Below are 54,975 nucleotides of genomic sequence, written 5' to 3' on the forward strand. Positions count from 1 at the left end.
CATCGACACCGCGGAGACGGGCAGCACCGCGTACGACAAGCTGACCGTGTCGGTCAACGGCACCACGCTGAAGACCTACTCCAACGTGGACGCCGCGGCCGGCTACCAGCAGCGCACCTTCGACCTGTCGGCCTACGCGGGCCAGGCGGTCACCGTGAAGTTCAACGGCACCGAGGACTCCTCGCTGCAGACGAGCTTCCTGATCGACGACACCTCCGTCCAGACCGGCTGACCCCCGCAGCCCCGCACGGGCAGCCCGCCCCCGGAAACCTCCGGGGGCGGGCTGCCCGGCCGCCGTATGCTGGCCCGATGATCAAGCCGATTGAGCTGGTGATATTCGACTGCGACGGCGTCCTGGTGGACAGCGAGGTGATCGCCGTGCGGGTGCTGGTGCGGCTGGGGGAGGAGTTGGGCTGGCCGCTGACCGAGGCGGAGGCCGTCGAGCGGTTCGTCGGGCGGTCGGAGGCGGCCAACCACGCGATGCTGGCCGAGCGGCTGGGGGAGGAGACGGCGACGGTCTGGGACAAGCGCTTCCGCGAACTGCACGCCGAGGCCGTGGACGCCGGGCTGACCCCGGTGGACGGACTGCCGGAGGCCCTGGCCGCGATCGACCTGCCGACCTGCGTGGCCTCCAGCGGCACGCACGAGAAGATGCGGCACACCCTCGGCCGGACCGGGCTCCACGACCGCTTCGCCGGGCGGATCTTCAGCGCCACCGAGGTCGGCCGGGGCAAGCCCGCCCCCGACCTGTTCCTGTACGCCGCCCGCTCGATGGGCGTCGACCCGGCCGCCTGCGTCGTGGTCGAGGACAGCCGGCCCGGCGTCCAGGCCGCCCGCGCCGCCGGGATGCGCGCCCTCGGCTACGCGGGCGGCATCACCCCGGCGCAGTGGCTGTCCGGGCCGGGCACCGTGGTCTTCGCGGACATGCGCGAGTTGCCCGGACTCATCGCCGCGGGGGCCGTCCAGGACACGCCCTAGCTTCGCGGGCCGTCCAGGACACGCCTCAGCTTCGGGGCCGGCTACCAGGGGTAGGTGCCGCCCTCCGGGTGGAAGAACCGGCCGGTCGGCCCGGCCGCGGCCTCGCCGAGCTGCCGGGCGATCCGGCGGCCGCCCTCCTCGGCGCTGGAGTGGCCGCTGTGCCCGTTGAGGTCGGTCGCGCAGTAGCCCGGCTCCAGCGCGCTGACCTTGATGCCGCTGTCGCGCAGCGCCCGGGCGTAGACCAGGGTGACGGCGTTGAGCGCGGCCTTGGACGAGTTGTAGGCGAGCAGGGTCGCGTGCTCCCAGACCGGGGAGTCCGGGTCGGCCAGGAAGGAGAAGCTGCCGAGGCCGCTGGAGACGTTGCCGATCAGCCCGGCCGGGGACCGGCGCAGCAGCGGCAGCACGGCGTTGGTGACGGCGACGACGCCGAACACGTTGGTCTCGTACGTCTCGCGCACCGCCTCGACGGGCAGCTCCTCCGGCGTGCGCCGCCAGTCCCGGGCCACGCCCGCGTTGTTGACCAGGGTGTCCAGCCGGCCGTACTCGGCGGCGATCAGCTCGGCCGCGGCGGTGGCGGTCGCGGGGTCGGTCACGTCCAGGTGGACGGCTCGGGCGTCGAGGCCCTGCGCGGTGAGCCCGGCGGCGGCCGCGGCCCCGCGCTCGGGGTCGCGGGCGCCGATGAGCAAGGTGTGCCCGGCACGGGCGAGTTCACCGGCGGTGGCGAGGCCGATGCCCCTGGTCGCGCCGGTGATCAGGACGATGCGGTGCTGCGTTGCGGTGGTCATGCCCCCGACCTTGGCCGAGCGGCGGCGCGCTCGGGAGGGCACTGCCGAGGGTGGTACCGGCGGTCCCATGGTGTCCGGGCCGCGGCCGGGCCAGACTCGGGGGTGTGGAACACATCGATCGGGCGGAGCTGGCCGCCTTCCTGCGGCGCTGGCGCGCCCGCGTCCAGCCGGCCGACGTCGGCCTGCCGGCCGGCGGTCGCCGCCGCACCCCGGGCCTGCGCCGCCAGGAGGTCGCGCAGCTCGCCGGGATGTCGGTGGAGTACTACATCCGCCTCGAACAGGGCCGGGGCCCGCGGCCGTCCCGCCAGATGATCGGGGCGATCAGCCGGGCGCTGCGGCTCTCCGACGACGAACGCGCCCATCTGCACCACCTGGTGGGTGAACCGCCGCTGCCGCCGCCCGGCCTGGCCCGCGATGTCCGCCCGGGCGTGCTGCACCTGCTCGACCGGCTGGACGACACCCCGGCCATGGTCTGCAGCGCCGCCCGCGACGTCCTCGCCTGGAACGCCATGGCGGCCGCACTGCTCGGCGACTTCTCCGTGCTGCCGCCGGGCGAGCGCAACCTCGTCTGGCGGTTCTTCACCGACCCGGCCGCCCGCGCCCTCCACGACCCCTCCGGCGGGGAGGGCTTCGCCTGCCGCGCCGTCGCCGACCTGCGTTCCGCGGCCGCCCGGTACCCCGTCGACAGCGCTCTGCGCGCCCTGGTGGAGCGGCTGCTCGCGCACAGCGCCGAGTTCCGGGAGCTGTGGGCGCGGCAGGACGTGGAGGTGCGCCGCTCGACCAGCAAGCGGATCCTCCACCCGGTGGTCGGCCCGCTCGACCTCGACTGCGAGGCCCTGCACGACCCGCACCGGGACCAGTGGACGATCTTCTACACCGCCGCGCCCGGCACCCCCTCGCACGCGGCGCTGCGGCTGCTGAAGGTGGTGGGCAGTCAGGACCTCGCGGTCGGCCGGTGAGCGGCGAGGTCCTGGCCGATCACACCTCCCCGGCCGGCAGCCGCCACTCGTAGGGCCACAGCTCGTCCTGCCAGCCGGGGGAGGCGGCGAGTGCTTCGGCGGCCTGCGGGGTGCGCAGGAGGCAGCGGTGGCGCAGGAGTTCGCGCCGTTCGGTGGGGGTGAGCAGGCGTTCCTCGGGGGCGAGGTCCTTGGCGCGGTCGTGGTCGCGGTCCGGGGGGCCGTCGACCGAGCCGTTCTCGGCGACGTTGAGGTGGTCGCCGTCGGGGGTGCGGTAGTCGAGGCGGAAGTCCGTGCTCCACTGCGAGTTGCTGCCCCAGCCGTGGGACAGGTCGTGGGTGGGCCGGTGGGCCCGGCGGAAGGTCCAGTATAGCGGGAAGCGGTCGGCCACTCCGCGTTCGGCGTGCGCGGCGCCGGCCCGGATCCGGACCCCGGCGCGGCCGAACAGCAGCTCGCCGAGCATCAGCCCGGGATGGCGGACCTCCAGGATCTCGATCGGGGCCTTCGGGTCCTCGGCCTGCTCGACCTCGACGATCTCGTGCAGGAAGGGGTCGAAGCGGGCGGCGTCCTCGAAGGGTGCCATCCCGAGAGCGGTGAACAGCGTGAGGTAGGGCGGTAGTTGAGGGTCGAGGAGGAGGAAGTCGGCGACGCGGCTGAGCGCGTAGAGCTCCTGGAGGAGTTCCCGGCCGTCTTCCTGGCCGGTCCACCAGTGGTTGCGGTGCGTGGCGGCGGTCCGGAGGCGTTCGGCGTAGCCGGTGGGTGCGGTCCGGTCGAGCCAGGGGCCGACGAGGTCCTGGTACGGGCCGTCGGTGTCGAGCAGGTCCTGGTACAGCGTGCGGGCGTTCACCCGGTCGATCCTGGCAGGTGCGGCCGGATTGCGCGGTCGGCGCCGGACGCCGGCGACCAGAGGACTCCGGGGACGTCGCCCAGGGTGAAGTCGCGCTCGACGATGCCGTTCGAGGACGACCGGGAGGTGAACCGGAACCGGGTCCTCGTTCAGGGCTGGTCGCGGGCCACCCGGTGCTGCCACTCCCGGGTGAACACCACCGACCCGGCCTCCAGCGCCCGCAGCTGCACGATGCTGAGGAAGTGCCCTGCGTCGCAGCGCAGTTGGGTGCGGGTCTGGACGGTGACGTCCCAGCCGATGTCGGGCCGCTCCAGCCGTACGGTGCGGTCGCTGCGGGCCTGGGCGCTGAGCGGGGCGTCGGTGAGGATGCGGTAGGCGGTGACGGTGTGCTCGTCGCGGACGAGGCCGTCGGGGTGGGTGCGGCTGCCGTCGGTGGCGGGGGAGAGCTCGGTGCGCCACTCGTGGCGGCCGATGTCGTGGACGGTGAGGTGTTCGGGCCGGGCGGTGAGCGGCTCGGTGAGGTGGATGTCGAGCGGCTCGGGCAGGGTGGGCGCTTCGAAGGTGACGGGGGCGGCGCCGACGTCGGCGGCCAGGTGGCGCACGGGCAGGCTCAGGGTGGAGCGGGACGGGTCGAGGGCGTACCCGGTGGTCTCGGCCGGGGGCCACACCCACGGCCAGTAGACGGAGGAGAAGGCGAGCCGCAGCCGGTGCCCGGCCGGGACGGTCCGGGCGCAGGCCGCGAGTTCGACCTCGGCGTCCGGCCCGTCGGGGACCAGGACGCCCCGGGTGACCAGCTCCGAGGTGCCGTCCGGCCCGACCGCGCAGAGCCGGACGGCCACCAGCGGGGCGGGCCCGCCCTCCCGCAGCCGCAGCCGGACGGTGGGGGCGCCGAGCAGTTCGACCGGCTCGGGCAGCGGCTGGGAGTCGAAGCAGACCGAGCGGCCGTCCTCCTCGCGCTGGTCGGGCGGCTGGTCGGCGGGGCGGCCGTCCGGGACGTAGGCGCCGGCGTTGAGGCCGGTGTGCTGGGGGGAGCGCACGTGGACGTACCGGTCGTCGGAGGCGGTGCCGGCGGTGCGCAGCGGCCCGTCCAGGCCGTAGTGGATCGGGCGGACGTCGGGGGAGGGCCAGTTGTCGTCGCCGGTCCAGCGGGTGCCGATCCAGCTGCGCAGGGCGGGCTCCTTGGCGGCGCCGGTGTCGACGCCGCGCAGCCAGTGGTCCCACCAGCGCAGGGTCTCGGGCAGGGCGTCCTCGGGCAGGCCGTGCGGCCAGGGGCCGATCAGGGCGCGCGCGGTGGGGGATTCGGCGAGCAGGCGCAGGACGAAGGAGCAGGACGGGTCGCCCCAGCCGGAGATCGCGAACACCGGCACGGACACCGGCACGGTGGTCTCGCCGGCGGCGAGCCAGGCGTCGACGGGCGGTTCCAGGGCCTCCATGCGGGCCAGCCAGCGGCCGCGCCAGGCGTCGCCGACGTGGCGCGGGTCCGGCGGCAGGGCGGCGTCGGCGACGAGGGCGGTGAGCCGGGTGTGCAGGCCGGCGGCGAGCAGGGCGCCGCCGAGCCGGTGACCGCCCTCGGGGCAGGCGGTGACCACGGCGCCGACGGCGCCCGGGGCCCGGGCGGCCAGCCGCAACGCGGTGGTGCCGGCGGTGCCGGTGCCGAGCAGGCCGACCCGGCCGGTGGACCAGGGGCGGCGGGCGAGCCAGTCGATGACGGCGGCGCCGTCGGCCAGCTCCTGTTCGCCGCCGGGCTCGCCGGGGGTGCCGTCGGAGTTGCCGTGTCCGCGGGTGTCGACCCGGAGGGCGGCGTAGCCGTGGCCCGCGTACCAGGGGTGGCGGCGGGCGTCCTCGGCGGCGGTCCGGTCGGTGAGGCGGCCGGCGGAGTACTCCAGCAGCGCGGGGACGGATTCGTCGCCGACCGGCCGCCACAGCCGGGCGGCCAGTTGGGTGCCGTCGGGCAGCGGGATGCGGACGTCCTCGCGGGTGGTGTGGAAGGGGTACGACGGCATGGCCGCTCCCATCGGGTCCCGGGCCGGGTGGGCGCCGACGGGCCCGCGGCGGGTACGGGGGGCACCCGTACCCGCCGCGGGCGTCGGCATTCCGACCCTAGGGGAGGACTCGGCCGTTTTCCTGGTGAAGGCCCCGCGAGGGGTTGGGCCCGGTCGGGCCCTACGCCCTGGCTGGCGGTTACGCCTTGCTCAGCCAGGCGGTGGCGTTGAGGGCGAGGGCGGCGTCGGTGCCGGCCGGGTCGTCCCAGCCGTTGAAGAGGGTGTTGCCGGACTGGCCGGTGCCGTCGTCGATCGGGGAGCTGTCGCCCCAGACGGCGACCCGGCCGGAGCCGAAGGTGCTGGTGACGAAGAAGGCGCCGGTGTTGCCGCTGTAGCCGGTCCGGTAGACCAGGCCCTTGACCGACGGGTTGTCGGCGGGCTTGAGGGTGAAGGTGGTGCCGTTGCGCAGGATCGAGCCGGTGACGGTGCCGAAGGAGCCGTTCAGGACGGGGTCGGTGGCGTCGTTGACCGCGCGCGGGTTGTCGGTGGTGATGTTGAGCAGGTCGACGGAGAAGCCGAAGGGGTCGTTGTTGTTCACCCCGTTGCTGGTCAGCAGGTCGTTGATGATCTTCGGCGAGTCCCAGCCGTCGTTGTTGCGGTCGCTGTTGATGTGGTCGGAGACCAGGAAGAGCCCGCCGCCGTTCTGGACGAACTTCATGACCGCGGTCTTCTCGCTCGCGCTCAGCCGGATGTTGGGCTCCGGGATCACGAAGGTGTCGAAGTTGGCGAGGTCGAGCGCGCCGCCGCTGCCGTAGGTGATGGTGGAGCCGGAGGGGAGGGTCTTGAGGCTGTACTGGCCGGTCTTCTGCAGGGCGACGCCCCAGGCGGAGAGCGCGCCGGTCCAGCTCTTCTCGGTGGTGGGGTTGGGGTTCTGGGCGAGCGGGTCGGGCTGGCTGGTGCTGATGATCCAGTCGGCGTTGCCGGCGGTCTCGGCCTTGCTGTTGTCGAACAGCACCCGGTGCGGCGTGGCGCTCACCGCGTGCACGGCGGTGGCCGACGCGGGGGCGGTGGGGGCCGCGGTGGCGGCCGGGGCGAGGGTGGTGAGGCCGGCGGCGAGCAGCGCCGCGCCGGAGAGGGCCGCGACGGTTCGAATGCGGATCGTCATGTGCCGTTCCTCCGTGGGGAGTTGAGGTTGTCGGCGCCCGAGTTTTCGCGCGTAGAACGGGAGTATCCGCGCGTAGAGCGACCGGAGATAGCCCCGGGAGGTGACGAAGCCCTGTACGGGTTGTGGTGATCTCGCGGCGAGCGGAAACCGAACCGTAATTGCGTATGACTTGCAACTGCTCGCGTCCAGGCGGAAAGATGGCCCGGCTCCGCCCGCCCCGCCGAAAGGACCCGAAGATGACCGCCCCCCGCTGGCGCGACCGGCTCACCCGTGAGGAGTGGATGCGCCTGGCCGGAATGGGCGGGTTCATCCTCGCGCTGCACGTCATCGGCTGGTTCACCCTGCTCGCGCTGGTCGCACCCGAGCGCTACGACGTCGGCGGCCAGGTGTTCGGCGCGGGCATGGGCCTGACCGCCTACACCCTCGGCATGCGGCACGCCTTCGACGCCGACCACATCGCCGCGATCGACAACACCACCCGCAAGCTGATGGGCCAGGGCAAGCGGCCGCTGTCGGTCGGCTTCTGGTTCTCGCTCGGGCACTCCTCGATCGTCTTCGGCCTCTGCGCGCTGCTGGCCTTCGGCATCCGCTCGCTGGCCGACCAGCTGGAGACCGACGACTCGACGCTGCACCGGATGACCGGCCTGATCGGCGTCACCGTCTCCGGCACCTTCCTGCTGCTCCTCGGCCTGATCAACCTGGGCGCCTTCAACGGCATCCTCAAGGTCTTCCGCAAGATGCGCGAGGGCGAGTACGACGAGGCCGAGCTGGAGCGCCAGCTGGAGCGGCGCGGGCTGATGAACCGCATCCTCGGCCGGGTCACCAGGGCCGTCACCAAGCCGTGGCACATGTACCCGGTGGGCCTGCTGTTCGGCCTGGGCTTCGACACCGCCACCGAGGTGTCCCTGCTGGTGCTGGCGGGCGGCGCGGCGGCGTTCTCGCTGCCCTGGTACGCGCTGCTCACGCTGCCGATCCTGTTCGCGGCCGGGATGAGCCTGCTGGACACCATCGACGGCTCGTTCATGAACTTCGCGTACGAGTGGGCCTTCTCCAAGCCGGTCCGCAAGATCTACTACAACCTGACCGTCACCGGGCTGTCGGTGCTGGTCGCGCTGGTCATCGGCTCGGTCGAGCTGATCGGCCTGCTCGGCGAGAAGCTGGACATCACCAGCGGGCCGGTCGCCTGGATCGGCGGACTGGACCTCAACTTCGTCGGCTACGCCATCGTCGGACTGTTCGTGCTCACCTGGGCCGCGGCGATCGCGTACTGGAAGTTCGGCAACGTCGAGGAGAAGTGGTCGGCCGGGCTGGAGGCCGGCGCCGCCGCCAAGGCCGAGTGACGACGCGGAGACCGACGAGACCGAGGGGCGGTGACCGGGGCCTGGTCACCGCCCCTCGGGGCTCTTCGGCTCGGGCTTCTTCGGCTCGGGGCTTCTCGGCCCGGGCCTTGTCGATCCGTTACCGCAGCGCGGCGAGCACCGCGTCCGCCATCACCTTCTCGCCGGTCGCGTTCGGGTGGAACGGCACGGCGGGGGAGCCGGGCAGCGCGCCCTCGATCCAGCGGTCGTCCGAGCAGACGTCGTGCCCGGCGGTCGGCGTCGCCGTGTCGACGTACGTCGCGCCGCCGGCCGCCGCGGTGGCCTTGAGCGCGGCGTTCAGCTTGTTGAGGACGCCGTGCATGTACTCGACGTCCCCCGGGGTGACCGGCTGGCGCAGGATGCAGGTCGAGCCGTCGGCGGGCAGCACGGACGGGTAGCCGACCAGCAGCACCCTGGCCTTGGGCGCCTTCGCGTGGATGCGCTGGAGGGTGTCGGCGAGCTGCGGCGTGATGGTGGTGGTGATCCGCTCGGCGAGGTCGTCGTTGCCGTACTGCCAGGACCACGTGCGCCAGTCCCAGTAGCCGTGGTGGTAGACGTCCTTGCAGGGCGTGCCGAGCGGGTTGACGGCCGCTCCGGCGATGCAGGTGGCGACCAGTTCGCCGAGGCCGAGGTCGCTGGCCGCGAGGTCGTTGCCGCCGATCCCGAGGCTGACCAGGTCGGTGTCGGGGGTCAGCGCATCCAGTTGGGGGTCGTTGACCCTGATGAAGGCGTCGTACTGGGGCTGCGTCATCGCCTTGACCTTGGCGGCGGCGCAGGTGACGTCGGTGTACGTGCCGGCGTCGAGGGCGGCGGCGACCAGGTGGCCGTAGTTGCGGTCGGAGCGCAGGCACAGGCCGGCCGACTGGCCGGGCACGCCGGCGCCGGCGGCGTAGGAGTCGCCGAGCGCCACGTAGTGCTTGGGGGCCGGGGTGGCGGCCTGGGCGCTGGTGGAGGTGAGCGCCAGTGCGGCGCCGAGGGCGGTCGCGGCGAGCACGGTGGAATTCCGGAGGTGCCGGGATTTCCGGGCAGGGCGGAGCACGGTTCCTCCTGGGGGGAGAGAAACGACGGGTGGGGGTCGTGCCGAGCCGGGCCACAGCTACTCGCAGGTAAGTTACTGCCAGGTTTCGCGCCCGTCCATGGTTTGCGCGGAAATTGCCGAAATTCCGTCAGATGACAGCCGGTCGCATTTCGTATTTCGCTCCACCGTGTATCGAAGGTATTTCCGAAACGCCGTGGAGCGGAATTCGTGCACTCGCTTGTCACCGGCCGGTTGGGCGGCTCCCGGCCGACGGGTACAGTGCGGGTGCAGAGCGCGCCGCCGACCACGAGGGGTACCAGAACCGATGAGCCGCCGAGACCGCGACCGCGACGGCGCCCGGGGCAGTGACCGGGGCAGCGACCGGAAGCGGGGCGCCGCCTCCCCGGTGACCGTCACCGTCTGCCGCGGCTGCTGCTGCGGCACCGAGGCGAAGCACCCCGGCGTGGACCACGCGGGGCAGTACGAGCGGCTGCAGTCGGCGGTGGGCTCGGCGGGCCGGGTCCGGGCCGTCAAGTGCCTGGACGTGTGCACCCAGTCCAACGTGGTGGTGGTCGGCCCCTCCGGCGAGGGCCGGGCGGCGGGCGGTCGGCCGGTCTGGCTCGGCTTCGTGCTGATGGACGAGATGATCGACGACATAGCCGCCTGGGTGCGCGCGGGCGGCCCGGGCCTGGCCGACCCGCCCGGTCTGCTCGACCTCCAGCTGATCTCGGTCTCCCGCCGGGTCCGCGAGGCGCTCCCCGACTGACGGCCTCCCGACTCCCGGCTCACCGTTTCCCGACTGACCGTTTCCCGACTGACCGTCTGATCGTCGGATCGTCATCCGAGGACCGCTCCGCCACCCGCACCACTACCATGACCGGTGGCGTCGAGCAGGTTCCGCGCGAGGGAGGAAGACGATGACGACGGTCTGCCGCATCTGCGCGGGCACCGGCCGGACCGCCGGCCTCAGCTGCCGCACCTGCCAGGGCACCGGCACCACCGAGGTGGGCGGCGGGGGCGGCAACTGCTTCCTGTGCGACGGCACCGGCGTGTACGTGCGCTACCGGGTGGACGCGACCGGCGCCAAGCACGCCTACCGGGACGAGATCTGCCGCACCTGCGACGGCACCGGGAACCGGACCGCCACGCAGTGGGACGAACCGTCCTGACCCCTCCGGAAGGCCGGCTCCGGACGGTGGTTCCGAAACCCCCTCAGATCGCCCGGCCGGCCGGGGCCATGATCCGGCGTCGGGCCGACGCGGACATGCCCTTTACCGAACCATGGTCGAACATTGGTGTTCGAATGGGGGGCGCGCTGCGGCCCGTTCACCCCGCGTCCGTGTTCGATCCACGCGCCGCTGACAGAGTCCCGCGCATGGATATCCCCAACATGGGCGTGCCGGCCAAGCTTGCCGACCGCATGAGCATGGCCGAGCAGCACGAGTACCTGCGGGCCCGCTTCTCCCGCCGCCGGATGCTGCGCGCCGGGGCCGTGACCGTCGGCGCCGTCGCCGTCGGCGGTGCCCTGGGCAGCGGTACCGCCTTCGCCGCTCCGGCCGGTCCGCAGCTGCTGACGGGCGGCACGACGGACGGCATCGACGGCTCGCTGGTCGCGCCGATCGGCCGTCACCTCCAGTTCGGCCCCGAGCCGGACACCCAGTTCCGCGTCTCCTGGCAGGTCCCGGCGCCGGTCAAGAAGCCGTTCCTGCGCTTCGGCAAGCACCCGTGGGAGCTGAGCCACAAGGTCCAGGCCGAGGTGCGCGCCCTGCACACCCCGGCGCTGACCCCGACCGGCCAGCCGGTGGACCAGTACTACCTGCACGTGGCGCTGGAGGACCTGCACCCCGACACCACCTACTACTACGGTGTCGGCCACGAGGGCTTCGACCCCGCCTCGCAGCAGCAGATCTCCACCCTGCACACCTTCCGCACCGCGCCCTCCCGCGACCACCGCTGGGGCAAGGTGTACGAGCCGTTCACCTTCACGGCCTTCGGCGACCAGGGCGTCAGCTCGCACGCTGCGGGCAACGACCACATCATCAAGGCCCAGAAGCCGGCCTTCCACCTGCACGCCGGCGACATCTGCTACGCCGACCCGGCCGGTTCCGGCACCGACCCGGACAAGTCCGTCTTCAACGCGAAGACCTGGGACGACTTCCTGGTCCAGGCCGAGACGGTCGCCGCCGAGATCCCGTGGATGGTCGCCTACGGCAACCACGACATCGAGGCCTGGTACTCGCCCAACGGCTACGGCGGCGAGAACGCCCGCTTCTTCCTGCCGAACAACGGGCCGGACCCGCGCGCCGTCCCCGGCGTCTACACCTTCCGCTACAAGAACGTCGGCGTCATCTCCCTGGACGCCAACGACGTCTCGTACGAGATCCCGGCCAACCTTGGCGTCTCGGCGAACAAGCAGACCAAGTGGCTGGAGCGCACCCTCAAGGACCTGCGCAGCGACGAGACGATCGACTTCGTCGTGGTCTTCTTCCACCACTGCGCCTTCTCCACCACCGTCGCGCACGCCTCCGAGGGCGGTGTCCGCGAGGCCTGGGTGCCGCTGTTCGAGAAGTACCGGGTGGACCTGGTCATCAACGGCCACAACCACATCTACGAGCGCACCGACGCCATCCTGGGCAACAAGGTCTCGAAGCAGGTGCCGAGCGGCGCCACCATCGAGCCCGAGAAGGACGGCGTGGTCTACGTGACCGCGGGCGCGGCCGGCCGCAGCCTGTACAAGTTCGACGTGCCGGACACCTACGAGGGGCACGAGAACCACCAGGACGAGGTCAAGACCTACTACTGGAGCAAGGGCCGGGTGAAGACCCCCGAGACCATCCAGTGGTCGCGGGTGCGCTACACCGGCTACTCGTTCATCAAGGTCGACGTCACCCCGGCGCACCTGGGCCAGAAGTCGGTCATGAAGGTCACCGCGCTGGCCGAGGACGGCACGCAGATCGACAACTACTCGATCCTGCGCAAGGTCGGCGAGGGCTGGGACTCGGGCCGCGACGACGACGGCGAGGGCGGCGGCTGGGGCTGGTAGCCCCGGAACGCCCGTACTCGGCCCCGGCGTTGAGGGAGGACCTCAGCGCCGGGGCCCGTACATGATCACGGCGACCCCGGCCAGGCAGACCAGCGCGCCCACCACGTCGTAGCGGGTCGGCCGGAAGCCGTCCACGACCACGCCCCACAGCAGCGAGCCGGCCACGAACACCCCGCCGTACGCGGCCAGCACCCGGCCGAAGTGGCTGTCCGGCTGCAGTGCCGCGACGAAGCCGTACGCCCCGAGCACCACCACCCCCACCCCGGCCAGCCACCACGGCCGTTGCTCGCGCACGCTCTGCCAGACCAGCCAGCAGCCGCCGATCTCGGCGAGCGCGGCGAGGAGGAACAGGGCGACGGAGCGCAGGACGGTCATGGTCCGAGCCTACGGATCAGCTCTGGCGGTACGTCGCCAGGAAGCGGCCGATCCGGTTGATGGCCGTCTCCAGGTCGTCGGCACGGGGCAGGGTGACGAAGCGGAAGTGGTCCGGGCGCGGCCAGTTGAATCCGGTGCCCTGGACGACGTGGATCTTCTCGCGCAGCAGCAGGTCCAGCACGAACCGCTCGTCGTCGACGATCCGGTGGACGGCCGGGTCGAGCTTGGCGAAGGCGTACAGCGCGCCCTTGGGCTTGACGCAGCTGACGCCGGGGATCTCGTTGAGCGCCTTGACCGCGATGTCGCGCTGCTCGGTGAGCCGGCCGCCGGGCAGCACCAGGTCGTTGATGGACTGGTGGCCGCCGAGCGCGGCCTGGACGGCGTACTGGGCGGGCACGTTGGGGCACAGCCGCATGCCGGAGAGCATGGTCAGGCCCTCCAGGTAGTCGGTGGCGTGCTGCGTGGGCCCGGAGACGACCAGCCAGCCGCTGCGGAAGCCGGCCACCCGGTAGGCCTTGGAGAGGCCGTTGAAGGTGAGGGTGAGCACGTCGTCGGCGAGGGCGGCCAGGCAGTGGTGCTCGGTGTCGTCGTAGAGGATCTTGTCGTAGATCTCGTCGGCCAGGACCATCAGCTGGTGGCGGCGGGCCAGGTCGAGGATGCCCTCCAGCAGCTCCTTCGGGTAGACGGCGCCGGTGGGGTTGTTGGGGTTGATGACGACGATCGCCTTGGTGCGGGCGGTGATCTTGGCGGCGATGTCGTCCAGGTCCGGGTACCACTCGGCCTCTTCGTCGCACAGGTAGTGCACGGCCTTGCCGCCGGCCAGCCGGACCACGGCCGTCCAGAGCGGGTAGTCGGGCATCGGGACGAGGACCTCGTCGCCGTCGTCCACCAGCGCGGTGACGGCCATCTGGATCAGCTCGGAGGCGCCGTTGCCGAGGTAGACGTCGTTGACGGTGACGCCCTGGACCCCGCGCTGCTGGTAGTACTGCACCACCGCGCGGCGGGCCGGCAGGATGCCGCGCGAGTCGCTGTAGCCGTGCGCCTTGGGCAGGTTGCGGATGATGTCCTGGAGGATCTCCTCGGGCGCCTCGAAGCCGAACGGGGCAGGGTTGCCGGTGTTCAGCCGCAGCACGCTGTGCCCGGCCTCCTCCAGGGCGTTGGCCTGGTCGACCACCGGGCCCCGGATCTCGTAGCACACGTCATTCAGCTTGCTGGACTGTCGAAACTCCATCTGCGGCCTCCCGACCGTCACCACCGCTCCGCTGCTTCTGCTTTGTTCTACCAAGTTGGCACTTGGAAAGTCCAACCTTTTGGCTATGCTGATCCACATGTCACGCCGAAGCTACGACCAGTACTGCGCCGTCGCCCGCGCCCTGGACGCGGTGGGGGAACGCTGGAGCCTCCTGATCGTCCGTGAACTCCTGGGCGGCCCGCGCCGCTACACCGACCTGCACGCCGACCTGCCCGGCGTCTCCACCGACATCCTGGCCGCCCGGCTCAAGCAGCTGGAGGGCGAGGGGCTGGTCGTGCGGCGCCGGCTGGAACGGCCCGCCAACGCGACGGTCTACGAGCTCACCGGGCGCGGCCGCGAACTGCGGCCGGTCATCGAGGCGCTGGGGGAGTGGGGCCTGCCCGCCCTCGGCGAGCAGCGGCCCACCGACGCCGTGCGCGAGCACTGGTTCACGCCCCGGAAGGCGGCGGACGAGGTGGGGGTCGTCGCGGGGGACGAGGCGGGGGACGAGGTGGCGGCCGTCGCGGGCTGACGGCTGACGGCTGACGGCCGGTGCGGGAGTGGGGGCGGCGGCAAGGCCCCCGTCGCCGGCCGCCGCCCCGTGACAGGAGGATGGCCCGGGCCGATAAACGAACGGTCGACGCGCAATGAGCGCCGTGGTCAGGGGCCCGGTGGGGGCCTGGTGGGGGCCTCGCGCGGGGCGCTGGAGGCGCGGTCGTACGATCGTCGGATCGCGGAGCCAACCCAGGAGAGCGGAGGCCAGCCCGTGCCCACCACCATCCGCAGCTACGCCAGTTACGTCGCCGTCGGTGACTCCTTCACCGAGGGCATGTGCGACGACCTGCTGCCCGACGGCCACTACCAGGGCTGGGCCGACCGCGTCGCCCGGGCGCTGGCGGCGGAGCACGCCGAGCGGGCGGAGCAGGCAGGGCAGGCGGACGGCGACTTCCGGTACGCCAACCTCGCCGTCCGCGGCAAGCTCATCGGCCAGATCCACGCCGAGCAGCTCGCCCCCGCCGCCGCGATGGGCGCCGAGCTCGTCACCCTGGCCGGCGGCTTCAACGACGTGCTGCGCCCCGGCTGCGACATCGAGCGGGTCGAGCGGCTGCTCGCCGACTGCGCCCGCGAACTGCGCGCCGCCGGCGCCACCGTCGTCCTGTTCACCAGCACCGACCCCACCCGGCGGATGGCCGGCAGCGCCCGGCTGCTGCCCACCATCCTGCGGATGAAGGCCTTCGTGCAGGAGCTCGGCCGGCAGGACGGCATCACCGTCGTCGACCTCTTCTCCGCGCCCTGCTTCGACGACCGGCGGCTCTGGGCCGAGGACCGCCTGCACCTGTCACCCGAGGGCCACCGGCGGGTCGCCGAAGGCGTGCTGGAGGCGCTCGGCCGCCCCGCCACCTTCGACTGGCGCGCCCCGCTGCCCGCCGCCGCCCCGCCCGGCCGCACCGAGCGGCTGCGCGCCGACGCCCGCTGGCTGCGCGCCCACCTCGGCCCGTGGATCGGCCGCCGGCTCACCGGCCGCTCCTCCGGCGACGGCCGCCCGCCGAAGCGCCCCGAGCTGCTTCCCTACAGCTAGGAATCCCGGCTCTCCGGCTCCAGGACCAGGCTCGCCATCGGGGAGTGGGTGGTCCAGCCGAGCGCGGTGTAGAGCGCCCGGCCGTCCGGGGTGCCGACCAGTACGCCGGTGCGGGCGCCCGCCTCGTACGCGGCGGACTGCAGCGTCCGCATCACCAGGGCGCCCAGGCCCCGGCGGCGGAACTCGGGCACGGTGGTGATCTGGTCCGGTACGGCCACCGGGCCGGCCAGGCCCGCCTGGCCGCGGGCGGCGAGGTGCCCGGCCTCGGTGCGCACCAGCACCCGCAGGACCCCGCCCCGCTCCCAGGTGGTCACGGTGTGGCCGGCCGGGACGGCGGGTCGTTCGGGGGCGAGCGGGACGCTCATCAGGAAGCCGGGCACGTCCAGTCGCCACCGCGGGCCGAGCCAGGGGCGGACGGTGGCGTCCTCGGCGAACAGCTTCAGCCAGGTGGTCGGCGCGGTGGTGGCCTCGGCGATCTTGCGGACCTCGGCCTCGGTCGGTTCGGGCAGCACGTGCCGGCCCACCTCGCCGGTGGGCGCGCCGACGTCGATGGTCCAGCCCCAGGGCTGGTCCACCGGCTCGGCGGAGCCGCGCGAGACGACCCAGCCCGAGATCCACATCCGGACCAGTTCCCTGATGTCCGGCTCCGTCATGGCTGCCCACCCCCGTGTGTCGCGGCCATGCCTCACGGCCGCATGTAATGGTCTCTGATGCTTTTCGTATCTTACGGGCGTCGGGGGCGGTCTGCCCAGCCCAGTAGGATTTCCGGGTCCAAGGCGTCGCACCGGCGCCCAGCTGGTGGAAGGACCCCGGAACGTGCGCGAGACCGAGTCGCCGCAGGGCCCGACGGCGGCCGCGCCGGCCCCGCTCCAGTCCGACTGCGGCAGCTGCTTCGGGCTCTGCTGCGTCGCCCTGCCGTTCGCCGCCGGCGCCGACTTCGCCGTGAACAAGGCGGCCGGCACCCCCTGCCGCAACCTGCAGACCGACTTCAGCTGCGGAATCCACGTGCGGCTGCGCGACAGCGGCTTCCAGGGCTGCACCGTCTACGACTGCTTCGGCGCCGGGCAGCGGGTCTCCCAGGTGACCTTCGGCGGCCGCAGCTGGCGCGAGGAGCCGGACAGCGCCGGGCAGATGTTCGAGGTCTTCCCGATCGTCCGGCAGCTGCACGAACTGCTCCGCTACCTCACCGAGGCGCTCGCCTTCGCGCCCGCCCGGCCCGCCCACACCGACCTGCGGCAGGCCCTGGAGGAGACCGACCGGCTCGCCGGCGGCACCCCCGAGGAGATCCTCGCCGTGGACGTCCCGGCCCACCGGCAGCGGGTCAGCGAGCTGCTGCTGCGGGCGAGCGAACTCGTCCGGTCGTCCGTCCCGCGCCGCCGCGAGCACCGCGGCGGCGACCTCTTCGGCGCCCGCCTGCGCGGCGCCGACCTGCGGGGCGCCAACCTGCGCGGCGCCCTGCTCGTCGCCGCCGACCTCTCCGGGGCGGACCTGCGGCTGGCCGACCTCATCGGCGCCGACCTGCGCGACACCAACCTGGCCGGCGCCGACCTCACCACCGCGCTCTTCCTCACCCAGGCCCAGCTCGACGCCGCCCGCGGCGACGCCGCCACCCGCCTCCCGGAGGGCCTCAAGCGGCCCGCCCACTGGCCCACCACGGCGGCCCCGGCGGCGAAGCCCCGGTCGGGCAAGGGCGGCGGCCGCCCGCCGCGGGGGCGCCGCCGCTAGGCCACTGCGGTCAGGGCGCTGTGGTCAGGCCGCCGGCACCGGGCCGTTACTGGCCCACCCGGCCGTCGACGCACTCGCGCAGCAGGTCGGCGTGCCCGCAGTGGCGGGCGTACTCGTCGATCCGGTGCACCAGCAGCTCCCGGATCGCGACCCCGCCCTGTCCGACCCGCTCGCCCAGGTCCGGGTACCCGGCCAGCGCGGCGTCGGTCGCGGCCTGTTCGCGCTCCAGGTCCCGGAACGCGGCCTCCACCACGGCCGGGTCGGCGACGGCCCCGTCGAAGTCCGCGTCCCGCGTGCCGTACAGCTTCGGCAGCCGCTCGTCCTCGGTGAGCCAGTTGCGCCAGTCCCGCTCCACCTCGGCCAGGTGCCGGACCAGCCCGAGCAGCGACATCGTCGACGGTGGCACCGAGCGCCGGGCCAGCTGCTCGGCGTCCAGGCCCTGGCACTTCAGCCGCAGGGTCAGCCGGTAGTTCGTCAGGCAGTCGTGGATCGCGCCGAGTTCGCCGTCCGGGCTGGGCCCGTCGCTGTTGCGGGGGTCGTCGTCCGGATCCGCCCACATGTCGGGGTGGACGGTCGCCTCGGTCCATCGCGCGGGTTGCTCAGTCATACCGCGCATGGTCGTTCGCAACCGCCCCTTTCCGCCATCGAGTTATCGCCCCGGGGGTGCGCGCGGGCGGGCCGTACGGGTCCACCGGCCGGGAGGGGCGGTCGGGCGGTCAGGCGGTCAGCACGCGGGTGCGGAGGGCGGCGATCCGGTCGCGGTCGATGCCGAGGGCGCCGGTGAGGTAGGCCTCGACGGAGCCGTGGCGGGCGGCGAGGTCGGCGAGGGTGAGGCGGATGACGGCCTCCGGGGCGCGGCCGAAGCCGGGCCAGCGCAGGGTGCGGCCGGGGTGCGCGGCGTGCCAGTCGGCGACGAAGTGCGCGGTGGCGAGCTCGGTGAGGGCGAAGTCGGCGGCGATGTCGTCCTCGGCGACGCCGAGCAGGGTGAGCAGCAGGGCGGCGATGAGGCCGGTGCGGTCCTTGCCGGAGGCGCAGTGGAAGACCACCGGGGCCTCGGCGGCGGCGATCACGTCCAGGGCCTGGCGGATCTCCTTCACCCCGTCCTCGGCGACCTCGGCGAAGCGGTCGGCGAGGTAGCGCCAGGGGTCGAGCTCCGGGTCGATCTCGGCCTGGTCGTACGGGCGGTGCTCGATCGAGAGGTTGTGGTACTCCAGCCCGTCGAGGTCGGGCACCCGGCCCTTGGCGGCGATCTCCCAGGGGTAGCGGAGGTCGATCACGGTGCGTATGCCGAGGGCCCGGAGCTTGTCGAGGTCAGCGTCCGAGGTGAGTTTGCCGAGCGAGTCGGAGCGGTAGAGCAGGCCCCACCGTACGGACCGTCCGTCGGCGGCCGGGTAGCCGCCCAGGTCGCGGAAGTTGTGCAGGGCCTCGAAGGTGTGGTGACGCGTCGTCATGCGCGTCACTCTAGCCAGCGGCAGTGGTGGCCCCGGGGGCGTCGCCGGCGCCGGTGGCGGGCGGGCCGTAGCCGTGGGCGAGGAGGCCGAAGGCGCGGGTGGCGTCGTCGGCGGCCTCGGCGTGCAGGTCGTCGGCGGTGCGGCCGTCGTCCTGGATGCGGCGCCAGTTGTGCAGGGCGAGGACGCGCTGGGTGGCGGTGACCTGGGCGGCGAGCAGCGACGCGGTGAGTTCGCGCGGCTGCGGGAGGTCGGGGGCCTCGCGCAGGGCGTCGGCCAGGGAGCGTTCGGCGCGGGCCACGTACTCGCCGACCCGGGCGGCCAGGCTGGGGGTGCCGTAGACGAGGGCGGTGAAGGCGAGCACCGCCGGGTGGTCGTTGAGGCCGGTGACCGGGTCGCGCCGGGTGAGGCCGGTCAGGAAGTCGCGGAGCAGCGCGTCGAGCACCGGCTCGCCGGGGTGCCGGTCGCGGACGACGTGCGCCGCCTGGTCCTGGTGGTCGGCGAAGCGGTGGACGACCAGGTCTTCCTTGGAGGGGAAGTAGGTGAACAGGGTGGGCTTGGAGACGTCGGCGGCGGCCGCGACGTCCGCCACCGACACCCTGTCGAAGCCGTGCTCCAGGAAGAGCGTGATGGCCGCCTCGGAGATGGCCTGTCGGGTCAGTTCCTTCTTGCGCTCGCGCAGTCCGCTCATGGGGTCAGGCTAGCAGCAGGCTTGACCGGGGAAGGTTTCTTACCCGGTCATCCCGGCTGAGTGTCGCGGTCCCGGCCGCCCCAGCTGCCTGGCCACCCGCCGGCGCTCAGGAGTTGATCGACTCCAGGATCCGGCGGACCGACTCCACCACCGGGGCACCCGCCGTGACCAGGGACGCGACACCGGAGATGTTCCGCAGCGCCCGCCGCAGGACGGACGGCGGGGTGTCGGTGCCGCCCCCGATGGCCTCCAGCGACTCGTCCAGCACCTCGCGGTCCTCGGCCGGCACCTGCGCGCGCAACGCGCGCACGGCGCCGACGAGTTCGCGGAGTGCGGCCTGGGGGTCGGCCGGGCCCTGGTGCTTGATGATGCCGATGTTGTGGTCGCCGTGCTGGGTGACGGAGTCACCGAAGTGGATGTTGCCGCTCATCGACCCACCTGCTTCCCGATGTTGTGGTCGCCGTACTGGTTGATCCGGTCGCCGATGTGGACGTTCTCCACCTGGAGGGCGAACTCGGCCTGGGGGTTGTCGATCGCGTCCATGATCATCTGGATCAGGCTGCCGATCTGCCGGGCATCGTGGCTCACCACGGCGGTGGTCGCGGCGTTGGAGGTCTCGATGACCAGCTTGTACAGCGCCCGCTGCCGCAGCTTGACGACCAGGCGGTAGACGATGAACACCAGGCCCGCGAGCAGCAGGATGTTCGGGACGGCCGCCGCCGCGCCGGGATCGGCCGAGTTCTTGACGAACGCGCCGACGGCGGCGGTGGCGAAGAGCAGCCCGATCAACTGCCGGACGAACCGGATGATCGTCCGCGACTTCTTGGGCGGCCACCACACCAACTGCCGTGCCCGGGCGATGTGCTGCAGCGGGTAGGCGTCCCCGCCGACCCACAGCACCCGACGGCTCACACTGACGTCGATCACGTTCCGTGCCAATTCCGCTCCCCCCGCCCGTAGTGGCGGGGAGAACCATAGCAACAGCCGCCGACACGGTGACGGCCGCTCAGCAGGACCGCTCAGCAGGACCGCTCAGCAGGCGGACCGGCGGGCGGTGACCTCGATCTCGATCCGCATCCGGGGATCGGCCAGACCGCACACCTGCATGGTGGCGGCGGGCCGGACCTCGCCGAAGCACCGGCGCAGCACCGGCCAGCAGGGTTCGAAGTCCGCGCGCTCGGGCAGCAGGTAGCGCACCCGCACCACGTCGGCGAAGCCGCTGCCCGCCTCGGCCAGCGCCGCCCCGATGTTGCGCAGGCACTGCTCGGCCTGCTCCACCACGTCGTCGGAGATGGTCATGGCGGTGTAGTCGAACCCGGTCGTCCCCGACACGTGCACCCAGTCGCCGTCCACCACGGCGCGGGCGTACCCGATCCGCTCCTCGAAGGTCGAACCGCTCAGGATCGCGCGTCGCTCTGTTGGGTGCGTCATGCCGGGAACGCTAGGTGACCTGCGGGGATACGTCCAACACTCCGCACCGCATGATCTGATATCCCTGGAGGTATGGAGCGCCCCGAACTCCCCCTGCCGCAGCTGCACGCCTTCGTCGTGCTCGCCGAGGAACTGCACTTCGGCCACGCCGCCGCCCGCCTCGGCATCGCCCAACCGCCGCTGAGCCAGCAGATCCGGCGGCTGGAGGACAAGGTCGGCCACCCGTTGTTCCACCGCGACCCCGGCGGCGTCGCCCTGACCCCGGCCGGCCGCGAACTCCTGCCCGCCGCACGCCGGGCGCTGACCGACCTCGCGGACGCGCTGGCCGCCGCCCGCGCCGTCGGCAGCGGCGAGGCCGGCCGGCTGCGGATCGGCTTCTCCGCCTCCCTCGCCCTGACCGTCCTGCCCGGCCTGCTCGACACCTTCCGGCAGCGCCACCCCGCCGTCCGGCTGGACGTACGGGAGATGACCAGCGCACCGCAGATCGCCGCGCTGCACGAGCGGACCATCGACGTCGGCCTGCTGCGCGAACCGCCCACGGACGAGCCGGAGCTGCGCTTCCGCACGGTCCTGCGCGAGCCGTTCGTCGCCGTGCTCCCGGCGGGCCACCCACTGGCCGGCCGACGGACCGTCCGGCTCGCACAGCTGGCGGACGAGCCGTTCGTCCTGCTGCCCCGGGAGGACGGCCCGCAGCTGTACGACCGGATCACCGGCCTGTGCACCGACGCGGGCTTCACCCCGCGGATCGCCCAGCACGCGGTGGAGTGGCAGACGGTGTGCGCACTGGTCGGCGCCGGCCTGGGCGTCTCGCTGGCCCCGGCGGGCATCCGGCACCTGCGCCTGCGCGGCGTCGCCTTCCGCCGGACCGACCCGGGCACCCCTCGCACCGAGGTCGCCGCGGCCTGGCGCGGCAACGACCCCAACCCCCTGGTGCGCCACCTGCTCGCAGCCCTCGGCGAGCCGGAGGTGTGTTAGACGCTGCGGTCGGCGAGGACCTCGCGGACGACGTGGCGGGCGTTGGCGGTCAGGGCCGGGTCGGTGTGGCGGTAGTAGGGGATCGTCACCAGGGCGATCGAGAACGCCCAGGCGCGGCCGCGGGCCCACATGGCGTCGTCGGCGTGCAGGGCGGCGCGGTAGGCGGGGCGGGCGCCGGCGGGCAGCAGGTTCCAGGCGGCGATCAGGTCGGCCGTCGGGTCGCCGACGCCCATCAGGGCGAAGTCGATGACGGCGGCGAGCCGGCCGGTGCGGGTGAGCAGGAGGTTGCCGGGGGTGAGGTCGCCGTGCATCCAGACCGGCGGGCCGGCGTACTCGGGCAGCCGAAGTGCCTTGTCCCAGAGGGCGGTGGCGGCCGCCGTGTCGATCGAGCCGGACAGCTGGGCGATGGCCGCGCGGGTCGCGCCGTCCCGGGAGGCGAGCGGGACGCTGCGGTGCCCGGCCGGGGCGTTGGTCGGGTTGACGGCGCGCAGGGCGGTGACGAAGCCGGCCAGGTCGCGGGCGAGGGCCACGGGTGCGGCGAGGGCGCCGACCGCCGGGTTGACGCCGTCGATCCAGCGCAGCACCGACCACTCCCACGGGTAGCCCGCGGCGGGCCGGCCGATTGCGAGCGGGGCGGGGATCGGCAGCGGCAGCCGTGGTGCCAGCGCGGGCAGCCACTGCTGCTCCCGCCGGACGTTCCCGGCCGCCCACCCCACCCGGGGCAGCCGGACGGCGAGTTCGGGCCCGAGCCGGAACATCGCGTTGTCCGCCCCGGCGGAGACGAGCGGCGTGATCGGAAGGCGCTCCCACTGCGGGAACTGGGCGGAGATCAACCGCCGTACCAGGGCCGCGTCGACCACCGGCTCGTCAGGGTGCATCCGGGCGGCAGCGCACATGCCCGGCAGCGTACAGCGCCGATCGTTTTCGTTCAGCCGTATTCCCGAACCGTACGGACTTATAGGCTGACGACATGGTGATCGGTCAGCAGACGGCGGGAGAACGCCGGGCCCTGCGCGCGGTCCTGGCGGTGCTGGCGCTGCTCGCCCTGCTGGGCGTGGTCGGGTCGTACAGCGAGCGCTCGGGCGGGCTGCTGGTGCTGCGCGAGTGGTTCGACCGGCCGCTGCTGCTGTTCACCGTCGCGCTGCCACTGCTGCTGGTGGTGCTGTACTGCGTCACCTGGCGGGCCTGGATCCGGGTGGTCCTGGGCATCGGGGTGCTGCTGGCGGCCGCGGCGGTGATGCCGCTGTGGGTCTTCCTCGACGACCCGGCGGTCGCCGCGACGCAGCGGGCACCCGACCGCCCCGACCGGCGGATCGTCCGGCAGGAGCAGCCCGGGATGCTCAACACCGCCCAGTGGGTCTTCGTCGACCAGGGCACCGGCCTGGCCACCCGCCGCTGGCAGATCGCCTACGCGGGCTTCCACTACGGCGACGGGATCGACGCGGCCTGGGACGGCCCGGACCGGGTCAGGCTGAGCTACGGCAACCGGACGACGGTGATCGACCTGGCCGCCGACGGCCGGCCCGACGGCTCGCTCACCCTGGGGTGACGCCCGTCGGCCCTGGACGCGGCACGATGCGGCAACCGGTCATCGCCCGAACGTCCTTGGGGCCGTCGACCGGCCGCGCCACGCCCGGCCGCCCCGGGCGCGGCCGGGTGTCGTCGTCGGCACCTGCCAGAATGCAGGGCGTACGGCGAACGCTCTGAAGGAGAAGGTGACCGGCTTCGTGACCACGCCAGTCGAACAGGTGGCCCGGCAGGCCCAGCAGGCGATCGAGCGCAAGATCGCCGAGGAACTGGGCGTCCGCGAGGGGCAGGTGAAGGCTGCCGTCGACCTGCTCGACGGCGGCGCGACCGTCCCCTTCGTGGCCCGCTACCGCAAGGAGGTCACCGGCTCGCTCGACGACGCCCAGCTGCGCGCCCTGGAGGAACGGCTGCGCTACCTGCGCGAGCTGGAGGAGCGCCGGGCGGCCGTCCTGGAGTCGATCGAGGCCCAGGGCAAGCTGGACGACGCGCTGCGCGCCCAGGTGCTGGCGGCCGACTCCAAGGCCCGCCTGGAGGACATCTACCTGCCGTTCAAGCCGAAGCGGCGCACCAAGGCGCAGATCGCCCGCGAGGCCGGGCTGGAGCCGCTGGCCGACACCCTGCTCGCCGACCCGACGCAGGACCCGGCCGCGCTCGCCGCCGCCCTCGTCGAGAACGGCAGCCTCAACGAGTCGGTGGCGGACGGCGCGGCGGCCCTGGAGGGCGCCCGGGCGATCCTGGTCGAGCGCTTCGGCGAGGACGCCGACCTGGTCGGCTCGCTGCGCGAGCGGATGTGGACCCGCGGCCGCCTGGTCGCCACCGTCCGCGAGGGCAAGGAGCAGGACGGCGCCAAGTTCGCCGACTACTTCGACTTCGCGGAGCCGTACACCAAGCTCCCCTCGCACCGCATCCTGGCGATGCTGCGCGGCGAGAAGGAGGAGGTGCTCGGCCTCGAACTCTCGCCCTACGACGGCGAGTCCGAGGGCGACCTGCCCGGCGAGAACGACTACGAGCAGCGGATCGCCGCCCGCTTCGGCGTCGCCGACCGCGGCCGCCCGGCCGACAAGTGGCTCGGCGACACCGTCCGTTGGGCCTGGCGCACCCGGATCCTGGTGCGCCTGGGCATCGACCTGCGAGCCCGGCTGCGCGCCGAGGCCGAGGACGAGGCGGTGCGGGTCTTCGCCGCCAACCTGCGTGACCTGCTGCTGGCCGCCCCGGCCGGCACCCGCGCCACCATGGGCCTGGACCCGGGCTTCCGCACCGGCGTGAAGGTCGCCGTGGTGGACGCCACCGGCAAGGTCGTCGCGTACGACACGATCTACCCGCACCAGCCTGCCAACAAGTGGGACGCGGCCCTGCACACCCTGGCCGCGCTGGCGAAGAAGCACGACGTCGACCTGGTCGCGATCGGCAACGGCACCGCCTCCCGGGAGACGGACAAGCTCGCCGAGGACCTGATCAAGCGCCACCCCGAGCTGAAGCTCACCAAGGCGATGGTCAGCGAGGCCGGCGCCTCGGTCTACTCGGCCTCCGCGTTCGCCTCGCAGGAGCTGCCCGAGCTGGACGTGTCGATCCGCGGGGCGGTCTCGATCGCCCGCCGGCTGCAGGACCCGCTGGCCGAACTGGTCAAGATCGACCCCAAGTCGATCGGCGTCGGCCAGTACCAGCACGACCTCAGCGAGGTGAAGCTCTCCCGCTCGCTGGACGCGGTGGTCGAGGACTGCGTCAACGCCGTCGGCGTGGACGTCAACACCGCCTCGGCGCCGCTGCTCACCCGGGTCTCCGGGATCACCGGCACGCTCGCCGACAACATCGTGGCCCACCGCGACGCCAACGGCCCGTTCCGCACCCGCCGGCAGCTGAAGGACGTCTCCCGGCTCGGCCCCAAGGCCTTCGAGCAGTGCGCGGGCTTCCTGCGCATCCCGGGCGGCGAGGACCCGCTGGACGCCTCCAGCGTGCACCCCGAGGCCTACCCCGTGGTGCGCCGGATCCTCGCCGCGACCGGCGGGGAGCTGCGCGAGCTGATCGGCAACGGCGCCGCGCTGCGGGCGTTGAAGCCGGGCGACTTCGCCGACGACACCTTCGGCGTCCCGACCGTCACCGACATCCTCGGCGAGCTGGACAAGCCCGGCCGCGACCCGCGCCCGGCCTTCCGCACCGCGGTCTTCAAGGAGGGCGTCGACAAGATCGGCGACCTGGAGGTCGGCATGGTGCTGGAGGGCGTGGTCACCAACGTCGCGGCCTTCGGCGCCTTCGTGGACGTGGGCGTCCACCAGGACGGGCTGGTGCACGTCTCGGCGCTGTCGAAGACCTTCGTCAAGGACCCGCGCGAGGTGGTCAAGCCCGGCGACATCGTCAAGGTCCGGGTGCTCACGGTGGACGTGCCGCGCAAGCGGATCGGGCTCACCCTGCGGCTGGACGACGAGGTCGGTGGCGGGCGCGGCGACCGCGGTGACCGCGGTGACCGGGGCGGCGAGCGCGGGGAGCGCCAGGCCCGCCCGCCGCGCCAGGAGCGGCGCGGCGGCGACCGCGGCGGCCAGGGCCAGGGCGGCCAGGGCGGACGCGACCGGGGTGGCTCCGGCGGCGGTGCGCCGGCGAACAGTGCCATGGCGGACGCGCTGCGCCGGGCCGGCCTGACCGGCGGCGCCGGCGGCGGCTCGGGCGACCGGCGCTCCGGGCGGCGCTGACCGGGTACGGACCCGGGCTCAGACCTACGGCGGGGCCGGTGGACGTGGTGTCCACCGGCCCCGCGGCCGTACGTCCTCAGACCAGGAGTCTGTCCTTGGCCTTCTGGTACTCCTCGTCGGAGATGGCGCCCTTCTCCTTCAGGTCCGCCAGTCTCGCCAGGTCGTCGACGTGGCTGCGGTCGCCGTCACCGGTGTCCGGCGGGCTCCCGGCCGCGTCCCGGATGTAGGCCTTGACCGCGGCTTCGGTCTGCTGGGCCTGCTCGGCGTCGCGCTTGCCCATCGACTGCCCGCGGGCGATCAGGTACACGAGGACGCCGATCAGCGGCAGGATGATCACCAGGACCAGCCAGCCGGCCTTGCCCCAGCCGCTGAGGTCGTGGCTGCGGAAGATGTCCGTGATGATCTTGAACAGCAGGAAGAACCAGAGGATCCAGAGGAACAGCTCCAGCATCGTCCAGAAGATGTTGAGCACCGGGTAGTCCACGGCCAGCAGTTTGGTCTCCATGACCGAGTCATATCACTGTAAATCGGACAATGCTCTCCGCTGTTCGGCCGTTCCAGTGGTCTTCCGGCCCGGTGGGAATAACCCGACCGGGAGGGCCTCAGTCCAGCTCGGCCCTGCGCCGCAGCTCCACCGCCAGCCCGACCAGCTCGCCCCACCAGGTGTCGTGCCCGGTCAGCAGCAGCCGCTGCGCCTCGGCGACCGGCACCGTACGGACCTCGACCACCTGCTCGCCGTCCGCCGGGTTGGTCGGCGCGGAGTCCAGCACGACCTCGCCCCAGCCCCACAGCCAGGCCTTCTCCGGGTGCGGCTGCCACGGCCGGTACGGCACCGCGTCCTCGGTGCGGCAGCGGTGCGCGCCCAGCCAGCCCGGCTCGCCGATCAGCCGGGCGCCCGCCTCCTCCCGCAGCTCGCGCTCCAGGCAGGAGGCGATGTCCTCGTCCCGCTCCCGGGTGCCGCCGGGCAGGAACCAGTGGTCCCGGTCGTCCCGGCAGAGCACCACCTCGCCGTCGGCGAAGCCGACCAGGTGGATGTTGGTGACCAGGTCGTCCGGCGGCAGCTCGGTGGAGAACTGCGCGTCGTACCGTCCCCAGGTCCAGTACTGCGGCGCGTGCAACGCCGGGAACAGGGCGGCGAGTTCGGCGGCTCTGGCGGAGGTTCCGGTGCGGTCCGTGGTATCGGTCATTCGGTGATCGTAGTGCCGGCCGGGAAACGGCGGGGAGCCGCCGGATGGACGAGGGCGATGTCGGACGTGGAGATGGCGCGCGGTCGGCGCGGGCGCAGCGTCTCGGTCGGTGCGCCGACCCAACTGCCCAGGGAGATCTCGGCGGTGATGCCCGGTCCGAAGCCGGCGATCAGCCCGCTGGTGCCCTCGGGCACGCCGCCGTCGGCGAACAGCCGGGCGAGGGCGTCGAAGACGACGGCGCTGGCGATGTTGCCGCGCTCGGTGAGCGTCGCGCGGCTGTAGCGGAAGGTGGCCGGCTCCAGGTTGAGGAAGCGGCACAGGTCGTCCAGGATGCGCGGGCCGCCGGCGTGCACGATGTAGAAGCCGAGCCCGGAGACGTCCCAGCCGTGCTCGCCGGCCAGGCCGCGCAGCGCGGGCGCGAGCAGCTCCATCGTGCCGGGCACCCGCCGGTCCAGCTGGAAGTGGAAGCCGGTGTCCTTCACCCCGTAGGAGATCCAGTTCTCGGTGCCCGGGACGAGGTGCGAGCCGTTGCGCTCGATCTGCACGCCGCGCCCGCCGTGCCCGCGCATCACCACGGCGGCCACCGCGTCCCCGAACAGGCCGTTGGAGAGCAGCGAGCCGACCCCGAGGTCCGTCGGCTGGTAGCAGAGCGAGCAGAACTCGCAGGCCACGATCAGCACGTTGGCGCCCGGGTAGGCGCGGCAGAAGTCGTGCGCGCGGTTGACGGCGGCGCCGCCCGCCGCGCAGCCGAGCTGGGCGATCGGCACCTGGCGGGTGTCGGAGCGGAAGCCCATGGTGTTGATCAGCCAGGCGGTCATCGAGGGCATCATGAAGCCGGTGCAGGACACGTAGACCATCAGGTCGATGTCCCGGGGGGTCAACTCGGCGTGGGCGAGGGCGCGTTCGACCACCTCGGGGACGCGGAGCTTGGCCTCGCGCTCGTACACCTCGTTGCGGAGGGTGAAGCCCGGGTGGGTGAGGGTCCGCTCGATCGGCTGGACGAGGTGCCTGGTCCGCACCCCGGTGTTCTCGATCAGCCGCAGGGCCAGGCCGAGTTGGGGGTGGCCGGCGTGCAGGGTGCGGGCCAGGTCAAGCGTTTCTTCGAGGGTGATGACGTGCTCGGGTACGGCGATGGCGGGGCGGCAGAGTGTTGCCATGGTGTGGGTCTCCCCAGTCAGGAACGGTGTGTCGGGGGGAGGTGCTACCAGGCGACGGGCAGGGTGCGCGGGAAGCGCCAGATCGAGCCGGAGTCCCAGTCGAGTTCGGACGGCTCGACGGCCAGCCGCAGCCCGGGGAAGCGCCGCAGCAGGGTGCCGACGGCGACCTGCAGCTCCATCCGGGCCAGGTGCGAGCCCAGGCAGTGGTGCTGGCCGTACCCGAAGGCCATGTGGGTGGGCGCGCCGCGGTCGAGGTCCAGCTCGTCGGGGCGCTCGTACATCGCCGGGTCCCGGTTGGCGGTCAGGTAGGAGACGTGCACGGCCTCGCCGGCCCGGATCGGCACGCCGCCCAGCTCCACGTCCTCGGTGGCGACCCGGGCGATGCCGACGCCCTGCCGGAACGGGATGAAGCGCAGCAGCTCCTCCAGGGCCTGCGGCAGCAGTTCCGGCCGAGCGCGCAGTTCGGCGAGCTGCTCGGGGTGGGTGAGCAGGGTGTAGGTGATGTTGCTGAGCTGGTAGGTGCTGGTGTCGTGGCCGGTGACCAGCAGGACCATCGCCATCACGGCCAGCTCGTCCGCGTCCAGCAGGTCCTCACCGTCGCGGGCGGTGGCGAGTGCGCTGATCAGGTCCTCGCCGGGGGCGGCGCGGCGGGCGGCGGTGAGTTCGGTGAAGTAGGCGCGCAGGCCGGCCTTGGCCTCCTCCTGGCCCTCCCGGCTGCCCGGTCCCATCCGCATCATGGCGACCGCCCGGGCCCGCAGTCGGGTGCGGTCCTCCTCGGGGATCTCCAGCAGCTCGCAGATGGTGTGGAGCGGGAGCCGGTTGGAGAGGAAGTGCGCCAGGTCGGCCGGGGCGCCGTGCTCGGCCATCTCGTCCAGGTAGCCGTTGACGATGTCCTGCGTCCTGGCGCGCATCCGCTCGACCTGGCGGTTGGTGAAGCCCTGGGCGACCAGGCGGCGCAGCCGGTTGTGGGCCGGCGGGTCCATCAGGTTGATCGCCTCGGCCTGGGCGATCGGGGCGGGCGTCATCCGGGGCAGGTCGCGGCCGATGCCGGCGGCGCGGCTGAACCGGCGGTCGGTGGTGACCACCTTGACGTCCTCGTAGCGGGTGGCCAGCCAGGCCTCGCCCTCGCCGTGCGGCAGCCGGATCCTGGCGACCGGGGCCTCGGTGAGCAGTCGCTTGAGGAGCGGGTCGAACTCCAGGCCGTCGGTGTGGTGGAAGGGGCAGTCCCACACGGGGGCGGAGGTAGTCACGGGTCTATCCAAAGGCCGGAGGTGATGCCGCCCGGACGGTGCGTCACGATCCGGGCGCGGACATGCCGATGTTCCCCCATGGACTGGCAAAAGTGTGAGTTCGCGGAACCATTCCCACGATTGAGTGAGATTGATGATTGTCGTGCTAATTATCGTTTTCTGTACGGCAGTTGACGGGGCGGCTCAGCCGGTGGATCCGGCTCCGGGTGAGACCAGTCCGGTCTCGTAGGCGAGCACCACCGCCTGCGCCCGGTCGCGCAGGTTCAACTTCGCGAAGATCCGGGCCACGTGCGTCTTCACCGTCGACTCGCTGAGGGTCAGTTCGCGCGCCAACTCGGTGTTGGACAGCCCGCGTCCGAGCAGGGCGAGCACCTCCGCCTCGCGCGGGGTGAGCGGGGCGAGGTCGCGGTGCAGCGGCGGGCCGTCGGCCCCGGGCACCGGGCGCGGGGCACCGGCCGCGAAGCGCTCGACCAGGCGCCGGGTGATCGAGGGGGCGAGCAGGGCGTCCCCGGTGTCCACCAGCCGTACGGCGGCGGCGAGATGGGCCGAGGTGACGTCCTTGAGCAGGAAGCCGCTGGCCCCCGCGGACAGCGCGGCGTAGACGTAGTGGTCGAGGTCGAAGGTGGTCAGCATGATCACCCGGCAGCCCGGCACCCGGGCGAGGATGCGGCGGGCGGCCTCCAGGCCGTCCATGCCGGGCATCCGGATGTCGAGCAGCGCCACGTCCGGCCGGTGCAGCACGGCGGCGGCCACCGCCCCGGCGCCGTCGCCGGCCTCGGCGACCACGTCGATGCCGCGCGCGGTGAGGATCATCCGGAAGCCGGTGCGGACCAGCTCCTGGTCGTCGGCGATCACCACCCGCGGGCGGCGTTCCTGTCCCTGCTCCTGTTGCACGGCGTCCTCCGTCACGGCCGGTCCAGCGGGATGCGGGCGCGGACCCGGTAGCCGCCGCCGAGCCGGCGCCGGGCGTCCAGGTCCCCGCCGTACACGGCGACCCGCTCGCGCAGGCCGATCAGCCCGCGCCCGGCGCCGTCCGCCCGCCTCGGCGCCGGGGCGGACCCGCCGGAGAGCACGCTCGGGCCGCTGTTCAGCACCTCCACCCGCAGGTAGTGGTCCGCGTACCGCACCGTCACCTCCGCCGTCACCCCGTCCCCGTGCTTGAGGGCGTTGGTGAGCGCCTCCTGGACGATCCGGTACGCCGTCACGTCGATGCCGCCGGGCAGCGGCCGCGGCTCGCCGGAGATCCGGACCTCGACCGGCAGCCCGGCGAAGGCGAACCGGTCGATCAGCGGGCTCAGCCGGCTCAGGCTCGGCTGCGGCGCGAAGCCGTCCTGCTCCGGCTCCTCGCTGCCGTCCGCCGCCGGGGCGAGCAGGCCCAGCAGGTGCCGCAGCTCGGTCATGGTGTCCCGCCCGGCCGCCTCGACCGCGCCCATCGCCGCCGCCGCCTCCTCCGGCATCGTCGCCAGCACCTCGCGCGCGGCCCCGGCCTGCACCACCATCAGGCTCACGTTGTGGCTGACGATGTCGTGCAACTCAGCCGCGATCCGAGCCCGTTCGGCGTCCACGGCGGCGCCGGCGGCGCTCTCCCGCTCCCGTTCCAGCAGCCAGCCGCGCTCGCCGATGGCCGCCCGGTACATGCGTCGCGCCCGGACCAGAGCGACCGCGAGCCGGCCGGCGCCCGCGCACGCCGTACCCGCCACCGCGACCGCGGCCCAGTCCCACCCCGTTCCCCACACGGCATCAGCTTCCCAGGCCAGCCCCTGATCGACATCATCCGGGGGTGCCGCCCCCGTACATCCCCGGTACTACGGCCACCCGCGGTTACACCTGGGGTGGGACGCCCGGCCCGGGCCGCCGCACCTACCGTCGTCGACCATGAGCAACGACCACGACGGGACCACCCGGCCCGACGGCGCGCAGTTCGTCGTCGAGCTGTCCGGGGTGCACAAGGAGTTCGGCGACGCCAAGGCGCTCGACGGCGTCGACCTGCGGATCCGCGCGGGTGAGGCGGTCGCCGTGATGGGGCCCTCGGGGTGCGGCAAGTCCACCCTGCTGAACATGGTGGCCGGGCTGGACCGGCCGACCTCCGGCACCGTCCGGGTGCAGGGCCAGGACCTCGGGCAGCTGAACGAGCACGGGCTGGCCCTGTTCCGCCGCCGCCACGTCGGCATGATCTTCCAGTTCTTCAATCTGATCGACGACCTCCCGGCCCTCGACAACGTCGCCCTGGCCGCCCAGCTGACCGGCACCACGGCCAAGCAGGCGCGCCGCCGGGCCCTGGAACTGCTGGACGAACTCGGCGTCGCGCACCGCAAGGACGTCTACCCGGCCGCGCTCAGCGGCGGCGAACGCCAACGGGTCGCGGTGGCCCGCGCCCTGATGAACCGCCCGGCCCTGCTGCTCGCCGACGAGCCGACCGGCGCGCTGGACAGCCGCTCCGGCGAGCAGGTGATGGACCTCCTGATCGACCTCAACCAGATCGGGCAGACCCTGCTGATCGTCACCCACGACCCCAACCTGGCCACTTGCTGCGCCAGCCGGCTGGTCGAGGTCGCGGACGGCAAGGTGGCGCGGGAGCGGATGCTGGAGACGCAGTCATGAGCGAGCGAAGCGAGGGAACCGTCAAGGGGAGCAGTGGAGCCGTCTGGCGTGCCTCCCGGGCGGCCGTGAAGCGCCGCCGGGTGCAGACCATCGTGATCGGCCTGGTCGTCTTCTGCTCCACCGCGACCGTGCTGCTCGCCCTCGCGGTGATCAGCGCCGCCCGGGCCCCGTTCGACGCCGCCTTCGAGGCCGAGCACGGTGCGCACGTCACCGCCCTCTTCGACCCGGCCAAGGCCACGCCGGAGCAACTGGCCGCCACCGCCCACCGACCGGGCGTCGAGGCGGCCGCCGGGCCCTTCGACCAGGCCGTGGTGACCATCCCCGCCGACTGGGTCGGCCACCCGCCCGGCCCGCTCACCCTGGTCGGCCGGCCCGACCCGGTGGCCGCGCCGGTGGACCGGGCGGACCTGTTGGCGGGCCGCTGGGCCACCGCACCCGGCGAGGTGGTCATCGCCACCCCGGGGGGCTCCTCGGCGAGGTACCTCGGCACGCCGCTCACCACCGGCACCGGGCTCAAGCTCACCATCGTCGGCTTCGCCACCGACATGAGCCAGTCCGCCGGCGGCTGGGTCACCCCCGAGCAGGCCGCCGCCCTGCACCCCACCGGCCGGCAGATGCTCTACCGCTTCACCGACGCGGCCACCGAGCAGCAGCTGACCGCCTCGTTCGCCGACACCACCGAGGGCCTGCCGAAGGACGCCGTCGCCAGCGGGCAGTCCTACCTGGTGCTCAAGCAGGCCTTCTCCGCGGGCGCCGACGCCTACCTGCCGCTGATGACGGTCTTCGGCGTGCTCGGCCTGATCGTCGCCGCGCTGATCGTCGGCAACGTGGTGAGCGGCGCGGTGGTCTCCGGCTACCGGCACATCGGCGTGCTGAAGTCGATCGGCTTCACCCCGCGCCAGGTGGTCACGGTCTACCTGACCATGGTCTCGGTGCCCGCGGTCGTCGGCACCGTCCTCGGGACGGCGGCCGGCTGGGCGGCCTCGTACCCGATCCTCCAGGCCGCCTTCAGCGGGATCGCGACCGGTACCGCCGTGATCGAGCCGGCCGGCTGGCTGCCCGCCGCCACCCTGATCAGCGTCCCGCTGCTGGTCGCCCTCGCCGCGCTCGTCCCCGCCTCGCGCGCCCACCGGCTCTCCGCCGCCCAGGCCATCTCGGCCGGCAGCGCGCCACGCGGCGGGCGCGGGCTCAAGGTCCAGCGATGGCTGAGCGGCACCCGGCTGCCGCGCGCCGTCAGCCTCGGCCTCGGCCAGCCCTTCGCCCGCCCGGCCCGCACCGCGCTGACCATGGCGGCGATCGTGCTCGGCGTCGTCACCGTGACCGTGACCACCGGGGTGAGCAGCACCCTGGCCAAGTCCATGACCGCGCCCGACCGCAAGACCCACATCGACGTGCAGACCAGTGCCTTCTCGGAGAACAAGATCGCGCCCCGGCTGACCCCGGAGCAGACCGAGGCGATGCTGCACAGCACCCCCGGCGCCGAGCGGGTCTCCGTCCGCGGCCTGGTCCGGGTCGGCATCGTCGGCCAGCCCCAGCTGGTCTTCGCCGACTTCTACGGCGGCGACGACATGGTCGACCACCGGCGGCTCGACGTGGTCGAGGGCCGCCCGGCGACCGGCCTGAACGAGATCGAGGTCGGGCCCGCCTTCCTCGACCAGCACGGGCTCAAGCTCGGCGACCGGATCACCCTGCTCCTGGACGGCCGGCAGACCACCGTCACCATCGTCGGCGAGGAGGCCCAGGGCAACCCCAACGCGATCACCTCCAACGACGCCACCCGGGCCCAGCTCACCCCCGACCCGCACGTGGTCGAGTACGACGTGCGGCTCGCCGACGGCACCGACGCCGCGGCCTACCGGAAGGCCGTCACGGACGCCGACCCGAGCCTGTCGACCTCGGTGGTCACCACGGGCGGCGAAGGGCCCGTCGTCGCGATCACGACCTTCAGTACGACCTTCACCGTCCTGCTGTCGGTGGTCGCCGCCCTCGGCGTCTTCAACACCCTGCTGCTCACCATCCGCGAGCGCCGCCGCGACCTCGGCATGCTGAAGTCGATCGGGATGACACCCCGGCAGGTCGTCGCGATGACGGTCACCTCGGTGGCCTGGCAGGGCGTGGTCAGCGGCATCATCGGCATCCCGGTGGGGGTGGTGGTGCACCGGCTGATCGTCGAGCACGTCCGGATCATCGACTTCCCGGAGTCGCAGATCGACGTCTGGGGTGCCCCGCTGCTCGCCGGGCTCGCACTCGCGGGCGTCGCCATCGCCGTCCTCGGCGCGCTCGTCCCGGCGCGGTCGGCGGCCCGGCTGCCGATCGCGGAGGTGCTGCACAACGAGTGAGCGGGGGGCTTGTTCGCTTACGGGCTTACGGGCTCATGGGCTCATGGGCTTGCGGCTCGGGCAGAGCCTGCCGCTGCCCGGCGTCGACCCGGGGGTGCTCGGGCCGGTCGCCGACGGCGTGCTGCCGGGCACCTGCTCCCCGGCGCGGCCGCGGAGGAGGTGCTGCGCCTGCACGGGGCGCTCGCCGTCGTCGGCCTGGCGGCGGGCGCCGCGGCGGGCACGGCGGTGCTGCTGCCGCTCACCCGCTGGATGGACCGGCACGGCCTCGGCGGGTACCTGCCGGTGCTGGTGGCCGCCCTGCTGGGCCTGGCCGTGACGACTGCCCTGGTGATCGCCGGCCGCAAGGGCGAGCGACGGGTCGAGGTCCGGTACTCGCGGCTCGGGGGGCGCCGCCCGGGCGCCGAACTCCGCTACCTGCCGCTGGTGCTCAGCCACCGGGGATTCGTCCCGGCGGTGGTCGCCGCACTGCTGCTCGCCCCGCTGCGGCTGCCCGCACTCCCGTACCTCACCCTGCTGTTCCTGCTCGGCGCGGCCGGGGCCTGCCTGGCGGTGCGAGCCGGGCGGTCCGTGCTGACCGACCCCGACCTCCACCTGCGCACCCGCGTCTACCTCCCCGGCGTCGAGCCCGGCGCGGCGACCGTCGAGCACGTCGCCGCCCTGCGCCGGCGGCTCGCCGTCGCCGAGGCGCTCGGCACCGGGCTGGTCGCCGTCCTGCCGGCGCTCGCGCTGGCCGCGGTGGGCGTGGGCGTGGGGGAGGGGTACGCCTTCGGGGGCGCGAGCGTGCTGATGGTGGCCGGGGCGGCGATCGACGCGGTGGGCTCGGTGATGCAGGACGTGCAGCGGCGACGCGCGATGAGGGACTACGCGATGAGGACGTACGCGCGATGAGGAACTATGCGCGATCCGCATGACAGAACATCAACCGCCGTTGTTCGACGCCCTATCATCGCGCCATGGCCACCGCTGAGCTGATCCGCATCGTCTCCCGCTCCTCGCCCATGGCACTCGCCCAGGTCGAACGGGTCCGCGCCGAACTCGCCGTTCTGCACCCGGGCCTGCGCACCGAGGTGGTGCCGGTCACCACCTCCGGCGACCGCTGGACCGGCGACCTCGCCCACCTGGGCGGCAAGGGCGCGTTCACCAAGGAGGTCGACGCCGCGCTGCTCGCCGGAGAGGCCGACGTCGCCGTGCACTGCCTCAAGGACGTGCCCGCCGACCGCCCACTGCCCGCCGGCACCGTCTTCGCCGCCTACCTTCGCCGGGACGACATCCGCGACGCCCTCGTCCACCCCGACGGCCGGACCCTGGCCGAACTCCCGCCCGGCACCCGGATCGGCACCTCCTCCGTCCGCCGCATCGCCCAACTCGCCTCCACCCACCCGCACCTGGAATGCGTCCCGATCCGCGGCAACGCCAACAGCCGGCTCGCCAAGCTGGAGGCCGGGACCGTCGACGCGCTGCTGCTCGCCGTCTCCGGGCTGGAGCGGATCGGCCAGCCGGAACGGATCACCGAAGTCCTCGACACCGAGGCGATGTGCCCGCCGATCGGCGCCGGGATCCTCGTACTCCAGTGCCGCGAGGACGACACCGCGACCATCGACGCCGTCACCGGGCTCGGCCACCACGACACCTGGCGCGAGGCGGCGGCCGAGCGGATGTTCCTGCACGTCCTCCAGGGCCACTGCAACAGCCCGATCGCCGGCTACGCCAAGGCCGAGAAGGACGGCCGCCTCTCCCTGCGCGGCCGGGTCTTCACCCCGGACGGCAAGCGGGTGCTGGACGCCCATGAGTGGGCGGGCGCGCTCAGCCCGGAGGACCTGGGGACCTCGGTGGCCCTGGCGCTCAAGCGGCAGGGGGCGCAGGAGCTGATCGCGTCGATCCCGCACTGACGGGCGTACGGCCTGAACGAGCCGTGCGGCCTGAAGGGGCCGTACGGTCCGAACGGCCTGACCGATCAGAACGGCCCGACCGTCAGAACGGTCAGAACAGGGTGTCGGCGAGACGGCCCACCTGGTCCGGGTCCGAGGACCAGCAGTACAGCACGACCTCGTCCGCACCGACGGCCGCGGCGGCGCAGGTCGATGCCGGCGGCACGGCAGTCGTCCTCGCGGCCGCCGATGCCGATGCCGAGCGTGAACCGGCCGCCGGAGAGCCGGTCCAGCGTGGCGGTCTGCTTCGCGAGCAGCGCGGTGTTGTGCTGCGGTGCGATGAGCACCTCGGCCTGCAGGCGGATGCGGGAGGTCGCGCCGGCCAGGGCGGCCAGCGTGACCAGGGGCTCGGGATTGTCGAACACCAGCCGGTCGAGCAGGCCGAGGGTGCTGAACGGGGCGGCGTCGGCGCGCCTGGCCTGCCGGGCCGGGGCAATGTCTTTTCCGCGTCCTTTCCGCAGCGACGCCTCTTCCGGAGCGACCCCTTCCGTGGAGCCGACCGCAGCCCCGCCGTGATTCCCCACCCGTCGGCGAGAACCGGGCGGGTGCCCGTGGCGTCCGTTGAGGCGTGATCAGTGCGGTGCTCGGCGGGATGCCGATGTTCTGGCCCGGGCTGCTGCTCTCGCTGGCGCCCGCGGCCCTGCTGAACCGGCCGGTGGGCCGGCTGCTGCGGGCCCACTGGGCGGTGGGCTTCGTCCTGCTGCTCGGGCTCGGCGGGGTGGTCGTGGCGACCCTGCTACCGGAGGCGTTCCGACTCTCGGAGGACGCCGTCCGGCACTGCACCGTCGAGGGCGGACGACCGCGGTCGCCGTACGAGCTGCTGCACGTGCGGCACATCGAACTCAAGCTGGCGACCTACGCGCCGGTGGGCTTCGCGGCCGCGCTGGCGGGGACCAGGCGGCGGGCGGCGGTGGCACTCGTCGGGGCGGCGGTGCTGCCGTTCGCGGTGTCGGCGGTGCACTACGCGCTGCCGGCGATCGGGCGGAGCTGCGACGTGCAGGACGTCTGGGACGGGGTGCAGGGGGTCGTCCTCGGCGCGGCGGTGGGGCTGCTGGTCGGGCCGGTGGTACGGGCGATGGCCCGGCAGACCTGGCGGCGGGCCTGAGCGTCCCTCACCGCTCCTCGGGGAGCGTCCCGGGGATTTCCGCGAGGAGGGGGAAGAGGCGGGTGACGGCGGCGACCGGGCGGGCGTCGGCGGGTCGGGCGGTCGGGTCGGCCTCGCGGCCCCGGTAGCGGGCGAGGACCTTGCGGACGGCCTCGCCGACGGCCGTCAGCTCGGCGGGGGTCAGGTAGACGACGGCGCTGAAGGCCTCGTCGTGCTGCCAGTCGGCCGGGGCCTCGGTGCGGCGGGCGAGCCAGCGCTGGTAGCTCTCGTCCTCCAGGCCTCGGGCCAGCGTGCCGAACTCGTCGGGGGCCTGGGGGTTCTGCGCGGCCTGGGCGCCCGGTGGCTGCCGGGGCGGGTGGTGGGGCAGGCGCCAGGGCCGGGCGCGTCCGTCGACGGGCGGGGCCTCTTCGATCAGGCCGTGCCGGCCGAGCTGCCGCAGGTGGAACGAGCACAGGCCGGAGCTGAGGCCGAGTCGGGCGGCGGCCGCGGTGGAGGTGAGGGTGCCGTGCTCGGCGAGCAACTCCAGCAGGGCGGTGCGGACGGCGTGCTCGGGGAGGGCGCCGGTGGCGGTGAGATCTTCTTCTGTCACTTTGCAAAGTCTGCTACTTTGCAAAGTCGGTGACAAGTGACAAGTGGCGCGTGACAAGCCGTCATGCCCGAACCGTGCCGAGACCCGTGCCGAGACCAGTGCCGAGACCAGTGCCGAGGAGTGCCGCCCGTGCCACCCGTCCTGCGAATTACCGAGATCGGTGAGCCGATCCTGCACGGCCCCTGCCGTCCGGCCGGCGAACAGGACTTCGGCAGCCCGGAGTTGGCGCAACTGATCGACTCCATGTTCGCGAGCATGTACGCCGCCGACGGCTGCGGGCTCGCCGCCAACCAGGTGGACGTGGACCTGCGCCTCTTCGTCTACGACTGCCCCGACGACGACGGCGTCCGGCACGCCGGCCACCTGCTCAACCCGGTCGTCGAGCCGCAGGCCGCCGGGCGCCCGCTGATCGAGGACACCGAAGGCTGTCTCTCCGTCCCGGGCGCGGACACCCCCGCGCTCGCCCGCCCGGCCCGCGCGGTCGTGCGCGGCTTCGACCGGCACGGCAACCCGCGCACCATCGAGGCCACCGGCTACTTCGCCCGCTGCCTGCAGCACGAGACCGACCACCTCAACGGGCAGCTCTACGTGGACCGGCTCTCACGGCGCCAGCGCAAGGACGTGCTGCGGCAGACGGCCGACCGGCGGGAGAAGGTCTTCGCGCAGCGGGCCGCCGCCGCCGAGCAGCTGAAGTGGCCTGGGGCGGTGGACGGTTGCGACGCCTCGTGCAGCTGCCGACGGCTGGAGGCGGCACCGTGACCGAAGCCGCTGCGGCCGAGCCCGACCACCTCGCCGCCATCCGGACCTCGTACGACACCGTCGCCGCCGACTACGTCCGCACCGTCGTCCCACCGACGGGGATGGACTCCCTCTCGCAGGCGATGCTGGCCGCCTTCGCGGACCTGGTGCGGGAACCGGGCCCCGGTTCGGGCTCCGGTTCGGGCTCCGGCCGCCGTCCGGCGCCGGTGGCCGACCTCGGCTGCGGCCCGGGCAGGATCACCGCTCATCTGGCGGCGCTGGGCGTACCGGCCTTCGGGGTGGACGTGTCCGGCGAGATGGTCGAGCTCGCCCGCCGTGCATACCCCCAACTCCGCTTCCAGCGCGGCGATATGGGTGCGCTCGACCTCCCCGACGGCGCCCTCGGCGGCATCCTCGCCTGGTACTCCGTCCACCACACCCCGCCCCGGCTGCTGCCCGCGCTGTTCGGCGAGTTCCACCGCGTCCTCGCGCCCGGCGGCCACCTCCTCCTCGGCGGCCACGTCGGCGACGAGCACCTGCGGCCGACCACGGCCTACGGCCACCCGGTGTCGTACACCTCCCACCTCGTCCCGGCCGACCACCTGATCGACCTGCTGGGCCGGGCCGGCTTCACCGTCACCGCGCGGCTGGAGCTGCCACGTCCGGTCCGGCCGGACCGGCCGGACCGCGGGTGCATCAGCCTGCTGGCGCACACGTAGGTGGCTCCGGCGGGGGAGCGGGTTCCGCCGGGCAGCCGACGCCGGGGCGGGGAAGCTCACCCTGGGACTGGTCAGCGGCTGGCGCGAGGTCCTCGCCCTCGCCCGGATCTGCACCTCACCCGCCAGCTCTGGGGCCCGATCGTCCCTGGCCCTCGCCCACTCCTGCTTCCGCCGCCACCGCCGCATCCCAGCCGCGTGACAGCCGGCACGGGGAGAATATGTAGACCGACCGTCATATTCCTCTTTCATGCGACCCGCGAGGCGTGCGCATAGGAAGTCGGCTAGGCCGACTTCCTATGCGCCACCCTCTGCCGCCCTGACGCCCCCGTGGCCCCGAGGGGGCAAATATGTAGACCGACCGTCATATTCCCTGGTGGCATCCGGGCTCGGTGCTGCACGGGAAGTCGGTCAGGCCGACTTCTCGTGCGCGAGGGGCGCGAGGGCCTCGAATATGTAGACCGACCGTCATATTCGTTTCCCCGCCCCCCGGGGCGGTGCTGCGGTGCTGCGCGAGAAGTCGGCCGGGTCGACTTCCTGTGCGGGCCCGGGTGCGACGAGCATGAATATGTGGACCGGTCTGCATATTTTCCCGCCGTTGTGCCGTGTGGGGCCGCGTAGGAAGTCGATGGGGTCGACTTCCTACGCGAGGCGGCTGGGTCGGGGTGATGGAGTATGTAGACCGACCGACATATTTTTCCCGGGGCGGGCTGGGGGAGGTGCACAGGAAGTCGGGCGGGCCGACTTCCCGTGCGGGTGGGGTCGGGGCGGGTCCCCGTGGGCGCGTGGGTGCGGGGGTGCTGTGGCCGGCGGTGGCTAGTCGGCGGTGTTTCCCGTGACGAGCGAGTCGGCGAGTCGTTCCGCCGTGGCTGTGTCCAGGGGGGCGTGGCCGAGCAGGAAGCGGTACCAGAACACTCCGTAGACCTGGTCCACGATCAGGTCGAGGTCGGCGTCGTCGGCCAGTTCGCCGCGCTCGCGGCCGCGGGAGAGCAGGTCGCGCAGCGCGGTGCGGCGGGTGGCGGTGAAGGTCCGCATGAGTTCGGCGAGATGCGGGTCGCGGGCGGCTTCGCGGGCGACGGTGCGCAGGGCGGAGGCGGTGGTGCTGTGCTGGGCGGCGTCGAAGGTGGTGGCGACGAAGGTGCGCAGGTCGGTGCGGAGGGTGCCGGTGTCGGGGCCGGGGACGTCCTGGTCGGCGCGGTCGGTGAGGGCGTCGAGGAGGACGGCGCCCTTGGACGGCCACCACCGGTAGACGGTCTGCTTGCCGACGCCCGCGGTGCGGGCGATGGCGTCGATGGTGACGGGTGTGCCATCGGAGTCGGCGAGCAGGTGCAGGGCGGCGTCGAGGATCGCCTGGTGGGCGGCTTCGTTGCGGCGGCGGCCGGTGTGCGGGCGCGCGGGCGGGGTCTGTCCGGTCTCCTGCATCGTGCTTCCTTCTCCTCCTGCTCCGGTGTCCCTGGTCTCCACTGTCTCCACTGTCTCCACTGTCTCCACCCCCGCTTGACAAGACTATCAGTCTCGACAACCATTATTGGCGGAACCACCGGTCTCGACAAGTCGAAAGGCCCCACCGCCATGAGCACTGCGTCAAACCTCTTCGCCGGACAGCGCGTCGTCGTGATGGGCGGCAGCTCGGGCATCGGCGAGGCCGCCGCCGGCGCCTTCGCGGCGGACGGCGCCGAGGTCGTGGTCACCGGCCGCGACCGCGAGCGGCTGGACGCCGCCGTCGCCCGGATCGGCGGCAAGACCACCGGCCGGCAGCTGGACGCGACCGACCCCGCCGCGCTCGCCGCCTTCTTCGCCGAGGAGGGCGCCGTGGACCACCTGGTCGTCGCGGTCAGCGGCGCGGCCGGCAGTGGCCCGTTCGCGCAGCTCGACCTGGCCGACCTCGCCGCCGGCTTCGACGCCAAGTTCTGGCCGCAGGTCCGCGTCCTGAAGGCGGCCCTGCCACACCTGCGCGAGGACGGTTCGGTCACCCTGATCACCGCCGCCTCCGCCCGCGCCGCGATCCCCGGCACCGCCGGGCTGGCCGCCATCAATGGCGCGTTGGAGGCGATGGTCCCGCCGCTGGCCGTCGAGCTCGCCCCGCTGCGGGTCAACGCCGTCTCGCCCGGCGTCATCGACACCCCGTGGTGGGACCGCGTCCCGGCCGAGCAGCGCGCCGCGCTCTTCGAGGGCCTCGCCACCACCACCCCGGTCGGCCGGGTCGGCCGCGCCGAGGACGTCGCCCGGGCGATCCACATGCTCGCGGCGAACACCTTCGTCACCGGCGTGGTGTTCGACTGCACCGGCGGGGCCAACCTGCCCACCGGTCGCTGAGCACGCCGTACGGCCGGGCCGGGCCGTTGTCGCAGGCCGCGCCTATGGTTCGGCCATGTACGTTCCCGACCTGATCCCCATCGGCCACGAGCCCGGCTACCGTACCGACACCATCGGGCGTTGGCAGGGTGGCCAGTTCTTCGCCTCGGTCGTCTGCCCGGGCGGTCGCAACCACGCGGTCCTGCACCGCTTCGACGCCGCCGGCCGCCACCTCGACTCGCAGATCCGGTCCGTCGGCGAGGTGGCTGAGGCCGAGCGGCTGCTGGGGGAGTGGCTCGACGCGCTGCCGGGCCGGGAGTACGGGGACATCGCGATCGCCCCGTTCGCCGTGCACGTCGACGGCGAGCTGTTCGGCCTGGTCCGTGACGACTACGAGCCGGACGAAGTCGATGACGAAGTAGATGACGAGGACGACGAGGAGGAGCGGGTCCACTTCGAGCTCCACCCCGACGGCCTCGGCTTCCACGCCCCCTGGGACGGCTGCTACGACACCTGAGCCGACCCGAGGCCCGTCACCACTCCGCCACCCGGTAGTCCTTGAGGAAGACCCCCGACAGCGGGTGCCCCGCCTCGCCCCGGACGATCGGGTCGTAGACCCGGGCGGCGCCGTCCACGATGTCCAGCGGGGTGCGGAAGCCCCGGGCGGCGATCCGGGACTTCTTGGGTGCCGGGTTCTCGTCGGTGATCCAGCCGGTGTCGACGGCGCACATGTGTACGCCCCGGGTGGCGAGTTCGGCGGCGCTGGTGCGGGTGAGCATGTTGAGCGCGGCCTTGGCCATGTTGGTGTGCGGGTGCCGGGCGGTCTTGTTGCGGACGGCGAACCGGCCCTCCACGGCGGTGACGTTGACGATGTAGCGCGACGTGTGCGGGGAGGCCAGCAGCAGCGGCAGCAGCCGGTCGCAGAGCAGGGCCGGGGCCAGGGCGTTGACCAGCTGGGTCTCCAGGAGCTCCGCCGGGTCGAGCGAACCGAGCGTGGCGGACCAGGAGTTGGCGGGCGCGAGGTCGGGCAGCAGCCCGGCCTCGTCCGTCAGGTCGAGCAGCGACCCGGCTGCGTCCAGTGCTCCGTCCAGTGCTCCGGGCAGTGCTCCGGGAAGTGCTCCGGTCTGGAGCAACGATCCGGATCCGCCCGGCAGTTGGCCGCCGGCGTCGAGCGGTCGGAAGCCGGGGGCGTGCGCGATGGCCCGCCGGTCGGCGGCGGGGAGGGCCGTGGACTCGCCGGTGGCCAGCAGGGCGTACGACTCGGGCGGGCGGCGCAGCGTCTGGGCCGCGTTGTTGACGAGGATGTCGATCGGGCGTCCGTCGGCGCGCAACCGGTCGGTCAGGCCGATGACTTGGCGCGGGTCGCGGAGGTCGATGCCGACGACGGTGAGCCGGTCCCACCAGTGCGCGCTGTCCTCGGCGGCGCGGAAGCGGCGCACGGTGTCCTGCGGGAAGCGGCTGGTGACGATCAGTTCGACGCCGTCGCGCAGCATCATCAGGGCGAGCTGGAAGCCGATCTTGACCCGTCCGCCGGTGAGCAGCGCGCGGCGCCCGCGCAGGTCGGTGGTGAGGGCCCGGCGGGTGGTGTTGTCGGCCGAGCAGTCCGGGCAGAGCATGTGGTAGAAGCCGTCGACCTGGCGGTAGGCCTGCTTGCAGACGTAGCACTTGCGCGGTATCCGCAGCTCGCCGACGGGCCCGTCGGCCGGGGTGAGCGGCGCGTCCTCGCGGCGGTGCCGGCTGCCGGTGGCGGTGGTGGCGAGCAGTTCGGCGTCGGCGTCCCGGAGGGCCTGCCGGGCCTCCTGGCGGCGGCGCTTGCGGCTCTCCATGACGAAGGAGCTGAGCTGCCGCTCGGCGTGCAGCCGGGTGCGGTCGTGCGCCGGGAGTGCCCGGAGGCGGCCGAGTGTGCGGCTGAAGGCGGCGAGTTCCTCGGTGGTGAGGCCGTCGGCACGTGCGGCCTCGCCCGTCGGTGCGGTCGCTCCGGTCGTGGCGATGGTGATGAGCTGGTTGTGGTCGTCCCGGACCGTCATGTCCGCCCCTTCGTGCCGTACAGGTGGGAGGGACAGTAGCTGACGGCCCGGAACGATGAGACGCCAATTTCTCCGGGTTCGGCCCGGGTGGCGTGCGGCTCAGCCGCAGTCGGGCGTGAGCGAGCCGACCCGGCGGCCGTCGAGCTCGTGGTTGCCGAACCCGGAGACCTCCTGCTCGTCGCCGCCGAAGTTCGGCTCGTCGTTCAGCCGGACGATGCAGCCGAAGTCGTCCGGGAGCGGATTGCGGGCGGAGCGCGGGAAGATCGGCGGCTCGATGTCGTCGAGCTCGTCCAACTGGAAGGAGTCCTCCATGATGTGCGCGTCCTCGGCGAGCAGCACGCGACCGGTCTGGTGCGGCCCTTCGAAGAGGCAGAAGTAGCCCTCGGGGCAGCGCACGGCGTCAGGACCCGTCGGGTTCGCGTGCACGGCGGGGGCGGTGGCGGCGGCCAGGCCGAGCGCGGCGGCGGAGGCGAGGGCGACGCGGAACAGGCGGTGACGCACGGGGACTCCCGTCGATGGGGGGCGGGTGGGGTGACTGCCGTCCGTGGGGGGCGGCGTCACCGCATGCTAGATGGTTCCCGGGCGAACGGTCGGCGTCACACGCAGGGTTCCGGACACTCGACGGGCAAGGGCGGGCGGGCAAGGGCAGGCAAGGACGGGCAAGGGCAGGCAAGGACGGGGTGCCGGTGGCCCGCAGGCTCACCGGCACCCCCGAACCGCAGCCTGCTCAGCCGGCGTACTGGGCGAAGAGCTTCGCGAACTCGTACGGCTGCTGCGGGATGTTGGTGCACTTGGCGAGCGAGCCGCCGGTGCAGGCGTTGGCGTCGCGGGTGGCGTCCCAGAAGGCGAGCAGGCCGAGGTGGTTCTGCCGGGCGAAGGTCACCAACTGCTGGGCCGCGGCCTGGTTGTAGATCTGGTGGTCGTCGTTCTCGCCGATCATCGGGGTGACGCCGACCATGGCCCACAGCTGGGCGTCGGTCTTCGCCGGGTAGAGCGCCTTGAGTTGGCCGAACAGGGACTGGGCGGCCTGGACGGCGGCGTTGCCGTAGTCGGTCCCGCTGCGGTAGTAGTCCATCGCCATGATGTTGACCAGGTCGGTGGTGACCCCGGCGTCGCGGGCGGACTTGACGATGGCGACGCCCTCGGAGGTCAGGCCTTCGGGCAGCACGGGCAGGGTGAAGGAGACCTTGAGACCGGGGTGGGCCTGCTGCAGCTTGGCGAGCGCGGCGGAGCGGCGGTCGTTGGAAGCGGTGTCGGCGATGGCCGCGCCCTCGATGTCGAAGTCGACGTAGCGCAGGCCGTAGGCCTTCACCACGGCGTCGTACTCGGCGAACAGCGAGTCCACCGAGGTGCAGGCGGCGGCGAGTTCGGTGCCGCTGGCGCCGCCGAAGGAGACCTTGACGTCGCCGCCGGCCGCCCGCACTGCGTCGACCTGGTCCTTGGCCCAACCGGTGCGCGGGTCATAGGCGTTGAACCAGCTGGCCTTGCAGCCGACGCCGGTGACGAAGCCCATGGTGTAGCCCTTGAGGTTGCCGGCCTTGGCCATGTCGGGCATGGACGGGGTGGGCCAGGCGCCCATGTCGATGTACGGGGCGACCGGGAGCGGGACGTTCGGCGGCGGGGTGCTCGGCCCGCTGGTGGGCGTGCCCGAAGTCGGCGGCGTGGTGGTCGGGTTGCCGCCGCCAGGGCCGGTCAGGGCGATGTCGTCGGCGAGGTAGCCGCCCTGCCCGTACCAGCCGTGCACGTACACGGTGACGGTCGTGGTGGCCGGGCCGGTGGTGAAACTGGTGGACAGCTGCTGCCAGTTGGTGCCGCCGGGGGTCCAGGTGGCCGGGTCGGTGACGCCGCTGCCGGTGGCGCCGAGGTAGACGTACTGGCCCTGCACCCAGGCGCTGAGGCGGTACGTGGTGTTGGGCTGGACGCTGACGGTCTGGCCGCACTGCGCGGTGTCGCTCGCGCTGACCGCCCCCTTCAGTGCGTACGTTCCGCTGTGCGCACCGGAGTTGACGACGTTCCCGGTGCCGGCGGAACAGCTCCAGGGGCTGAGTGCGCCGCTCTCCAGGCCGCCGTTGGCGAGCAGGTTGCCGTCGGCGGCCCCGGCGTTCCCGGCGAGGGCGGCCAGGCCACCGGCGGCCAGTGCGGTGGCGGCGGCGAGGCTCAGCAGGGTGGTGCGGCCGGCGGGGCGACGGGCGGGGTGGCGGGCGGGGTGGCGGTGCGTGGGGGCAGGCTGGTGCACGCTGGGCATGGGGGTGCCTCTCGGGACGTGGTGGCCGCCCGCGCCGCGAGGGGGGAGGCGCGGGGCGGGCGGCAGCGTGGGGGTGGTCCGGTGCGGGGAGCGCGTTGCTGAGCATCAAACTGGACTAGACCAGCTGTGCACGTCAAGCACTTCCCGGCACCGGGCACCGCACCGGAGGCAGGTTTTAGGGAGGGTTAAGGCGGCGGCCCGCCGGGCTGCGGCCGGCCACTCGGCCGGTCAGGCGGCCGGTCAGGCGGTCGGTCAGGCGGCCGGTCTGTCGGCCGGTCTGTCGGTCGGTCAACCGCAGCACGGCTTGCACTCCGTGACCTGCACGTTGTCGATCACCGGCCCGTACGGCCCCGCCACGGTGCTGGCGAAGCCCAGCGTGGTGGAGGAGTTCTGCGCGACGAAGGTGAACTGCCGCCCCACGTACCCCATCGCGGCGCGGGTCTTGCCCGTGACGTCGAAGGTGAAGTCCTGGAAGGACTGGCCGTCGATCGTCACCCGGCCGGTCCGCAGGACGGTTCCGCCCGCGGGGTTGCCGGCCAGCGCGTACGTCACCGAGTAGGTGGTGCCGGGGGTGGTGGTGAAGGCCTGGGTGATGGTGCCGCTGGTGGCGCCGTTGAGGTCGAGCGACTGGTCGCCCTCGGCGACCTGCCAGAAGCCCGCGCCGGTCAGGTCGACGCTGCCGCCGACGACCTTCCACGGGCCGATCACCTGACCGGTGTTGAACTCGGTGAAGGCGTTCGCCGGGGCCTTGGGCGACTCGAAGCTGCCGTCGTCGAAGCGGCTGAGCGCGCGGTGCCCGCCGGCGGCCTGGGCCGGGACGGCGAGCGTGGTGGTGACGGCCGCGAGCAGGGCGATGGCGGCGACGTGGGTGCGCGAGAGGTGCATGGGTGGTGCCTCCCCGATGGACTGTGTGATGACGGAACAGTGATGACGAGCCGATGATCGGCCGTGCACAGAGCGTCGATCGTCCCGGTGGGCCCTGCCAAGACCGGACGGACGGCGCCCGGTGGTGCGGAAGGTCCGCGCGCGGGCCCTCTCGCGCCGGTTTGACGGGTGGTCACCTGTGATGGCCCGGTGAAAGGTCCGGGGACGAACGTCGAGGGGTCGACGGCCGCTTCATCGTGCCCGGTGGTGAAATCGGAAGCGCGCGCCCCGGATACGCCCCTACGGTGGGCCGATGACCATACAAGCCAGCTTCGACGGTCCCCGGATCTGCTTCCTCGGGGACTCCTTCGTCCAGGGCCTCGGCGACCCGGAGTTCCGCGGCTGGGTCGGTCGGGTGCTGCAGTCCGCCGCGCCGCACGCCACCGCCTTCAACCTCGGCGTCCGACGCGACACCTCGACGCAGGTGCTGCGCCGTTGCTGGCCCGAGGCCGAGGCGCGGACGCTGCCAGGCGCGGACAACCGGCTGGTGGTCTCCGTGGGCGCCAACGACGCGGTGGAGGAGGCCGGTTCGCCGCGCGTCGCGCACGAGGAGACCCTGGCCAATCTCGCCGCCCTGCTCGCCGGCGCCCGCGAGCGCGGCCTCGGTGCGCTGGTGGTCGGCCCGCCGCCGGTGCTCTCCGGGGGAGCGGCGCACCTGGAACGGCTGCGGAGGCTCGCCCCCGAACTGGCCGGGATCTGCACCGCGTTCGAGGTCCCGTTCGTCGACGTCACCGAGGCGTTGGCGGCCGACCCGGTCTGGGCGGCCGAGGCCGAGGCGGGCGACGGCGCGCACCCGGGTGCCGGCGGGTACGGACGGCTGGCGCAACTGGTCCTGGACGGCGGCTTCCGCTCCTGGCTCCGAACGGACTTGACCTTGAGCGCACTCCAAGGTGAAAGCTGAAGGCGTTGATCACGCAGTGCCGCACGCGGAACTGCACGCAGCACTACCCGCACTGCCGTACGCACCGCCGTACGAACCACGGAAACCACGATGGGAGCACCGTCATGCGCAAGGCCACGTTCGGTACCAACGGCCCGGAGATCGGCGTCATCGGCCTCGGCTGCATGGGCATGACCTGGGCCTACGACGTGCAGAACCGGGACGACGACAACTCCGTCGGGGTGATCCGGCAGGCGCTGGACCTCGGCGTCGGCCTGATCGACACCGCCGACATGTACGGCCCGTACACCAACGAGGAGGTCGTCGGCGCCGCCCTGGCCGGCCCGTACCGGGAGCGCGCCTTCCTGGCCACCAAGGTGGGCATCGTCCCGGGCGGCGGCGGCCAGCAGGAGCGCAACGGCCGCCCCGAGCACGTGCGCCGCTCGATCGACGAGAGCCTGCGCCGCCTGGGCACCGACCATGTCGACCTCTACCAGCTGCACCGGGTCGACCCGGAGGTCCCGATCGAGGAGACCTGGGGCGCCTTCGCCGAACTCGTCGCGGCGGGCAAGGTCCGCAACATCGGCCTCTCCGAGGTGACCGTCGAGGAGATCAAGCGGGCGCAGTCGGTGCACCCGGTGGCCTCCGTGCAGAACGAGCTGTCCCTGTGGACCCGGGACGCGCTGGCCGAGGTCCTGCCGTACACCGAGGAGCAGGGGATCGCCCTGCTGCCGTTCTCGCCGCTCGGCCGGGGCTTCCTGACCGGCAGCATCGCCTCCTTCGACGAGCTGCCCGCCGACGACTTCCGCCGCCGGCTGCCGCGCTTCCAGCAGGACGCGCTCAAGGCGAACCTGGCGCTGGTCGCGAAGGTCCGGGAGGTCGCCGAGCGGATCGGCGTCACGCCCGCGCAGGTGGCGCTGGCCTGGGTGCTGGCGCAGGGCCGGTACGTCTTCCCGATCCCGGGCACCAGGACGCCGCGCTACCTGGCGGACAACGTGGGCGCGGCCGAGGTCGTGCTGACGGCGGCCGACCTCGCCGAGCTGGACGCGCTCCCGGCGCCGACGGGCGGGCGCTACTAGGGCCTGTCCGGCGTGTCCGGCGTGTCCGGTGCTACCGGCAGATGCCGACGGTGCCGACGGGCGGGCGCTCCTTGATCCACACCAGCTGCCGTCCGGTCTCGCCCGGGGCCCGGACGGCGGCGTCGGTGATCCGGTCCAGCCGGTAGCCGAGCTTGCGCGGGACGGCCGCGCTGGCGGTGTTCGCCCGGTCGCAGTGGATCTCCACCCGGGTGATCCCGGGCAGCGCCAGCGCGGCCTCGGTCAGCGCCCCGGCCGCGGCGGTGGCGATGCCGCGGCCGACGTGCCCGGCGGCGACCCAGTAGCCGATCTCCAGCGCGCCGGGGCCGATCCGTCCGTGCAGGCCGAGGGCGCCGATCACGCCGCCGGGTTCGGCGTCCAGGCCGGCCAGGTACATGAAGTCGGTGCCGGCCTCCCAGGCGGCGGAGCCGGCCCGGGTCAGTTCGGCGGTCTGCGCCCGGGTGGGGGCCTCGGCCGCCCACTCCAGCCAGGGCCGCAGGTGGTCCAGGTTGGCGCGGACGGCCCGGTTCAGCGCCACCGCGTGGGTACTGCGGCGCCGGCACAACCAGAGGCCGCCGGGCAGCCGCAGCAGTTCGGGCGGCCGCCCGACGGTCACCTCCACCGCCGTCCGCGTCCGGCCGGCCTGGACCGGGCCACAGGACCGTGACTGTGCTTGGCTCATGACGGCGATTATGTCCTTGGCCGGGACCTGTCACCATCCGGGTTCCGTCAGGATCCCCGGACGGCGGGCGCGTCCGGTGGCGAAGCGTCGCGCCCGGCCACGGCCGACGCGCCCGTCCGCCGACCCGCGCGCCCGCCTACGAGCAGGCGCGCCCGCCCGCGCCCTGGCGCGTCAGAGTCGGACCAGCACCTCGTCGAGCTCCTTGCGCCGCAGATCCGGCACACGCGCCCCCTCGGCCGGGTAGCCGACCGGGATCACGTACGCCGCGCGTTCCTCCGCCGGCCGGTCGCACACCTCGTTGAGGAACCTCATCGGGCTCGGCGTGTGGGTCAGGGTGGCCAGCCCGGCCTGGTGCAGCGAGGCCAGCAGCAGCCCGACGGCGATCCCCACCGATTCCTTGGTGTAGTAGGGGCGCGGCGAGTCGGGCCCCTTGTGCACCTCGAACACCACGATCACGGCCGGCGCGTCCTCCAGGAACGGTTTGCGCCAGTCGGTGCCGATCGGCGCGAGCGCGGCCAGCCACTCCTCCGACGCCCGGTGGCCGTAGAACTCGCGCTCCTCGGCCTCCGCCGCCTCGCGCAGCCGCCGCTTGCGCTCCGGGTCGGTGATCACCACGAACCGCCAGGGCTGGACGTGTGCGCCGCTGGGCGCGGTGCCCGCGGTCCGGACCGCCCATTCGACCACGCCGTCCGGGATCGGGCGGCTGGAGTAGTCGCGGACGGTCCGGCGCCGGGCCATCACGTCGTGGAAGGACCTGCTGCGGGCCTCGGCCTCGTGGGCGGGCACCGTCATGGGGGCGAGCGGGACGGTCGGGTGGGACGTCCCCGCCACGGCGCTGTCTGTGCTGTCAACCATGGCGGACAGCACAGCACATGACGGCCCCTCCGGGAAGAGGTCGAGACCAATTCCCGCAGGGGCCGTCACGGTGGCGGCCCGCAGGCCTGCGGGCCCACAGCCCTACAGCTCGTGCACCCGCCCGTCCCGGACCTCGATCCGCCGGTTCACCGCGACGGTGTCCAGCATCCGCCGGTCGTGGGTGACCAGCAGCAGCGTGCCGGTGTACGAGCCGAGCGCGGACTCCAACTGCTCGATCGCGGGCAGGTCCAGGTGGTTGGTGGGCTCGTCCAGCACCAGCAGGTTGACCCCGCGGGCCTGCAGCAGCGCCAGCGCGGCCCGGGTGCGCTCGCCGGGGGAGAGGGTGCCGGCCGGGCGCATCACGTGCACCGCCTTGAGGCCGAACTTGGCCAGCAGGGTGCGCACGTCCTCCGGCGACAACTCCGGTACGGCGGCGGCGAAGGCGTCCGCCAGCGGCTCCCCGCCGAGGAACAGGCCACGCGCCTGGTCGACCTCGCCGACCACCACGCCGGAGCCCAACGAGGCGCTGCCGCCGTCGAGTTCGAGGCGGCCGAGCAGCGCGGCCAGCAGCGTGGACTTGCCCGCGCCGTTGGCGCCGGTGATGGCGACCCGGTCGGCCCAGTCGATCTGCAGGTCCACCGGGCCGAAGGCGAAGTCGCCGCGGCGCGCGACGGCCCCGTTCAGGGTGGCGACCACCGAGCCGGAGCGCGGCGCGGTGGCGATCTCCATCCGCAGCTCCCACTCCTTGCGCGGCTCCTCGACCACGTCCAGCCGCTCGATCATCCGCTGGGTCTGGCGGGCCTTGGAGGCCTGCTTCTCGGTGGACTCGGCACGCACCGCGCGCCCCATCTTGTCGTTGTCGGAGGACTTGCGGCGGGCGTTGCGCACGCCGTGCTCCATCCAGCCGCGCTGCATCCGGGCGCGGGCCTCCAGCCCGGCCTTGGTGTCGGCGTACTCCTCGTACTCCTCGCGGGCGTGCCGGCGGGCCACCGCCCGCTCCTCCAGGTACGCCTCGTAGCCGCCGCCGTACAGGCGGACCTGCTGCTGGTGCAGGTCCAGCTCCAGCACCTTGGTCACCGTGCGGGCCAGGAACTCGCGGTCGTGGCTGATCAGCACGGTGCCGGCGCGCAGGCCCTTGACGAAGGCCTCCAGCCGCTCCAGGCCGTCCAGGTCGAGGTCGTTGGTGGGCTCGTCGAGCAGGAAGACGTCGTAGCGGGAGAGCAGCAGCGAGGCGAGGCCGGCCCGGGCGGCCTGGCCGCCGGAGAGCGCGGTCATCGGCAGGTCGAGCGAGACCTTCAGCCCGAGCGATTCGGCGACCTCCTCGGCGCGCTCCTCCAGGTCTGCGCCGCCGAGGTCCAGCCAGCGGTCCAGGCTCGCGGCGTACGCGTCGTCGGCGCCGGCCCGGCCCTCGACCAGGCCCTCGGTGGCCTCGTCCAGGGCGGCCTGCGCGGCCGCCACGCCGGTGCGGCGGGCCAGGAAGTCGCGCACCGACTCGCCCTCGCGCCGCTCTGGCTCCTGCGGCAGGTGGCCGACGTTGGCGCCGGCCGGGCTCAGCCGCAGCGAGCCGCCCTCGGGGGTGTCGAGGCCGGCCAGCAGGCGCAGCAGGGTCGACTTGCCGGCGCCGTTCACGCCGACCAGGCCGATCACGTCACCGGGGGCGACCACCAGGTCCAGGCCGGAGAAGAGGGTGCGTTCGCCGTGGCCGGCGCTGAGGTCCTTGACTACGAGTGTGGCGCTCATGATGGGGCCGATTGTAGGAGGAGCGGGCCCCGGGCCGGAAAAACCGTGGGAGGAGCCGGGCCGGAAAGCCCGGGCCGGCCCGGCCTGGAGAAAGCCCGGGCCACCCCGCGCTGCCCCGGAAAGGCCCGGGGGCCGCGGCTGTGGCAGCCGCGGCCCCCGGGCCCGGTGGGGGGATCACCCCCCGTGGATCACTTGGCCTTCTTCGAGAAGTACTCGAACATGTGCTGGGCCACGTCCTCCAGGTACGGACCGGCCTCGTAGGTGTTCGCGCCGTTGCCGATGGAGGTGTCGCTGACCAGGGCCGGCTTGCCGTCCTTGGTCGTGTACCAGCCGCCGCCGCTGCTGCCGCCGGTCATGTTGCAGCCGATCAGCAGCATCGCCGGGCGGCTCGGGTCGCCGGTCTTCTTGGACGGCTTGCCGCCGTCGCAGTGCTCCAGCTCGACGCCGTCGAAGGGCTTGCCCTCCGGGAAGCCGTAGTTGCTGACCGAGGCGAGCTGGTCACGCGGGGCGTTGAACCAGAGCGGGACGGAGCCGCCGACGGTCTCCTCCAGCGACTTGGCGCTGCCGTCGGGGTTGGCCACCTTGATGATGCCGAAGTCGAACTGGCTCCAGGGGCCGCCCTTCTCCGGGTCGGCCTCGGCGGTCCACTGCGGCGAGACCATGCCGGCGGTCGCGCCCCACTCGCCGTACGGCTCGGCGTCCTCCACCTTGGCCTGCTGCTTGCCGGCGCCGCTCAGCACGCCGTTGCTGTTGAAGGCCGGGGCGAAGGTGATGTCGGTGTAGTACTTGTTGCCCTTGCCGCCGTGCAGGCAGTGGCTCGCGGTCCACACCAGGTTGCTCTTGCCCGGGTGCTCAGGGTCCGAGATGACGGTGCCGGAGCACACGTAGTCCTCGTTGCCGTCCTTGAAGAAGATCTTGCCGTTGACGTGCATGTTCTTCGGGAACGGGTGCGCCACGGGCTTCGCCGGCACCATGGCGGGCAGCTGGTCCGGGCCGGCCGGGGGCTGGGCGGCGGTGGGCTGGGCCGGGGCCGCGCCGGTCGGCTGCGCGGTGGGCTGGGCGGGCGCCTGCGTCGGGTCCTGGGCCGGGGCCTGCGGCAGCGGCTTCGGCTTGGCGTTCAGGAGCTTCTGCAGGGTCCAGTAGCCCTTGACCGCCGGGGTGATGACGTTCGCCTGGGCCCACTTGTCCCAGTCGTCGAGCTTCCAGGTCTTCAGCTCTTCGACGGTGGGCAGCTTGATCGGGGCGGCGCCCGGCTTGCCGGAGGCGCTGGCCGCGACGGTGGGAGCGCCGGTCTCGGCGCCGGCCGGGTCGCTGTTGTCCGGGCCGCAGGCGGTGGCGACCACCATGGTCAGCGCGGCGACGGAAGCGCCCAGGACGGCACGGCTCGGCCGGGATATCGGTGACATGAGTTCAAATCCCCCTGTGTGACTACTGCCATACGGCCCGTTCCTCGGGTACGGCCCATAGGTCGCAGGTATGGCAGGTGAGGAGTCTGCCATGCGGATAAGGAACTCCTTACATCCGGCCCCGGCTGGGACGAGGCTGTCACCGGATCGGCACCGGATCGGCACCAGGCCTCCGCCGGGGGCCACTTGGACCGCTCGGTCCGGAGTGGCCGCGCGGTGCGCCGCGCCCGCCCGGTCCGCCGCGCGCCCGCCGGGTCCGCCGCGCTCGATAAATCGGTTGCACACGTCCGTCGACGTCCCTAGCGTTGTCCGGGTCATCAGCCAGACAAGGAGAAGGCCGTTGCTCTACTGAGGTCCCGGGACACCGCCCCGCCGCGCAGGCCCTGTTGCCGCGTGGTGCGCGTGTGTGCGACCTCAGCCACGGCCCCCCGGCGCTTCGTTGCGCCGTCCTGTCCTCCGGCCGTACCGGTTCCGCACCCGCGGTGTCTCCCCGTGTTGCTCATCACCCCTTCGGCAACCACCCCGGGAGTCCCTACATGGCACAACCCACCACCGCCGTCCTCTGCACCGACCTCGCGTTCGACTGGCCCGACGGCAAGCCCGTCCTGGACGGCTTCCACCTCGCCGTCGGCCCCGGCCGCACCGGCCTGATCGGGCTCAACGGCGCGGGCAAGTCCACCCTGCTGCGGCTGATCGCCGGCGACCTCACCCCCACCGGCGGCACCGTCCGGGTGGACGGCGAACTCGGCTACCTGCCACAGGGCCTGACGCTGGACACCACCCTGCGGGTGGACGAGGCGCTCGGCATCCGCGCCACCCGCGAGGCCCTGCACGCCATCGAGTCCGGCGACACCGACCAGCGCCACTTCGACGCCGTCGGCGACGACTGGGACGTCGAGGAGCGCGCCCGCGCCACGCTCGACCGGCTCGGCCTGCGGAGCCTCGGCCTCGACCGCACCACCGGCGAACTCTCCGGCGGTGAGGCGGTGTTGCTGCGGCTGGCCGCCCTGCTGATCGCCCGCCCCGACGTCCTGCTGCTCGACGAGCCCACCAACAACCTCGACCGGGCCGCCCGCGAGCGGCTCTACGAGACGGTGGCCGGCTGGCACGGCGTGATGCTGATCGTCAGCCACGACCGCGAGCTGCTCAGCCACGTCGACCAGATCGCCGACCTTCGGGACGGCGACGTCACCTGGTACGGCGGCAACTTCGAGGAGTACCAACGCACCCTCGCCGCCCAGCAGGAGACGGCCGAACGGCTGCTGCGCAACGCCGAGGCCGACGTCCAGCGCCAGAAGCGGGACTTGGCCGACGCCCGCGTCCGGCTGGACCGCAGCGCCGCGTACGGGAAGAAGCGGTCGGTCACCCGCAACGACCCGCACATCTTCGCCGGGATGCTCAAACGCAAGGGCCAGGAGACCGCGGGCCGGCTCCAGG

The 54,975-nt window shown here is 73.2% G+C and carries 54 protein-coding genes and 3 pseudogenes (1 of these 57 only partly in view); 25 read left to right on the top strand and 32 right to left on the bottom strand.

All coding sequences use genetic code 11. From position 1 onward, the window contains the following. Positions 1–232 (top strand): annotated as a pseudogene (locus OP86_RS01705) (putative Ig domain-containing protein); the annotation flags it as partial. A gap of 77 nt (positions 233–309) precedes the next feature. Continuing rightward, complete coding sequence (locus OP86_RS01710; RefSeq protein WP_030056961.1) at positions 310–978, top strand: HAD family hydrolase; 669 nt, start codon at positions 310–312, stop codon at positions 976–978. A 41-nt stretch (positions 979–1,019) separates the two neighbouring features. On the opposite strand, the gene OP86_RS01715 is transcribed toward OP86_RS01710, so the two are convergent. Beyond that, a complete protein-coding gene (locus tag OP86_RS01715; protein WP_030056962.1) occupies positions 1,020–1,763 on the bottom strand; it encodes an SDR family NAD(P)-dependent oxidoreductase in 744 nt (247 codons plus the stop codon). 104 nt (positions 1,764–1,867) lie between these two features. Between OP86_RS01715 and OP86_RS01720 the strand changes: the two genes are divergently transcribed. Next, on the top strand, positions 1,868–2,722 hold the full coding sequence (locus tag OP86_RS01720) for a helix-turn-helix transcriptional regulator (RefSeq protein ID WP_030056963.1): 855 nt from the start codon (positions 1,868–1,870) through the stop codon (positions 2,720–2,722). A 19-nt stretch (positions 2,723–2,741) separates the two neighbouring features. Here OP86_RS01720 and OP86_RS01725 read toward each other — a convergent pair whose 3' ends face one another. The 3 genes from OP86_RS01725 to OP86_RS01735 all read right to left on the bottom strand — a co-directional run bounded on the left by OP86_RS01725 (position 2,742) and on the right by OP86_RS01735 (position 6,713). Then, complete coding sequence (locus OP86_RS01725) at positions 2,742–3,566, bottom strand: hypothetical protein (RefSeq protein WP_051829547.1); 825 nt, start codon at positions 3,564–3,566, stop codon at positions 2,742–2,744. Between the two features lie 149 nt (positions 3,567–3,715). After that, the gene (locus tag OP86_RS01730) at positions 3,716–5,569 is read right to left on the bottom strand and encodes a CocE/NonD family hydrolase (protein WP_051829548.1); all 1,854 of its coding nucleotides are present in this window, start codon (positions 5,567–5,569) and stop codon (positions 3,716–3,718) included. A 178-nt stretch (positions 5,570–5,747) separates the two neighbouring features. After that, positions 5,748–6,713 carry a motility-associated ABC transporter substrate-binding family protein gene (locus tag OP86_RS01735; protein ID WP_030056967.1) on the bottom strand — a complete coding sequence of 322 codons (966 nt, stop codon included), beginning with the start codon at positions 6,711–6,713 and terminating at the stop codon, positions 5,748–5,750. A gap of 236 nt (positions 6,714–6,949) precedes the next feature. On the opposite strand from OP86_RS01735, the gene nicT reads away from it, so the two are divergent. Then, complete coding sequence (gene nicT / locus OP86_RS01740) at positions 6,950–8,053, top strand: Nickel transporter NicT (protein WP_030056968.1); 1,104 nt, start codon at positions 6,950–6,952, stop codon at positions 8,051–8,053. A 118-nt stretch (positions 8,054–8,171) separates the two neighbouring features. Here the strand turns inward: nicT and OP86_RS01745 are convergent, their stop codons facing one another. Beyond that, the gene (locus OP86_RS01745) at positions 8,172–9,065 is read right to left on the bottom strand and encodes an SGNH/GDSL hydrolase family protein (protein ID WP_030056969.1); all 894 of its coding nucleotides are present in this window, start codon (positions 9,063–9,065) and stop codon (positions 8,172–8,174) included. 349 nt (positions 9,066–9,414) lie between these two features. Between OP86_RS01745 and OP86_RS01750 the strand changes: the two genes are divergently transcribed. From OP86_RS01750 to OP86_RS01760, 3 genes are all read left to right on the top strand, one after another. Further along, positions 9,415–9,855, top strand: a complete 441-nt coding sequence (locus tag OP86_RS01750; RefSeq protein WP_078588480.1) for a hypothetical protein — start codon at positions 9,415–9,417, stop codon at positions 9,853–9,855. A gap of 151 nt (positions 9,856–10,006) precedes the next feature. Further along, a complete protein-coding gene (locus OP86_RS01755) occupies positions 10,007–10,258 on the top strand; it encodes a hypothetical protein (RefSeq protein WP_030056971.1) in 252 nt (83 codons plus the stop codon). A 206-nt stretch (positions 10,259–10,464) separates the two neighbouring features. Next, on the top strand, positions 10,465–12,132 hold the full coding sequence (locus tag OP86_RS01760) for a purple acid phosphatase family protein (protein ID WP_078588479.1): 1,668 nt from the start codon (positions 10,465–10,467) through the stop codon (positions 12,130–12,132). 42 nt (positions 12,133–12,174) lie between these two features. On the opposite strand, the gene OP86_RS01765 is transcribed toward OP86_RS01760, so the two are convergent. Together OP86_RS01765 and OP86_RS01770 are read right to left on the bottom strand one after the other, a co-directional pair. Further along, the gene (locus tag OP86_RS01765) at positions 12,175–12,507 is read right to left on the bottom strand and encodes a YnfA family protein (RefSeq protein ID WP_030056973.1); all 333 of its coding nucleotides are present in this window, start codon (positions 12,505–12,507) and stop codon (positions 12,175–12,177) included. 16 nt (positions 12,508–12,523) lie between these two features. Then, on the bottom strand, positions 12,524–13,738 hold the full coding sequence (locus OP86_RS01770) for a pyridoxal phosphate-dependent aminotransferase (protein WP_030056974.1): 1,215 nt from the start codon (positions 13,736–13,738) through the stop codon (positions 12,524–12,526). Between the two features lie 97 nt (positions 13,739–13,835). Here OP86_RS01770 and OP86_RS01775 point away from each other — a divergent pair. Further along, a pseudogene (locus OP86_RS01775) lies at positions 13,836–14,189 on the top strand (winged helix-turn-helix transcriptional regulator); the annotation flags it as partial. Positions 14,190–14,504: 315 nt separating this feature from the next. Beyond that, positions 14,505–15,317 (top strand): SGNH/GDSL hydrolase family protein, encoded by an 813-nt coding sequence (locus OP86_RS01780; protein WP_030255787.1) that lies wholly within the window; start codon positions 14,505–14,507, stop codon positions 15,315–15,317. On the opposite strand, the gene OP86_RS01785 is transcribed toward OP86_RS01780, so the two are convergent. Further along, positions 15,314–15,970, bottom strand: a complete 657-nt coding sequence (locus tag OP86_RS01785) for a GNAT family N-acetyltransferase (protein WP_030056977.1) — start codon at positions 15,968–15,970, stop codon at positions 15,314–15,316. The two genes, OP86_RS01780 and OP86_RS01785, sit on opposite strands and share 4 nt — an antisense overlap. Before the next feature lie 163 nt (positions 15,971–16,133). On the opposite strand from OP86_RS01785, the gene OP86_RS01790 reads away from it, so the two are divergent. After that, positions 16,134–17,042, top strand: coding sequence for a pentapeptide repeat-containing protein (locus OP86_RS01790; RefSeq protein ID WP_051829549.1), 909 nt, complete (start codon positions 16,134–16,136; stop codon positions 17,040–17,042). A 46-nt stretch (positions 17,043–17,088) separates the two neighbouring features. On the opposite strand, the gene OP86_RS01795 is transcribed toward OP86_RS01790, so the two are convergent. The 6 genes from OP86_RS01795 to OP86_RS01820 all read right to left on the bottom strand — a co-directional run bounded on the left by OP86_RS01795 (position 17,089) and on the right by OP86_RS01820 (position 20,612). Then, entirely contained in the window at positions 17,089–17,649 is a 561-nt protein-coding gene (locus tag OP86_RS01795; protein ID WP_078588478.1) for a DinB family protein, read from the bottom strand. Positions 17,650–17,758: 109 nt separating this feature from the next. Next, a complete protein-coding gene (locus tag OP86_RS01800) occupies positions 17,759–18,493 on the bottom strand; it encodes a tyrosine-protein phosphatase (RefSeq protein WP_030056980.1) in 735 nt (244 codons plus the stop codon). A gap of 10 nt (positions 18,494–18,503) precedes the next feature. Then, positions 18,504–19,181, bottom strand: coding sequence for a TetR/AcrR family transcriptional regulator (locus OP86_RS01805; protein WP_051829550.1), 678 nt, complete (start codon positions 19,179–19,181; stop codon positions 18,504–18,506). Positions 19,182–19,287: 106 nt separating this feature from the next. Next, a complete protein-coding gene (locus OP86_RS01810) occupies positions 19,288–19,611 on the bottom strand; it encodes a hypothetical protein (protein WP_030056982.1) in 324 nt (107 codons plus the stop codon). Further along, complete coding sequence (locus OP86_RS01815) at positions 19,608–20,120, bottom strand: DUF6232 family protein (RefSeq protein WP_157849642.1); 513 nt, start codon at positions 20,118–20,120, stop codon at positions 19,608–19,610. Before OP86_RS01815 ends, OP86_RS01810 begins: the two co-directional genes overlap by 4 nt. Before the next feature lie 93 nt (positions 20,121–20,213). Beyond that, positions 20,214–20,612 carry a RidA family protein gene (locus OP86_RS01820; protein WP_030056984.1) on the bottom strand — a complete coding sequence of 133 codons (399 nt, stop codon included), beginning with the start codon at positions 20,610–20,612 and terminating at the stop codon, positions 20,214–20,216. A gap of 72 nt (positions 20,613–20,684) precedes the next feature. Here OP86_RS01820 and OP86_RS01825 point away from each other — a divergent pair, with 72 nt between their 5' ends. Continuing rightward, the gene (locus tag OP86_RS01825) at positions 20,685–21,587 is read left to right on the top strand and encodes a LysR family transcriptional regulator (protein WP_030255773.1); all 903 of its coding nucleotides are present in this window, start codon (positions 20,685–20,687) and stop codon (positions 21,585–21,587) included. Here the strand turns inward: OP86_RS01825 and OP86_RS01830 are convergent. Continuing rightward, positions 21,584–22,483, bottom strand: coding sequence for an aminoglycoside phosphotransferase family protein (locus OP86_RS01830; RefSeq protein WP_030255769.1), 900 nt, complete (start codon positions 22,481–22,483; stop codon positions 21,584–21,586). The genes OP86_RS01825 and OP86_RS01830 overlap by 4 nt on opposite strands. 74 nt (positions 22,484–22,557) lie before the next feature. On the opposite strand from OP86_RS01830, the gene OP86_RS01835 reads away from it, so the two are divergent. Together OP86_RS01835 and OP86_RS01840 are read left to right on the top strand one after the other, a co-directional pair. After that, complete coding sequence (locus OP86_RS01835; RefSeq protein WP_030056987.1) at positions 22,558–23,136, top strand: hypothetical protein; 579 nt, start codon at positions 22,558–22,560, stop codon at positions 23,134–23,136. Between the two features lie 178 nt (positions 23,137–23,314). Further along, entirely contained in the window at positions 23,315–25,798 is a 2,484-nt protein-coding gene (locus tag OP86_RS01840; RefSeq protein ID WP_199815152.1) for a Tex family protein, read from the top strand. 76 nt (positions 25,799–25,874) lie between these two features. Here OP86_RS01840 and OP86_RS01845 read toward each other — a convergent pair whose 3' ends face one another. The 6 genes from OP86_RS01845 to OP86_RS01870 form a co-directional block, all read right to left on the bottom strand. After that, the gene (locus OP86_RS01845; protein WP_030056990.1) at positions 25,875–26,303 is read right to left on the bottom strand and encodes an SHOCT domain-containing protein; all 429 of its coding nucleotides are present in this window, start codon (positions 26,301–26,303) and stop codon (positions 25,875–25,877) included. A 97-nt stretch (positions 26,304–26,400) separates the two neighbouring features. Next, positions 26,401–26,985: an NUDIX hydrolase gene (locus OP86_RS01850; RefSeq protein WP_078588477.1), complete on the bottom strand. Its 585-nt coding sequence runs from the start codon at positions 26,983–26,985 to the stop codon at positions 26,401–26,403. Continuing rightward, positions 26,982–28,142: a type III polyketide synthase gene (locus OP86_RS01855; RefSeq protein WP_078588476.1), complete on the bottom strand. Its 1,161-nt coding sequence runs from the start codon at positions 28,140–28,142 to the stop codon at positions 26,982–26,984. Before OP86_RS01855 ends, OP86_RS01850 begins: the two co-directional genes overlap by 4 nt. 44 nt (positions 28,143–28,186) lie before the next feature. Beyond that, positions 28,187–29,392, bottom strand: a complete 1,206-nt coding sequence (locus OP86_RS01860) for a cytochrome P450 (RefSeq protein WP_030056994.1) — start codon at positions 29,390–29,392, stop codon at positions 28,187–28,189. Positions 29,393–29,575: 183 nt separating this feature from the next. Further along, a complete protein-coding gene (locus OP86_RS01865) occupies positions 29,576–30,286 on the bottom strand; it encodes a response regulator (RefSeq protein WP_030255759.1) in 711 nt (236 codons plus the stop codon). 11 nt (positions 30,287–30,297) lie between these two features. Then, positions 30,298–31,128: a sensor histidine kinase gene (locus OP86_RS01870; RefSeq protein ID WP_030056997.1), complete on the bottom strand. Its 831-nt coding sequence runs from the start codon at positions 31,126–31,128 to the stop codon at positions 30,298–30,300. Between the two features lie 139 nt (positions 31,129–31,267). On the opposite strand from OP86_RS01870, the gene OP86_RS01875 reads away from it, so the two are divergent. From OP86_RS01875 to hemC, 4 genes are all read left to right on the top strand, one after another. Continuing rightward, positions 31,268–31,993 (top strand): ABC transporter ATP-binding protein, encoded by a 726-nt coding sequence (locus OP86_RS01875; RefSeq protein WP_033330667.1) that lies wholly within the window; start codon positions 31,268–31,270, stop codon positions 31,991–31,993. Then, positions 31,990–34,332: an ABC transporter permease gene (locus tag OP86_RS01880; RefSeq protein ID WP_078588475.1), complete on the top strand. Its 2,343-nt coding sequence runs from the start codon at positions 31,990–31,992 to the stop codon at positions 34,330–34,332. The genes OP86_RS01875 and OP86_RS01880 overlap by 4 nt, the downstream gene beginning before the upstream one ends. Positions 34,333–34,491: 159 nt before the next feature. After that, complete coding sequence (locus OP86_RS01885) at positions 34,492–35,220, top strand: preprotein translocase subunit SecY (protein WP_030255754.1); 729 nt, start codon at positions 34,492–34,494, stop codon at positions 35,218–35,220. A gap of 65 nt (positions 35,221–35,285) precedes the next feature. Then, positions 35,286–36,221: a hydroxymethylbilane synthase gene (gene hemC / locus OP86_RS01890; RefSeq protein ID WP_030057001.1), complete on the top strand. Its 936-nt coding sequence runs from the start codon at positions 35,286–35,288 to the stop codon at positions 36,219–36,221. 167 nt (positions 36,222–36,388) lie between these two features. Here hemC and OP86_RS01895 read toward each other — a convergent pair. Beyond that, a pseudogene (locus tag OP86_RS01895) lies at positions 36,389–36,721 on the bottom strand (LLM class flavin-dependent oxidoreductase); the annotation flags it as partial. A gap of 107 nt (positions 36,722–36,828) precedes the next feature. On the opposite strand from OP86_RS01895, the gene OP86_RS01900 reads away from it, so the two are divergent. Then, on the top strand, positions 36,829–37,365 hold the full coding sequence (locus tag OP86_RS01900) for a hypothetical protein (RefSeq protein WP_030057003.1): 537 nt from the start codon (positions 36,829–36,831) through the stop codon (positions 37,363–37,365). Between the two features lie 7 nt (positions 37,366–37,372). Here the strand turns inward: OP86_RS01900 and OP86_RS01905 are convergent, their stop codons facing one another. Next, positions 37,373–37,954, bottom strand: coding sequence for a winged helix-turn-helix domain-containing protein (locus OP86_RS01905; RefSeq protein ID WP_030057004.1), 582 nt, complete (start codon positions 37,952–37,954; stop codon positions 37,373–37,375). 63 nt (positions 37,955–38,017) lie between these two features. Between OP86_RS01905 and def the strand changes: the two genes are divergently transcribed. Together def and OP86_RS01915 are read left to right on the top strand one after the other, a co-directional pair. Continuing rightward, on the top strand, positions 38,018–38,713 hold the full coding sequence (def, locus tag OP86_RS32730; RefSeq protein WP_106973314.1) for a peptide deformylase: 696 nt from the start codon (positions 38,018–38,020) through the stop codon (positions 38,711–38,713). Further along, entirely contained in the window at positions 38,710–39,411 is a 702-nt protein-coding gene (locus tag OP86_RS01915; RefSeq protein WP_030057006.1) for a class I SAM-dependent methyltransferase, read from the top strand. The genes def and OP86_RS01915 overlap by 4 nt, the downstream gene beginning before the upstream one ends. A gap of 813 nt (positions 39,412–40,224) precedes the next feature. Here OP86_RS01915 and OP86_RS01920 read toward each other — a convergent pair. Continuing rightward, on the bottom strand, positions 40,225–40,830 hold the full coding sequence (locus tag OP86_RS01920; protein ID WP_030057007.1) for a TetR/AcrR family transcriptional regulator: 606 nt from the start codon (positions 40,828–40,830) through the stop codon (positions 40,225–40,227). A gap of 150 nt (positions 40,831–40,980) precedes the next feature. Here OP86_RS01920 and OP86_RS01925 point away from each other — a divergent pair, with 150 nt between their 5' ends. Both OP86_RS01925 and OP86_RS01930 read left to right on the top strand, forming a co-directional pair. Continuing rightward, positions 40,981–41,724, top strand: a complete 744-nt coding sequence (locus tag OP86_RS01925) for an SDR family oxidoreductase (protein WP_030057008.1) — start codon at positions 40,981–40,983, stop codon at positions 41,722–41,724. 55 nt (positions 41,725–41,779) lie between these two features. Beyond that, a complete protein-coding gene (locus OP86_RS01930) occupies positions 41,780–42,220 on the top strand; it encodes a hypothetical protein (RefSeq protein ID WP_030057009.1) in 441 nt (146 codons plus the stop codon). Positions 42,221–42,236: 16 nt separating this feature from the next. Here the strand turns inward: OP86_RS01930 and OP86_RS01935 are convergent, their stop codons facing one another. The 4 genes from OP86_RS01935 to OP86_RS01950 form a co-directional block, all read right to left on the bottom strand. Continuing rightward, positions 42,237–43,730, bottom strand: coding sequence for an SDR family NAD(P)-dependent oxidoreductase (locus OP86_RS01935; RefSeq protein WP_078588473.1), 1,494 nt, complete (start codon positions 43,728–43,730; stop codon positions 42,237–42,239). A gap of 99 nt (positions 43,731–43,829) precedes the next feature. Further along, positions 43,830–44,231, bottom strand: a complete 402-nt coding sequence (locus OP86_RS01940; protein ID WP_030057011.1) for a peptidase inhibitor family I36 protein — start codon at positions 44,229–44,231, stop codon at positions 43,830–43,832. A 226-nt stretch (positions 44,232–44,457) separates the two neighbouring features. Beyond that, positions 44,458–45,975 (bottom strand): carbohydrate binding domain-containing protein, encoded by a 1,518-nt coding sequence (locus OP86_RS34460; RefSeq protein ID WP_078588472.1) that lies wholly within the window; start codon positions 45,973–45,975, stop codon positions 44,458–44,460. Between the two features lie 288 nt (positions 45,976–46,263). Continuing rightward, complete coding sequence (locus tag OP86_RS01950) at positions 46,264–46,860, bottom strand: choice-of-anchor C family protein (RefSeq protein ID WP_030057013.1); 597 nt, start codon at positions 46,858–46,860, stop codon at positions 46,264–46,266. A gap of 292 nt (positions 46,861–47,152) precedes the next feature. Between OP86_RS01950 and OP86_RS01955 the strand changes: the two genes are divergently transcribed. Together OP86_RS01955 and OP86_RS01960 are read left to right on the top strand one after the other, a co-directional pair. Continuing rightward, positions 47,153–47,800 carry a GDSL-type esterase/lipase family protein gene (locus OP86_RS01955; RefSeq protein ID WP_051829553.1) on the top strand — a complete coding sequence of 216 codons (648 nt, stop codon included), beginning with the start codon at positions 47,153–47,155 and terminating at the stop codon, positions 47,798–47,800. Positions 47,801–47,904: 104 nt separating this feature from the next. After that, positions 47,905–48,858 carry an aldo/keto reductase gene (locus OP86_RS01960; protein ID WP_030057015.1) on the top strand — a complete coding sequence of 318 codons (954 nt, stop codon included), beginning with the start codon at positions 47,905–47,907 and terminating at the stop codon, positions 48,856–48,858. Between the two features lie 31 nt (positions 48,859–48,889). Here the strand turns inward: OP86_RS01960 and OP86_RS01965 are convergent, their stop codons facing one another. The 4 genes from OP86_RS01965 to OP86_RS01980 form a co-directional block, all read right to left on the bottom strand. After that, entirely contained in the window at positions 48,890–49,537 is a 648-nt protein-coding gene (locus tag OP86_RS01965; RefSeq protein ID WP_078588471.1) for a GNAT family N-acetyltransferase, read from the bottom strand. A 171-nt stretch (positions 49,538–49,708) separates the two neighbouring features. Beyond that, complete coding sequence (locus OP86_RS01970) at positions 49,709–50,392, bottom strand: nitroreductase family protein (RefSeq protein ID WP_078588483.1); 684 nt, start codon at positions 50,390–50,392, stop codon at positions 49,709–49,711. Positions 50,393–50,494: 102 nt separating this feature from the next. After that, positions 50,495–52,132: an ABC-F family ATP-binding cassette domain-containing protein gene (locus OP86_RS01975; RefSeq protein WP_030255736.1), complete on the bottom strand. Its 1,638-nt coding sequence runs from the start codon at positions 52,130–52,132 to the stop codon at positions 50,495–50,497. Positions 52,133–52,320: 188 nt separating this feature from the next. After that, on the bottom strand, positions 52,321–53,538 hold the full coding sequence (locus tag OP86_RS01980) for a trypsin-like serine peptidase (RefSeq protein ID WP_051829554.1): 1,218 nt from the start codon (positions 53,536–53,538) through the stop codon (positions 52,321–52,323). 536 nt (positions 53,539–54,074) lie between these two features. On the opposite strand from OP86_RS01980, the gene OP86_RS01985 reads away from it, so the two are divergent. Next, positions 54,075–54,975 carry the 5' portion of an ABC-F family ATP-binding cassette domain-containing protein gene (locus tag OP86_RS01985; protein WP_030255733.1) on the top strand. The gene runs 707 nt beyond the window's last position, so 901 of the gene's 1,608 nt are visible here — the first part of the coding sequence; it begins with the start codon at positions 54,075–54,077; its stop codon lies beyond the right edge, outside the window.

It is taken from the genome of Streptomyces novaecaesareae, assembly GCF_000716875.1.
Classification (GTDB): Bacteria; Actinomycetota; Actinomycetes; order Streptomycetales; family Streptomycetaceae; genus Kitasatospora; species Kitasatospora novaecaesareae.

What these genes read in the sequence shown, in the direction of transcription:
- OP86_RS01970 (WP_078588483.1), bottom strand. Translation starts at nt 50,392, where the DNA reads ATGGTTGACAGCACAGACAGCGCCGTGGCGGGGACGTCCCACCCGACC.
- OP86_RS01785 (WP_030056977.1), bottom strand. Translation starts at nt 15,970, where the DNA reads ATGACGGAGCCGGACATCAGGGAACTGGTCCGGATGTGGATCTCGGGC.
- OP86_RS01760 (WP_078588479.1), top strand. Translation starts at nt 10,465, where the DNA reads ATGGATATCCCCAACATGGGCGTGCCGGCCAAGCTTGCCGACCGCATG.
- OP86_RS01950 (WP_030057013.1), bottom strand. Translation starts at nt 46,860, where the DNA reads ATGCACCTCTCGCGCACCCACGTCGCCGCCATCGCCCTGCTCGCGGCC.
- OP86_RS01765 (WP_030056973.1), bottom strand. Translation starts at nt 12,507, where the DNA reads ATGACCGTCCTGCGCTCCGTCGCCCTGTTCCTCCTCGCCGCGCTCGCC.
- hemC (WP_030057001.1), top strand. Translation starts at nt 35,286, where the DNA reads ATGGCCACCGCTGAGCTGATCCGCATCGTCTCCCGCTCCTCGCCCATG.
- OP86_RS01715 (WP_030056962.1), bottom strand. Translation starts at nt 1,763, where the DNA reads ATGACCACCGCAACGCAGCACCGCATCGTCCTGATCACCGGCGCGACC.
- OP86_RS01975 (WP_030255736.1), bottom strand. Translation starts at nt 52,132, where the DNA reads ATGAGCGCCACACTCGTAGTCAAGGACCTCAGCGCCGGCCACGGCGAA.
- OP86_RS01795 (WP_078588478.1), bottom strand. Translation starts at nt 17,649, where the DNA reads ATGACTGAGCAACCCGCGCGATGGACCGAGGCGACCGTCCACCCCGAC.
- OP86_RS01735 (WP_030056967.1), bottom strand. Translation starts at nt 6,713, where the DNA reads ATGACGATCCGCATTCGAACCGTCGCGGCCCTCTCCGGCGCGGCGCTG.
- nicT (WP_030056968.1), top strand. Translation starts at nt 6,950, where the DNA reads ATGACCGCCCCCCGCTGGCGCGACCGGCTCACCCGTGAGGAGTGGATG.
- OP86_RS01960 (WP_030057015.1), top strand. Translation starts at nt 47,905, where the DNA reads ATGCGCAAGGCCACGTTCGGTACCAACGGCCCGGAGATCGGCGTCATC.
- OP86_RS01880 (WP_078588475.1), top strand. Translation starts at nt 31,990, where the DNA reads ATGAGCGAGCGAAGCGAGGGAACCGTCAAGGGGAGCAGTGGAGCCGTC.
- OP86_RS01710 (WP_030056961.1), top strand. Translation starts at nt 310, where the DNA reads ATGATCAAGCCGATTGAGCTGGTGATATTCGACTGCGACGGCGTCCTG.
- OP86_RS01730 (WP_051829548.1), bottom strand. Translation starts at nt 5,569, where the DNA reads ATGCCGTCGTACCCCTTCCACACCACCCGCGAGGACGTCCGCATCCCG.
- OP86_RS01835 (WP_030056987.1), top strand. Translation starts at nt 22,558, where the DNA reads ATGGTGATCGGTCAGCAGACGGCGGGAGAACGCCGGGCCCTGCGCGCG.
- OP86_RS01850 (WP_078588477.1), bottom strand. Translation starts at nt 26,985, where the DNA reads ATGACCGATACCACGGACCGCACCGGAACCTCCGCCAGAGCCGCCGAA.
- OP86_RS01980 (WP_051829554.1), bottom strand. Translation starts at nt 53,538, where the DNA reads ATGTCACCGATATCCCGGCCGAGCCGTGCCGTCCTGGGCGCTTCCGTC.
- def (WP_106973314.1), top strand. Translation starts at nt 38,018, where the DNA reads ATGCCCGAACCGTGCCGAGACCCGTGCCGAGACCAGTGCCGAGACCAG.
- OP86_RS01830 (WP_030255769.1), bottom strand. Translation starts at nt 22,483, where the DNA reads ATGTGCGCTGCCGCCCGGATGCACCCTGACGAGCCGGTGGTCGACGCG.
- OP86_RS01825 (WP_030255773.1), top strand. Translation starts at nt 20,685, where the DNA reads ATGGAGCGCCCCGAACTCCCCCTGCCGCAGCTGCACGCCTTCGTCGTG.
- OP86_RS01805 (WP_051829550.1), bottom strand. Translation starts at nt 19,181, where the DNA reads ATGAGCGGACTGCGCGAGCGCAAGAAGGAACTGACCCGACAGGCCATC.
- OP86_RS01820 (WP_030056984.1), bottom strand. Translation starts at nt 20,612, where the DNA reads ATGACGCACCCAACAGAGCGACGCGCGATCCTGAGCGGTTCGACCTTC.
- OP86_RS01920 (WP_030057007.1), bottom strand. Translation starts at nt 40,830, where the DNA reads ATGCAGGAGACCGGACAGACCCCGCCCGCGCGCCCGCACACCGGCCGC.
- OP86_RS34460 (WP_078588472.1), bottom strand. Translation starts at nt 45,975, where the DNA reads ATGCCCAGCGTGCACCAGCCTGCCCCCACGCACCGCCACCCCGCCCGC.
- OP86_RS01810 (WP_030056982.1), bottom strand. Translation starts at nt 19,611, where the DNA reads ATGAGCGGCAACATCCACTTCGGTGACTCCGTCACCCAGCACGGCGAC.
- OP86_RS01930 (WP_030057009.1), top strand. Translation starts at nt 41,780, where the DNA reads ATGTACGTTCCCGACCTGATCCCCATCGGCCACGAGCCCGGCTACCGT.
- OP86_RS01875 (WP_033330667.1), top strand. Translation starts at nt 31,268, where the DNA reads ATGAGCAACGACCACGACGGGACCACCCGGCCCGACGGCGCGCAGTTC.
- OP86_RS01755 (WP_030056971.1), top strand. Translation starts at nt 10,007, where the DNA reads ATGACGACGGTCTGCCGCATCTGCGCGGGCACCGGCCGGACCGCCGGC.
- OP86_RS01935 (WP_078588473.1), bottom strand. Translation starts at nt 43,730, where the DNA reads ATGACGGTCCGGGACGACCACAACCAGCTCATCACCATCGCCACGACC.
- OP86_RS01750 (WP_078588480.1), top strand. Translation starts at nt 9,415, where the DNA reads ATGAGCCGCCGAGACCGCGACCGCGACGGCGCCCGGGGCAGTGACCGG.
- OP86_RS01955 (WP_051829553.1), top strand. Translation starts at nt 47,153, where the DNA reads ATGACCATACAAGCCAGCTTCGACGGTCCCCGGATCTGCTTCCTCGGG.
- OP86_RS01855 (WP_078588476.1), bottom strand. Translation starts at nt 28,142, where the DNA reads ATGGCAACACTCTGCCGCCCCGCCATCGCCGTACCCGAGCACGTCATC.
- OP86_RS01800 (WP_030056980.1), bottom strand. Translation starts at nt 18,493, where the DNA reads ATGACGACGCGTCACCACACCTTCGAGGCCCTGCACAACTTCCGCGAC.
- OP86_RS01770 (WP_030056974.1), bottom strand. Translation starts at nt 13,738, where the DNA reads ATGGAGTTTCGACAGTCCAGCAAGCTGAATGACGTGTGCTACGAGATC.
- OP86_RS01965 (WP_078588471.1), bottom strand. Translation starts at nt 49,537, where the DNA reads ATGAGCCAAGCACAGTCACGGTCCTGTGGCCCGGTCCAGGCCGGCCGG.
- OP86_RS01925 (WP_030057008.1), top strand. Translation starts at nt 40,981, where the DNA reads ATGAGCACTGCGTCAAACCTCTTCGCCGGACAGCGCGTCGTCGTGATG.
- OP86_RS01845 (WP_030056990.1), bottom strand. Translation starts at nt 26,303, where the DNA reads ATGGAGACCAAACTGCTGGCCGTGGACTACCCGGTGCTCAACATCTTC.